50 protein-coding genes, 3 tRNA genes and 1 pseudogene (1 of these 54 running past the window's edge) are annotated in these 57671 nt (G+C 49.9%); 49 read left to right on the top strand and 5 right to left on the bottom strand.

The features are described from left to right. The 29 genes from DW819_RS10835 to DW819_RS10695 all read left to right on the top strand — a co-directional run. On the top strand, positions 1-1199 hold the 3' portion of the coding sequence (locus tag DW819_RS10835) for a response regulator (RefSeq protein WP_118733297.1). The gene continues 337 nt to the left of window position 1, outside the view; only the last 1199 of its 1536 coding nucleotides appear in the window; its start codon lies off the left edge, out of view; it ends in the stop codon at positions 1197-1199. Positions 1200-1352: 153 nt separating this feature from the next. Further along, entirely contained in the window at positions 1353-1583 is a 231-nt protein-coding gene (locus tag DW819_RS10830; RefSeq protein ID WP_118733296.1) for an HPr family phosphocarrier protein, read from the top strand. Between the two features lie 136 nt (positions 1584-1719). Then, positions 1720-3024, top strand: coding sequence for an ATP-binding protein (locus tag DW819_RS10825; protein ID WP_118733295.1), 1305 nt, complete (start codon positions 1720-1722; stop codon positions 3022-3024). Between the two features lie 183 nt (positions 3025-3207). Then, a tRNA-Arg gene (locus tag DW819_RS10820) sits at positions 3208-3281 on the top strand. A gap of 90 nt (positions 3282-3371) precedes the next feature. Beyond that, entirely contained in the window at positions 3372-3521 is a 150-nt protein-coding gene (locus tag DW819_RS15950; RefSeq protein ID WP_243025802.1) for a hypothetical protein, read from the top strand. A gap of 92 nt (positions 3522-3613) precedes the next feature. Next, positions 3614-4387 (top strand): enoyl-CoA hydratase-related protein, encoded by a 774-nt coding sequence (locus tag DW819_RS10810; RefSeq protein ID WP_118733293.1) that lies wholly within the window; start codon positions 3614-3616, stop codon positions 4385-4387. Positions 4388-4554: 167 nt separating this feature from the next. Further along, positions 4555-5238, top strand: coding sequence for a GntR family transcriptional regulator (locus DW819_RS10805; RefSeq protein WP_118733292.1), 684 nt, complete (start codon positions 4555-4557; stop codon positions 5236-5238). Positions 5239-5437: 199 nt separating this feature from the next. Continuing rightward, positions 5438-7069: an AMP-binding protein gene (locus DW819_RS10800; protein ID WP_118733291.1), complete on the top strand. Its 1632-nt coding sequence runs from the start codon at positions 5438-5440 to the stop codon at positions 7067-7069. A 198-nt stretch (positions 7070-7267) separates the two neighbouring features. Further along, positions 7268-8410: an acyl-CoA dehydrogenase family protein gene (locus tag DW819_RS10795; protein ID WP_118733290.1), complete on the top strand. Its 1143-nt coding sequence runs from the start codon at positions 7268-7270 to the stop codon at positions 8408-8410. 13 nt (positions 8411-8423) lie between these two features. Beyond that, positions 8424-9224: an acryloyl-CoA reductase electron transfer subunit gamma gene (gene acrB / locus DW819_RS10790; protein ID WP_118733289.1), complete on the top strand. Its 801-nt coding sequence runs from the start codon at positions 8424-8426 to the stop codon at positions 9222-9224. Between the two features lie 19 nt (positions 9225-9243). After that, entirely contained in the window at positions 9244-10353 is a 1110-nt protein-coding gene (gene acrA / locus DW819_RS10785) for an acryloyl-CoA reductase electron transfer subunit beta (RefSeq protein WP_118733288.1), read from the top strand. Between the two features lie 667 nt (positions 10354-11020). Continuing rightward, positions 11021-11722 carry a GntR family transcriptional regulator gene (locus DW819_RS10780; protein ID WP_118733287.1) on the top strand — a complete coding sequence of 234 codons (702 nt, stop codon included), beginning with the start codon at positions 11021-11023 and terminating at the stop codon, positions 11720-11722. Between the two features lie 434 nt (positions 11723-12156). Next, on the top strand, positions 12157-12930 hold the full coding sequence (locus tag DW819_RS10775) for an acyl-CoA dehydratase activase (RefSeq protein WP_118733286.1): 774 nt from the start codon (positions 12157-12159) through the stop codon (positions 12928-12930). Positions 12931-13074: 144 nt separating this feature from the next. Beyond that, positions 13075-14310 carry a 2-hydroxyacyl-CoA dehydratase family protein gene (locus DW819_RS10770; protein WP_118733285.1) on the top strand — a complete coding sequence of 412 codons (1236 nt, stop codon included), beginning with the start codon at positions 13075-13077 and terminating at the stop codon, positions 14308-14310. A gap of 2 nt (positions 14311-14312) precedes the next feature. Beyond that, entirely contained in the window at positions 14313-15422 is a 1110-nt protein-coding gene (locus DW819_RS10765) for a 2-hydroxyacyl-CoA dehydratase family protein (protein ID WP_118733284.1), read from the top strand. 127 nt (positions 15423-15549) lie between these two features. Beyond that, entirely contained in the window at positions 15550-16674 is a 1125-nt protein-coding gene (locus DW819_RS10760) for a hypothetical protein (protein ID WP_118733283.1), read from the top strand. A gap of 45 nt (positions 16675-16719) precedes the next feature. Continuing rightward, the gene (locus tag DW819_RS10755) at positions 16720-17961 is read left to right on the top strand and encodes a CaiB/BaiF CoA-transferase family protein (RefSeq protein WP_118541781.1); all 1242 of its coding nucleotides are present in this window, start codon (positions 16720-16722) and stop codon (positions 17959-17961) included. A 101-nt stretch (positions 17962-18062) separates the two neighbouring features. Continuing rightward, positions 18063-19685 carry an AMP-binding protein gene (locus DW819_RS10750; RefSeq protein WP_182432629.1) on the top strand — a complete coding sequence of 541 codons (1623 nt, stop codon included), beginning with the start codon at positions 18063-18065 and terminating at the stop codon, positions 19683-19685. Positions 19686-19746: 61 nt separating this feature from the next. Next, on the top strand, positions 19747-20892 hold the full coding sequence (locus DW819_RS10745; protein ID WP_118541785.1) for an acyl-CoA dehydrogenase family protein: 1146 nt from the start codon (positions 19747-19749) through the stop codon (positions 20890-20892). A gap of 20 nt (positions 20893-20912) precedes the next feature. Then, positions 20913-21710 carry an electron transfer flavoprotein subunit beta gene (etfB, locus tag DW819_RS10740; protein ID WP_118541787.1) on the top strand — a complete coding sequence of 266 codons (798 nt, stop codon included), beginning with the start codon at positions 20913-20915 and terminating at the stop codon, positions 21708-21710. Positions 21711-21739: 29 nt separating this feature from the next. After that, positions 21740-22762, top strand: coding sequence for an electron transfer flavoprotein subunit alpha/FixB family protein (locus DW819_RS10735; protein ID WP_118541789.1), 1023 nt, complete (start codon positions 21740-21742; stop codon positions 22760-22762). Positions 22763-22866: 104 nt separating this feature from the next. Further along, the gene (locus DW819_RS10730; RefSeq protein ID WP_118733281.1) at positions 22867-23880 is read left to right on the top strand and encodes an MBL fold metallo-hydrolase; all 1014 of its coding nucleotides are present in this window, start codon (positions 22867-22869) and stop codon (positions 23878-23880) included. A gap of 76 nt (positions 23881-23956) precedes the next feature. Continuing rightward, on the top strand, positions 23957-25876 hold the full coding sequence (locus DW819_RS10725; RefSeq protein WP_118733280.1) for an ABC-F family ATP-binding cassette domain-containing protein: 1920 nt from the start codon (positions 23957-23959) through the stop codon (positions 25874-25876). 53 nt (positions 25877-25929) lie between these two features. Next, positions 25930-26703, top strand: coding sequence for a hypothetical protein (locus DW819_RS10720; RefSeq protein ID WP_118733279.1), 774 nt, complete (start codon positions 25930-25932; stop codon positions 26701-26703). Positions 26704-26742: 39 nt separating this feature from the next. After that, on the top strand, positions 26743-27348 hold the full coding sequence (hisH, locus tag DW819_RS10715; protein ID WP_118733278.1) for an imidazole glycerol phosphate synthase subunit HisH: 606 nt from the start codon (positions 26743-26745) through the stop codon (positions 27346-27348). Between the two features lie 25 nt (positions 27349-27373). Next, complete coding sequence (hisF, locus tag DW819_RS10710) at positions 27374-28135, top strand: imidazole glycerol phosphate synthase subunit HisF (protein ID WP_118733277.1); 762 nt, start codon at positions 27374-27376, stop codon at positions 28133-28135. Positions 28136-28216: 81 nt separating this feature from the next. Continuing rightward, a complete protein-coding gene (locus DW819_RS10705) occupies positions 28217-28897 on the top strand; it encodes a uracil-DNA glycosylase (RefSeq protein ID WP_118733276.1) in 681 nt (226 codons plus the stop codon). A gap of 47 nt (positions 28898-28944) precedes the next feature. After that, positions 28945-29778: an undecaprenyl-diphosphate phosphatase gene (locus DW819_RS10700; protein WP_118733275.1), complete on the top strand. Its 834-nt coding sequence runs from the start codon at positions 28945-28947 to the stop codon at positions 29776-29778. An 11-nt stretch (positions 29779-29789) separates the two neighbouring features. After that, positions 29790-31076, top strand: a complete 1287-nt coding sequence (locus tag DW819_RS10695; RefSeq protein WP_118733274.1) for a DUF1576 domain-containing protein — start codon at positions 29790-29792, stop codon at positions 31074-31076. A 640-nt stretch (positions 31077-31716) separates the two neighbouring features. Here the strand turns inward: DW819_RS10695 and DW819_RS10690 are convergent. Further along, positions 31717-32199 carry a GNAT family N-acetyltransferase gene (locus tag DW819_RS10690; RefSeq protein ID WP_118733273.1) on the bottom strand — a complete coding sequence of 161 codons (483 nt, stop codon included), beginning with the start codon at positions 32197-32199 and terminating at the stop codon, positions 31717-31719. A gap of 130 nt (positions 32200-32329) precedes the next feature. On the opposite strand from DW819_RS10690, the gene DW819_RS10685 reads away from it, so the two are divergent. Continuing rightward, positions 32330-32785 carry a phage holin family protein gene (locus DW819_RS10685; protein ID WP_243025801.1) on the top strand — a complete coding sequence of 152 codons (456 nt, stop codon included), beginning with the start codon at positions 32330-32332 and terminating at the stop codon, positions 32783-32785. A 651-nt stretch (positions 32786-33436) separates the two neighbouring features. On the opposite strand, the gene DW819_RS10680 is transcribed toward DW819_RS10685, so the two are convergent. After that, a tRNA-Arg gene (locus tag DW819_RS10680) sits at positions 33437-33508 on the bottom strand. 149 nt (positions 33509-33657) lie between these two features. On the opposite strand from DW819_RS10680, the gene DW819_RS10675 reads away from it, so the two are divergent. From DW819_RS10675 to DW819_RS10645, 7 genes are all read left to right on the top strand, one after another. Further along, a complete protein-coding gene (locus DW819_RS10675) occupies positions 33658-34629 on the top strand; it encodes a hypothetical protein (RefSeq protein WP_118733271.1) in 972 nt (323 codons plus the stop codon). Positions 34630-34663: 34 nt separating this feature from the next. Beyond that, the gene (queA, locus tag DW819_RS10670) at positions 34664-35692 is read left to right on the top strand and encodes a tRNA preQ1(34) S-adenosylmethionine ribosyltransferase-isomerase QueA (protein ID WP_118733303.1); all 1029 of its coding nucleotides are present in this window, start codon (positions 34664-34666) and stop codon (positions 35690-35692) included. Positions 35693-35838: 146 nt separating this feature from the next. Continuing rightward, positions 35839-36597 carry a pseudouridine synthase gene (locus DW819_RS10665; protein ID WP_347560199.1) on the top strand — a complete coding sequence of 253 codons (759 nt, stop codon included), beginning with the start codon at positions 35839-35841 and terminating at the stop codon, positions 36595-36597. A gap of 23 nt (positions 36598-36620) precedes the next feature. Next, the gene (gene ligA / locus DW819_RS10660) at positions 36621-38615 is read left to right on the top strand and encodes an NAD-dependent DNA ligase LigA (RefSeq protein ID WP_118733269.1); all 1995 of its coding nucleotides are present in this window, start codon (positions 36621-36623) and stop codon (positions 38613-38615) included. Beyond that, the gene (gene metA / locus DW819_RS10655) at positions 38605-39525 is read left to right on the top strand and encodes a homoserine O-succinyltransferase (protein WP_118733268.1); all 921 of its coding nucleotides are present in this window, start codon (positions 38605-38607) and stop codon (positions 39523-39525) included. Before ligA ends, metA begins: the two co-directional genes overlap by 11 nt. Positions 39526-39529: 4 nt before the next feature. Continuing rightward, positions 39530-40159: a Maf family protein gene (locus tag DW819_RS10650; protein WP_118733267.1), complete on the top strand. Its 630-nt coding sequence runs from the start codon at positions 39530-39532 to the stop codon at positions 40157-40159. Then, positions 40156-41007 carry a GTP pyrophosphokinase gene (locus DW819_RS10645; RefSeq protein WP_118733266.1) on the top strand — a complete coding sequence of 284 codons (852 nt, stop codon included), beginning with the start codon at positions 40156-40158 and terminating at the stop codon, positions 41005-41007. The genes DW819_RS10650 and DW819_RS10645 overlap by 4 nt, the downstream gene beginning before the upstream one ends. Before the next feature lie 115 nt (positions 41008-41122). Here DW819_RS10645 and DW819_RS10640 read toward each other — a convergent pair whose 3' ends face one another. Beyond that, positions 41123-42637, bottom strand: coding sequence for a polysaccharide biosynthesis protein (locus DW819_RS10640; RefSeq protein WP_118733265.1), 1515 nt, complete (start codon positions 42635-42637; stop codon positions 41123-41125). Positions 42638-42708: 71 nt separating this feature from the next. Further along, complete coding sequence (locus DW819_RS10635) at positions 42709-44697, bottom strand: fructose-1,6-bisphosphatase (RefSeq protein WP_118733264.1); 1989 nt, start codon at positions 44695-44697, stop codon at positions 42709-42711. Positions 44698-44945: 248 nt separating this feature from the next. Between DW819_RS10635 and nifS the strand changes: the two genes are divergently transcribed. The 12 genes from nifS (at position 44946) to DW819_RS10575 (ending at position 56867) form a co-directional block, all read left to right on the top strand. Continuing rightward, a complete protein-coding gene (nifS, locus tag DW819_RS10630) occupies positions 44946-46130 on the top strand; it encodes a cysteine desulfurase NifS (RefSeq protein ID WP_118733263.1) in 1185 nt (394 codons plus the stop codon). Positions 46131-46161: 31 nt separating this feature from the next. Then, on the top strand, positions 46162-46599 hold the full coding sequence (nifU, locus tag DW819_RS10625; protein ID WP_118733262.1) for a Fe-S cluster assembly scaffold protein NifU: 438 nt from the start codon (positions 46162-46164) through the stop codon (positions 46597-46599). Further along, positions 46596-47690, top strand: a complete 1095-nt coding sequence (mnmA, locus tag DW819_RS10620) for a tRNA 2-thiouridine(34) synthase MnmA (RefSeq protein ID WP_347560198.1) — start codon at positions 46596-46598, stop codon at positions 47688-47690. Before nifU ends, mnmA begins: the two co-directional genes overlap by 4 nt. Further along, on the top strand, positions 47687-48946 hold the full coding sequence (locus DW819_RS10615) for an N-acetylmuramoyl-L-alanine amidase (RefSeq protein ID WP_182432628.1): 1260 nt from the start codon (positions 47687-47689) through the stop codon (positions 48944-48946). The genes mnmA and DW819_RS10615 overlap by 4 nt, the downstream gene beginning before the upstream one ends. Positions 48947-49047: 101 nt before the next feature. Further along, positions 49048-49135, top strand: a tRNA-Ser gene (locus DW819_RS10610). Between the two features lie 80 nt (positions 49136-49215). Beyond that, on the top strand, positions 49216-50865 hold the full coding sequence (locus tag DW819_RS10605) for an ABC transporter substrate-binding protein (RefSeq protein ID WP_118733261.1): 1650 nt from the start codon (positions 49216-49218) through the stop codon (positions 50863-50865). Positions 50866-50956: 91 nt separating this feature from the next. Continuing rightward, positions 50957-51886, top strand: coding sequence for an ABC transporter permease (locus DW819_RS10600; protein WP_118530493.1), 930 nt, complete (start codon positions 50957-50959; stop codon positions 51884-51886). A gap of 3 nt (positions 51887-51889) precedes the next feature. Then, a complete protein-coding gene (locus DW819_RS10595) occupies positions 51890-52738 on the top strand; it encodes an ABC transporter permease (protein ID WP_118733260.1) in 849 nt (282 codons plus the stop codon). 13 nt (positions 52739-52751) lie between these two features. Continuing rightward, positions 52752-53765 (top strand): ABC transporter ATP-binding protein, encoded by a 1014-nt coding sequence (locus DW819_RS10590; RefSeq protein WP_118733259.1) that lies wholly within the window; start codon positions 52752-52754, stop codon positions 53763-53765. Beyond that, positions 53762-54628 carry an ATP-binding cassette domain-containing protein gene (locus DW819_RS10585; protein ID WP_118733258.1) on the top strand — a complete coding sequence of 289 codons (867 nt, stop codon included), beginning with the start codon at positions 53762-53764 and terminating at the stop codon, positions 54626-54628. Before DW819_RS10590 ends, DW819_RS10585 begins: the two co-directional genes overlap by 4 nt. A 77-nt stretch (positions 54629-54705) precedes the next feature. After that, a complete protein-coding gene (locus DW819_RS10580) occupies positions 54706-55785 on the top strand; it encodes a M20/M25/M40 family metallo-hydrolase (RefSeq protein ID WP_118733257.1) in 1080 nt (359 codons plus the stop codon). A gap of 95 nt (positions 55786-55880) precedes the next feature. After that, positions 55881-56867 (top strand): diaminopimelate dehydrogenase, encoded by a 987-nt coding sequence (locus tag DW819_RS10575; RefSeq protein ID WP_118733256.1) that lies wholly within the window; start codon positions 55881-55883, stop codon positions 56865-56867. A 477-nt stretch (positions 56868-57344) separates the two neighbouring features. Here DW819_RS10575 and DW819_RS15715 read toward each other — a convergent pair. Beyond that, positions 57345-57671: pseudogene (locus DW819_RS15715) on the bottom strand (hypothetical protein); the annotation flags it as partial.

The following is a 57671-nucleotide window of genomic DNA, read 5'->3' as shown; positions in this document are numbered from 1 at the left end:
AAACGCTGGAGACTGCCAGTACCTCCTTAAGGCAGGAAGCAGATACACGCAAGATTCAGGAAAAGCTGTTGTCACTGGAACAGATCTTTCGTTCAGCACTTCTGGCGGAGCTTACCGTGGATGAGGAACTGGAGGTCTATGCAGAAACTACCTACGGCATTGACAGCCACGGTACCTTTGCCATTCTGACGGCATATTTAAGTGACTACTATGATGACTATTATGAGCCTGCAGAGCGGTTTCTGGAGCCGTATCTGACAGCAGGAAGCGAGTATTCCGTCTGTATGCTGACTACAGTACACCACAGATCCATCGTGATAGTCTTTTATAATATGAAGGATCCGGAAAAAATCCGCAGCTGGTGCGAAAAGCTGGTGATCCCATCGGCCTACAGCAATCTGAAGCACCCGCCGATCTTTGGCTGGACAGTCTGCCAGGGCCTGACGGAGTTTGCCTCTGCTCTTGAGAGGATGGAGCAGGTCCGTATGTGGAAGCTTTGCTTTCCGGAAGGAAAGCTGATGACGGAAAAACAGATCAGTGCCGTCCAGACAGTGCCGCTCAAATATTCCCTGGATCTGGAGTCTCAGTTAAAGCAGGCGGTGGTGAAGCGGGACCGGGCTGCCTATGACCGCATACTGGAGCAGATCATGGCATACTGTGTAGAGGAACCGCATCACCCGGATGAGATCCGCGAAGCCTGGGCGAGGCTTGTGGTGGCTATGATCGCAGTCGCGGATTCCATGGGCCGGGTGACAGATCACATTTCCATGCGTCATATTGTGGGGGAACTATCTCAGGCAATTTCCTGGCAGCGTATCCGTGAGCTGATGCAAAACTTTTATGATGCGATTACCGGCGGACAGGATCAGCCGGAGAGCGTCAGCCTGCTGGTAAAGCGTGCCCTGTCCATGATCGAGACCTATTACAGCCAGGGCATCACGCTGGAGGAGCTGGCAGAGCGGCTGTGTGTGACCGATGAGTATTTAAGCACGCTGATCAAAAAAGAAACCGGCATATCCTTTACGGAGACCGTGCGGAAAATGCGCATCGAGCGCATCAAGGAGCTGCTTTTGCATTCCAGCCTGAAATTAAACCAGATCGCGGAAATGGTAGGCTATTCCGATCCAAAGTACATGAGTAAGGTATTTAAGGAAGAAGTGGGCATGCTTCCGGCACAGTTTCGGAAACAGAATCATTGACAAAGGAATAACACCTTAAATAGTTACTCCTTTTTAAAAAATTTCCTCTTTGCATTTCTGACGAAAATGGTAGAATAATGTCAACATGAAAAACAAGACATTATATTCATTGACTATATTTGATTTTATTCAATTTTAGAAGGAGTGACCATTATGAGAGAGATGAATCTGACTTTCCGTAATCCGGATGAGGTACTTGATTTTGTTAAGACTGTAGAGCAGTATCCGTTTGACATGGATCTTTGCCGCGGCAGTGTTGTCGTTGACGCGAAATCCTTACTTGGCATCATGAATCTGGGGTTCAACCAGATCGTGAGCTTAAAAATCTACAGCAACGACTGCAATGAGCTTTTCCAGAACATCGAAAAGTACAAAGCAGCATAACCCAGCAGATTTTCAATTTATTTGTTCCCCCATACCAGACAGAATAGCTTCGGCTGTTCTGTCTTTCATTTTATAAAAAATTGTGGTAGAATCCATATAATTATTATTTATAAAGAAGAAAGACAAGGAGAGAAAGATGTACAAGATCGTTTCGCGGTTACTCATTTACGGTGATATGCCGAAGGATACCATTCTGATGGAACTGGCCGACATCATCCGGAAGACAGACGACAAGAGCCAGACCAAGGAGGAACTGGTTACCAGAACCTTTACCCAGATCAAGCACCTGCTTCAGGTGGCGACAGATTATGCTTTCGATAAAAACCTGTGGCAGAATTATCTGACCTTTCTGCTGATTACCAATGAAAATCCCTTCAGCATCACCTGTGAGAAGGTGGGCGCGAATGAGGGAAGTGTTAATTACTTTGCCAAAAGTGACTTCAGGGCATTTATGGAGCTGTTCCATTATGATTTCAGCGCGCTGGAGGAGTACCTGGGCATTGACTGCTTTACCCGCCTGTCAAACTATAAGGCCATTGGCAAGAAGGAACTGATGTACAATAAGAACGTCAGCGAGAAGGTACGGATGTTAAGCGAAAAGCTGGCGGCAGCAGCAGATGAGAATGAATTCTTTGATGCGGTGACTGGTTTTTACAAGGCGTATGGCGTCGGCATGTTCGGCCTCAACAAGGCATTCCGCATCCAGTCCAGAGAGGATGGCGGCGTGAACTTCTGTGCCATCAACAATATGGATGCTGTCATGCTGGATGACCTGATCGGCTATGAGATCCAGAAGAAAAAGCTGGTTGACAATACCCTGGCCTTCGTAGAGGGGAAAAAGGCAAACAACGTGCTGCTGTTCGGTGACAGCGGTACCGGCAAGTCAACCAGTATCAAAGCAATTGTCAATGAGTTTTACGATCAGGGACTGCGCATGATCGAGATTTACAAGCACCAGTTCAAGGATCTCTCTGCTGTCATCGCCCAGATCAAGAACCGCAATTACCGTTTCATCATTTATATGGATGATCTGTCCTTCGAGGAATTTGAAATCGAGTACAAGTTCTTAAAGGCAGTGATTGAGGGCGGCGTGGAGACCAAGCCGGACAACATCCTGATCTATGCAACCTCCAACCGCAGACATCTTATTAAGGAAAACTGGAGCGACCGCGACGATGTGGAGAGCCAGAACGGCATGCACCGTTCCGATACCATGGAGGAGAAGCTGTCCCTGGTAAACCGTTTCGGCGTGACCATCAATTACTCCAAGCCATCCCAGAAGGAGTACTTCAATATCGTGGTAGAGCTGGCACACAGGGCAGGTCTTACCATGTCAGATGACGAACTCCGCGCGGAAGCCAACAAATGGGAGTTAAGCCATGGCGGAATTTCCGGACGTACCGCGCAGCAGTTTATCAATTATCTGCTGGGAACGGTATAAAAGCATGCTGTCATAAATGGAATACATGGCCGGAGAATGGCGTATTTAAGCCATTTTTCGGCCATCTGCAAAATTTGCAAAAATTTTTGCGAAAAAGTTTTTAAAAAGTGTTGACAAAACGGCAAACCTGCGGTATCATATACATCGTTGCAGCGAACAAGAGCTCAACAAACTAAATAATATGTGTGCGTAGCTCAGCTGGATAGAGCACTTGGCTACGGACCAAGGTGTCGGGAGTTCGAATCTTCTCGCGCACGTATTGAAAGGCATTCTCATAAGAGAATGCCTTTTTCCTTTTATAAATTCTATTTTTCTGCGGCTTTCTGTCTTCGGTAAAGCGTTGTCCGGTGGATTCCAAGAGCCTGTGCTGCTTCGCTGAGCTTTCCGTTGTGGCGGGCAATCACGTGTGCAGTTGTATTCGTAATTGCCCGATCATTACCGTAGCTTTAATGCTTCTGATCATCGTGGCAACCGGTCAGACTTATCTCCCGGTATAAGCTGCATGCAGATCCAGACACCCTTTTGCGACAGAACCGCGGAAGGGTGTTCTGTTTTCCAGGAATCTATGTAATCTGAAAGGAGAATCAGTATGAGCTTTAAGTATATTTTATTGGAGAAAAAAGACGGGATCGCAACCATCACATTTCACCGTCCGGAGGCGTTGAATGCGCTCAATAGTGAGGTGCTGGCAGATCTTGACGCTGTAGTAGACGATGTGATCGCAGATGATGAGGTTCGTGTGGTCGTCTTTACCGGAGAGGGCAAGTCTTTTATTGCCGGTGCGGACATTAAGGAGATGGACGGAGACACGGCGCTGGAGGCAATTCGCTATTCCAGAAAGGGATCTGCCGTATTCCGTAAGATTGAACTGATGGATAAGCCAACCATTGCGGCCGTGAATGGCTATGCTTTTGGAGGAGGCTTTGAGTTCGTTCTTTGCACGGATATCCGCTTTGCCTGCAGCAAGGCGAAATTCCGTCTTCCGGAGGTAACCCTTGGTATTGTTCCGGGATTCAATGGTACACAGCGTCTTCCGAAATGCATTGGCATGAACAAGGCAAAAGAAATTCTGTTTACCGGCAAAATGCTGACAGCTGCAGATGCGCTGGAGCTTGGGATCCTGAATCATGTAACGGAACCGGAACAGCTGATGGATGAGGTCTATGCGATGGCAGGCCAGATCGCGGATAATTCCGCATCGGCTATCTCCCTGGTGAAGGCGGCAGTCAACGCCGGGGCCGATATGGATATCGATATCGGAAAGAATATTGAGCTTGGCTATATGGCCGCATGCTTCGGTACACCGGACCAGATTGAGGGCTTTGCTTCCTTTAAGGAGAAGAGAGCAGCAAAGTTCCGCTAATGATGTGATGACAGAATAGGAAAAGTGTGCTCATACCTCCTTCGTTTCTGTCCGTTATTCCGGGTTGCTAAAAAAACGGAATTCCTTTATAATTGTGGTAGAAATGACAGAATATTTGCCTATATGAACCTGAAACCAGGAAAATAAGCAAGAGGGGAAGGCGAATTATGATACCACAGGAAACCATGAGCAGCGACGAAATTTATGAGGAGCTGTGTAATAAAATAGAGAAACTGGTCTATCTGCCGGGAGACAAGATCAGTGAAAATGAGCTTTGCAGGCAGTACGGAGTCTCCCGCCACATCATCCGGACTGTCATCAGCCGGTTAAAGGAGCGTATGCTTCTGACCGTGTATCCGCAGAGAGGTACGTTTGTAAGTCTGATCGACATGAAGAGCGTGGAGCTGATCCTGTTTATCCGGGAGTCGGTGGAGCAGGAGGCAATCCGTCTGCTGCAGTTTGAAAAGCAGGAGGTCCGTGACCGGATGAGCGAAGCCATGAAGGCCTGTATCGAGCGCCAGAGAACAGCCATTTCTGAGAATATCGACATGGATGCGTTCTATCTCCTGGACAATGAATTTCACGGCTGTCTTCTGGAAGCTGTTGGAAAGAAGGATGTCATGGAAATCATCCGGGAGGATTATATCCATTTCCGGCGCTGGAGAAACTTCTATGTAGTCAGGAGCGGAAGGCAGAGAGAAATCATAGAGGAGCACACTGCACTGATGCATGCTCTGGTAAAGAATGAAACCAAGGAGGCCCATGAGATCCTGCACATGCATCTGAATACCGAAAACCGTCTGCGCCATATCCGCGAGAAAGTGTCACCGGAATATTTTATCTACCACTAAAATAGACAAAAGCGGAAAATGAAAATCAGCAGTATTGCCGAAAGTTCGGAAATCTGAAAATAATGTTTGCAAATGAATCGGAAAGGTGTTAAGTTATTAACAGAAAAAACTTGTCGACAAGTACGCAAGAAAAAAGCGCAGCATGAAAGCCGCGCTTTTTCTGCGGCGAAAGAATGCTTGAACAGAGGAGTTGTTTGTTATGAGGCTGATTAAAAAGACCATTGCGGAATGTCTCAGAAGCCGGGTCAGGGAAAGCGCGGACCGCATTGCGCTGGAGGCAGATAAGCAGCAGTATACCTGGAAAGATATTGACACGCTCAGTGACTATATGGTAGGAAGAATGCTTTCCTGCGGAATAAAAAAGGGTACGCACGTTGCCATCTGGAGCACGAATTCCCCAAACTGGATCATTGTATTTCTGGCCCTGAGCAAAATTGGCACGGTTCCTGTGCTTCTGAATACCTGCTACAGTACAGAAGAGCTGGAGAAGGTGATCCGCTATGCAGATGCAGAGTTTGTCTATTACGGGGAGGGCTACAAAAAGCTGGTATATGAGGATATGGTGGCACACCTTTCCGTGAAGCTGGAGGGGACTGTAAAGCGCTGGATCTATATTGGCCGCGATACAGAAAGACACTGGATGACAGAGAAGAGCTTTGTGTTTGCTGAGCGCATGAAAAAGGCAACGAAGGAGATCGGAGGATATATCCGGCAGGTAAAACCGGAGGATACGGCGGCTATTCTCTTTACCTCAGGAACTACGGCTATGCCGAAGGGGGTTATGCTGAGTCACTACAACCTGGTCAACAGCGCGTTGGAGCTGTGCAGCCATATGGGGTGGGCGGCAGAAGATAAAATGCTGATCGCAGTGCCGCTGTTTCACTGCTTTGGCCTGACTGCAAGCCTTCTGGCCAGTATCCATGCGGGATGCTGTATGCATACGATCGAATACTACAAGACCCTGACTGTGTTAAAGACTGTGCAGGAACATCGCTGCACGCTGTTAAACGGAGTGCCGTCCATGTTTCTGGCTATCATCCGCAATCCGGTCCATACGGAATACGATCTGAGCAGCTTAAGAAACGGAATTATTGCCGGATCCCCGGTCAGTGAAGAAGAATATTATGCGATCCGCCGGGAAATTCCGGGACTAATCCTCCATGCTTCCTATGGACAGACAGAAACGTCACCATGCGTCAGCATCAGTGATGCGGCGGATTCGGAAAAGGAACGTGCCACAACGGCAGGACGGGTGCTGCGTCACTGCGAGGTCCGTATTGCCGGGCCGGATGGAAGCTGGCTTTCATCCGATCAGGACGGAGAAATCTGTGTGCGCGGTTATAATGTCATGCAGGGATATTACCGGCTTCCGGAGGAAACGGCAAAGGTGATCGATGCGGAAGGATGGCTGCATACGGGAGACCTGGGACACCTGGACGCGCGGAATTTTCTGTATATTACAGGCCGGATGAAGGAAATGATCATCCGCGGGGGAGAAAACATTTCTCCGCGTGAGATTGAACAGGTGGTGCAGAGCTATCCGGGAATCCGGGAGGTAAAGGTGATCGGACTGCCGGCTGAGGTTCTGCAGGAGATGATCGTGGTATGTATCATTCCGGAGGAGGGACTTACTATCAGCAATGCCGGCCTCATGACTCATATGGAAAACCATCTGGCTTATTACAAGCTGCCGGCCCATATCGTACGCATGGACTCATTTCCGATGAATGCCAGCGGAAAGGTTATTCTGGGAGAATTAAAAAAGCAGGCGGCAGAAATTATCCGCACAAATCCGGAGATCACCAGCACGGAGCCGCTGAGGACCCGTTAAAGTGCAGCGAAAGCTTATTCAGCACAGAAGCCCTGATAAAGTGCACAAAAATGGATGAGCAAATTCGTTAAAATAGGGGAAAATGCCGCGCTTATACATGTAACTATAGACATGTCATAACCGATGTGTTATAATTTGAATATATGTTAGAGAAATAACAAACAAAACAAACAAAGCAGTTCCAAAAGGAGGCAAATCATGATTCTTTCTGCGAAATATGAGTTAATGAGAAAGAACTTCCGTAACTTTGCGGAGACGGAGTTTACGACCGAGATTCAGGAAAAGCTGGATAAAGAGGGCGGATTTGATACAGAAATGTATAAGAAAATGGCCAGATATGGTTTTCCAGGCATTAAGATTCCGGTAAAATACGGCGGTCAGGGTGGTGACAGCCTGGCATATGTTCTGATGAATGAAGAATTTGCCAGAATATGTCCGGTTCTTGCTATCTATGCAAATACGTCCAACTCTCTTGGCGGAGGTCCTCTTCTTGCCTGCGGCAATGAGGAACAGCTTCAGAAATATCTGGTCCCGGTGGCAAAGGGTGAGAAGCACATCTGCTTTGCGCTGACTGAGCCGGGGGCAGGCTCCGATGCTGGCAGCATGACCACAAGAGCGGTTGAGGACGGTGACTACTATGTGCTGAACGGACGTAAGTGCTTCATCTCCGGCGCACCGATCGCAGATTACGCTGTTGTCTTTGCAAAGACAGATCTGACCCAGAAGGGAGCAAAGGGTATCTCCATTTTCCTGGTAGATATGAAGCTTCCGGGTGTTTCCTGCGGCAAGCCGGAGGCCAAGATGGGTATCAACGGATATCCGACCAGTGACATCGTATTTGAGAATGTAAGAGTACATAAGAGCGACCTGGTAGGCCCGTTAAATAAAGGTTATGCAGTCGCAATGTCCACCCTGGACGGCGGACGTCTTGGCGTTGCCGCACAGTCTCTTGGTATTGCCCAGGGCTGTCTCGAGGAAGCAACCAACTACGCAAAGGAGAGAAAACAGTTTGGCAGGCCAATCTCCTACAATCAGGGAATCAGCTTTATGCTGGCCGATATGGCTACTGAGATCGAAGCAGCGCGCTGCCTGATCTACAACACCGCTATGGCAAAGGATGCAGGTGACAAGAATGCTTCCGTTATGTGCTCCATGGCTAAATATTACGCATCTGAGATGGCAAACCGCGTAGCAGGCAAGGCAATCCAGATCCACGGTGGTTATGGTTTTATCAAAGAGTACAAGGTAGAGCGTCTGTACCGCGACGCACGCGTCATGACTCTGTATGAAGGAACCAGCCAGGTACAGCAGATCGTTATTTCCAGAAGTCTGTTAAAGTAGGAGGAAGTTTAGAATGAGAATTTATGTATGTGTAAAACAGGTTCCTGATACATCAGGAAAAGTTGCTGTCAAAGCAGATGGAACCCTGGACCGCGCATCCATGCAGACCATCATCAATCCGGATGACCTGGCTGCTACGGAGGCAGCTCTGGAATTAAAGGATGCTACCGGATGCCAGGTAACTGTAGTTACCATGGGACCGCCGCCGGCAGAGGGCATGTTAAGAGAGCTGATTGCCATGGGCGCAGACGATGCAGTACTGATCTCCGGCCGTGAGTTTGGAGGCTCTGATACCTTTGCTACTTCCCAGATCATCGCAGGCGCACTGCACAACCTTGGGATAGGTCCGGACGATGTTATCTTCTGCGGACGCCAGGCAATCGATGGCGATACTGCGCAGGTTGGTCCGCAGATCGCGGAAAAATTAAACATTCCGCAGGTTACCTACGCGGCAGACATCAAAAAAGAGGGCAACTGCCTGACTGTAAAACGTCTTCTGGAGGATGGTTATATGACCGTGCAGGTTCAGACTCCGTGTCTGGTTACCTGTGTCAAAGAGTTAAACGAAGTTCGCTACATGACCGTAAAGGGAATTCTGGAGTGCTGGGACAAACCTTTAACTGTTCTGGACTACAACGCACTGAAAGATGAGCCGCTCATCGATCCGACCACCATCGGACTGAAGGGCTCACCGACCAATGTATTCCGTTCCTTTACACCGCCGCAGAAGGGTGCTGGACAGATTCTTGGCGGTACCGCAGAAGAGGCTGCAAAAGAGCTTGCAGGCCTGCTGGCAAAGAAACACGCAATCTAGGAACAGGGAGGAAATGAATATGTCTTATAATAGTGCTGAGATCAATGAATTCAGTGATATCTGGGTATTCTGTGAGCAGCGTGAAGGCAAGCTGATGAATACCGATTTTGAACTGATCAGCGAAGGCAGAAAGCTGGCAGACGAGAGAGGCTCAAAGCTCGTAGGCATTCTGCTTGGCGGTGAGGGAATCGAGAATAGTGCAAAGGAGCTGGGCGGATACGGTGCAGATAAAGTCATCGTATGCGCAGACCGGAACCTGGAGGTTTACACCACCGATGCATACAGCAAGGTCCTGTGCGATGTGGTTATGGAAAAGAAACCGGAAGTCCTCCTGATCGGCGCATCCAACATTGGTCGTGACTTAGGTCCGAGAGTAGCTGCAAGACTGCATACCGGACTGACTGCAGATGCAACCCATCTGGATATCGACATGGATCGTTATATCCAGTTCTTAAAGGAGTCTTCCACCATCGATCTGGAAAAAATCAAATTTAACATGGAGGACACCAACTTAAAGATGACCCGTCCGGCATTCGGCGGCCATCTGATGGCAACCATCATCTGCCCACGCTTCCGTCCGTGTATGTCCACGGTACGTCCGGGTGTTATGAAAAAGGCTGAGTTCGATCAGACAAAGGCGGATGCCTGCGAGATCGAGATGGCTCAGTTCTCCTTGAATGATGAAGACTTAAGAACCAAGGTTCTCGAAGTAGTAAAAGAAACCAAGAAGCTGGTTGACCTGATCGGCGCAGATATTGTTGTCAGTGTTGGACGCGGAATCAGCAAGGATCCGGAAAAGGGAATCAGGCTGGCAGAGGAGCTGGCAGAGGCTCTTGGCGGCGGTGTTGTAGGCGCATCCCGTGCCGTAACCGATGCAGGCTGGCTTTCATCTGACCATCAGGTGGGACAGACCGGTAAGACCGTACACCCACGTATCTATGTTGCACTTGGTATCTCCGGTGCTATTCAGCATAAGGCAGGAATGCAGGATTCTGAGATCATCATCGCAGTGGACAGCAATGAGACCGCTCCGATCTTTGAATGTGCGGATTACGGCATTGTAGGAGACCTGTTTGAGGTTGTTCCGCATATGATCGAGGAGATCCGGGCAGCAAAAGAAGCCAAGTAAAAATTTAAAGAATAACCAATAGGGTCCGAAGGTTCGGTCAGACTATACAGAATAAGCAGATGCTGTGAAATTTTGTACTTCATTCGCTCCGCCGCCTATTGCCAGACCTGCGAGCAAAACTCGCGTGCTTTGCACGCTCAGACAATGCTCTCCGGTCTGGCGCTATGCTCGCTCATGAAGAAAATTCCAACGCATCTGCTTATTCTGTATAGTCTGACCGAACCTTCTACTGTATTGGTTATTCTACGATAATAATAAACGCAGCCAGAACGTTGCTGACGAAAGCCTGTAAATTCGGCTTTTATCTAATCGTAGCGTTCTGGCTGCGTTTTCTTTTTATGGCAGAGTTAATATAGGCTGTAGCTTCTATTTTTTGTAGCAGGGCCAATAAAGTAGGAAGTGAATGAGACCGCTTTCCGGGATTTTCAGCATATCAGGTGTTTGCATCTTGAACACACGTGTACGAATGCAGCGGATGTAGTCCGATGCAGGCGAACGCGTGTTGTGAGAGCAAGCAAACAACGATATGTGAAAATAGAGGAAGGCGGTCTCATTCTCTTCCGGACTTTTATTCGTTCCGTCCTATAATTGCAATTTACCTGCGGTTGACAGCAGCAAAATTCTGACGTAGAATGGTAAAAAATGAAAGCAGCGGGGAGAAGTAAGTATGATTTATGCGAAATCTGGTGAGAGTCATCCGAATACGTCAGATGAAATTTTTGAACAGATGCTGAACCGGATCATCCAGCTGCGCCTGGAGCCTGGACAGCTGATCAGCGAGAATCAGATGTCTGCGGAGTACGGAGTGTCCCGCTCGGTCATCCGCACTGTGTTTACGCGTCTTAAGCAGCTTGGTTTTATTGAGATTTATCCGCAGCGGGGTACCTACGTCAGTCTCATGGATTTAAGCCATATCGCGGATCTTCTGACATTGCGTACAGCGGTGGAAAAGGAAGTCCTCTATGAGATTTTTACCGAACTGGGCGAAGCAGAGCGCAGCCAGATGCTGAAACGGCTGGAAGCGAATCTGAAGGAACAGGAGAAATACCGGGATGAGGCCGATTACTTTGGCCGTTTTCCGGAGCTGGATGCCGAATTCCATAAGATTATGATCGACAGTGTAGGACGCAGCGCCATGATGCGCATGTTGGATAGCCTGATGCTGCACCTCGCGCGCTGGCGAAACTTTGATGTGGCTTTCGATAATCGTGTGCCGCAGCTGATCGAGGAACACAAAAAGATAGTTGAGGCTATTGCGGAAGGGAACATCCAGAAAGCTCAGGAATGCATGGGAAGGCATCTGGAAACGATCACAGCCATTGCGGACAGGGCTACGGCCAAGTATCCGACCTATTTCAGGAATGGTTGATCCGATCTGTTATAGAAAGGAAGAGACGGAATATGCAAAGAAGCGCATAGTTCCGTCTTTTTCTTTGCTTTTCAGGCAGTTGCTCCGGAAACGAGAGTGTTTAAAAATAAACAAAAAACGATAGATTTATGTAAACTGAAAGAAACAAAAGAAATGGTGTGCAAATAAAATTCCGGTGAAAAACACAAAAAATACAAAGAAACTATTTACATTCATTGATGAATTTGATAGTATAGGGTCATGAGTTGAGCTGTTTGTTGGCGATATTGAGGAATCGTACAACAAATTTTTTTGGCGTTTATCTTGTATACTAGAATACCATAGTATGAAACGTAAGCAAGACGCCGTTTTTATTTGCTCAAACTTGTTTAATTTTTAACAACTGCAAAGAAGGCATAGAAATAACAGCTGAAAATTTTGAAGAGGTGTCAGTTATGTATACACTGGGAATTGATATTGGCTCTACTACATCCAAGGCAGTGATCCTGAAGGATGGAAGCGAAATTGTGGCATCCTCCATTGTGGTAGCTACTGTCGGAACAGACGGAGTCAGCAAGGCGCTGGAAAATGTAATGAAAGAAAGCGGTCTTACGCAGGCAGATATGGCATGCACCGTGGCAACCGGATACGGACGCCAGACCTATGACGGGGCAGATTATCAGGTTAGTGAGCTGACCTGTCACGCACTGGGTGTCCACTATGTTTGTCCGGGCGCAAGAACAGTAATCGATATAGGAGGCCAGGATGCCAAGGTTCTTTCCCTGAATGAAGAGGGACGCATGATCAATTTTGTTATGAATGACAAATGCGCGGCAGGAACCGGCAGATTCCTGGATGTTATGGCAAATATCCTGAAGCTTGATATTTCCCAGCTGGAAACCGAAGCCGCAAAAGCAGTAAAGCCGGCAAGCATCTCCAGCACCTGCACGGTATTCGCAGAGTCCGAGGTAATTTCCCAGCTGGCATCCGGAACTGATATCCCGGATCTTGTAGCAGGCATCTGCCAGTCCGTGGCAACCAGGGTTGCATCTCTGGCAAAGCGTGTAGGCATCCGCGAGGAGGTCTGCATGAGCGGCGGCGTGGCGCAGAACGGCGGTGTCCGCAATGCCATGGCAAAGGAGCTTGGCGTGGAAATCTACTACGACAAGCGGGCACAGGAACTTGGAGCTCTCGGCGCAGCGCTTTACGCGTACGGAAAGAGCAGCTAGTCATAGATCAAACAGAAAGCTTACCGTGTTCCTTTGCGGAGGACGCGAGCTGATACAGACCGGACAGACGCCGCAAGTGACGTGCGGACGGCCAGAACCTATTTAAGTTTAGGAAATGAAAATGTATAAAGGAGGTTTTTCACAATGGCTGAAGAAGTAAAAAAGAGCAGACCAGCACCAGATCCGAACTCAGCAAAGTTTAAGCTGGGCCAGATCGCGGCAAAGGCTTACAGTGATGCGATGGAGGCCAAAAAACGCGGAGAGATGGTTGGCTGGTGTGCTAGCAACTTCCCGGTAGAGATCCCGGAGACCCTTGGACTGTATGTCTGCTACCCGGAAAACCAGGCAGCTGGTATTGCAGCAAGAGGCGGCGGTGAGAGAATGTGTAACGAGGCAGAGGGCGAGGGCTACTCCAACGATATCTGCGCATATGCACGTATCTCCCTTGCTTATGCAAAACTGAAATCCGCTCCGGAGCAGGATATGCCGATGCCGGACTTCGTACTTTGCTGTAACAACATCTGTAACTGCATGATCAAATGGTACGAAAACCTGGCAAAAGAGCTGAACATCCCAATGTTCATGATCGATATTCCGTTCAACCCGGATTACGAGGTATCCGATGCGGAGACCGAGTACATCAAGGCTCAGTTCTGGGATGTTATCCATGGTCTGGAAGCGTATACCGGCAAGAAATGGAGCGATGAGCGCTTCAAAGAGGTTATGGCTTCCTCCGGACGCGCAAGCCGCGCATGGATCGAGGCAACCTCCCAGGCAAAATATGTTCCATCTCCGTTTAACGGATTTGACCTGTTAAACCACATGGCAGTTATGGTTACCGCACGTGGTAAAGAAGAGGCAGGCGACGCTATGGAAACCCTGTTAAAAGAGTACAAAGAGAACCATGAAAAGGGCACTTCCACTTTCCGCGCAGAAGAGAAATACCGTATCATGTTCGAAGGTATTGCATGCTGGCCGTGGCTGCGTGTTACCTCTACCGGCTTAAAGGGCAGAGGCATCAACATGGTAACCACCATTTATGCTGACGCATTCGGCTTCATCTACGATGACTTTGACGGAATGTGCCGTGCATACGCAAACGTTCCGAATGCCATGAACCTTGAGCATGCCAGAGACAAACGCATCAGGCTCTGCAAGGATAACCATGTAGAAGGTCTGTTAGTACATACCAACCGCTCCTGCAAGCTGTGGTCCGGATTCATGCCGGAGATGAGCCGTCAGATCGGCGAGGCATGCGGCATCCCGGTTGTTTCCTTCGATGGCGACCAGGCTGATCCGAGAAACTTCTCTGAGGCACAGTACGATACCCGCGTACAGGGCCTGACAGAGATCATGGAAGCAAACAAAGGAGGGAAATAGAGATGGCAGCAAAGGAATTATTAGCACAGCTTCATGAAGTTGCTGCAAATCCGAGAAAACAGCTGGACAAATATCTGGCTGAAGGTAAGAAGGTCGTTGCAGTAACCTATTATACACCGCAGGAGATCGTTCATTCCATGGGCCTGGTACCGATGGGTGTCTGGGGCGCAGACATGGAGATCAACGAGGCAAAGAAATATTATCCGGCATTTATCTGCTCTATCATGCAGACAATCCTGGAGCTGGGAATCAAGGGCGAGTATAAGGGCATTTCTGCTATCATCATCCCGTCTCTGTGTGACTCCTTAAAGACTCTGGGCCAGAACTGGAAATACGCAGTAAAGGATATCCCGTTCATCCCGATGACCTATCCGCAGAACCGGAAACCGGATTTCGGCATCAAGTTCACCAAGGCCGGTTATGAGAGAGTCATCAATGACCTGACCGTTGCAACCGGAGCACACTTCTCCGAGTTCGCGCTGTCTGAGTCCATTAAAGTATACAACGAGCACAACGCAGCTATGAGAGCATTCTCCGAAGCAGCAGCAAATGCAGATATCACCGCGGCTGAGAGAAGCGATGTATTCAAGAGCGCATGGTTCATGCTTCCGGAAGAGCATACCGCAATTGTAAAAGAACTGACTGCTGAGCTCTTAGCCGGTCCGAAGAGCACCCGCACAGCCCGTGTTCTGGTAAGCGGCATTCTGGCAGATGCTCCTGGCATGTTAAAGATCTTCGACGACAACGGCATCCAGATTGTTGCAGATGATGTTGCGAACGAGACCAGACAGTATCGTACCGATACCCCGGAAATGACGAATCCGGTAGACGCACTGGCACAAAAATTCGCAAACATGGACAACTGCACACTCCTTTATGATAAGGAAAAGAAACGTGTGGATTATATCATTGAGCAGGCAAAGGCCCATGACGCAAAGGGCATCATCGTTCTGATGACCAAGTTCTGTGATCCGGAGGAGTTTGATTACGTTCCGATCAAGAGAGCATGCGAGCAGGCAGGCATCCTGAACTTAAATATCGAGGTTGACCGTCAGATGGTAAACTACGAGCAGGCAGCCACCATGATCCAGGCGTTCAAGGAGATGCTGTAACAAAATGTTGATCGAGAGGCGGGCCGGAATCGTCCGCTTTGCGATATAAAAGAAACTGTGGGAACTATGTCAGGCGGGAAGCCTTTCATAGAACAGGATTTGCAGAAAAAAATAGGGGGATGGCATTATGATTAGTAAAGACAAAATGTCCGTAACAGTAGGTGTTGCATTTGTGTGGTTTACGACACAGTTCGGCGGCGGTTTTGCATCAGGCAACCAGCTTCGTCAGTATTTCGTACAGTTCGGAATCTGGGCATTCGTAACCTGTATCATGACTCAGTTTTTGGGTGCTTTTTTCCAGTGGTATGCACTGAAATATGCAAAAAAGCATGAGGTATACGATTACAGAAGCTTTAACAACAGTTTTTACGGCAAGTACGCACCGATTTTTTCCAATCTGTATGAGCTGGTATATATTGTGACGATCTGCGTAGCTCCGGCAGCAGCATTCGCAACCGGCGTCAGCACTATGGAAAGTGCGTTTGGCATTAATCACTGGGTTGGAACGATCTTTGTAGGAATCTTTATTTTTGCGGTAGCTGTATATGGCACCAACGTAGTACGTAAAGTGGCTGCTACTTTATCGGTACTGATTGTTGCGGGACTGTTGATCGTTTATATTCCGAATATCATCGCACAGTGGGGTGATATTTCCGCAAACATTTCCGCGAGCATGGCAAATCCGGCACCGTTTGGCAAGGCACTGTGGATCGGCTTCGTATATGCAGCCTTCCAGCTGGCATCCATCGGTCTGTTAGTACAGCACGCAAAACCGTTCGCATCTCCGGATGACGCGAAGACCTCTATGGTTCAGGGATTTTTCGTAAACGTTCTGATTTGCCTGATGGCTGTTGTTGGTCTGATGGCAATTGCAAATGATCCGAACTTCGCAACCGAGAGCATTCCGCTGCTGATCCTGGTAAACAGAGGTGTGGCACCGGGCGTGCTTCGTCCGATCATTTCCATCCTGATCGTACTTGGTTCTGTATCTACTGCAGTAAACATGATCGCAGGTATGTCCAACCGTGTATGTTCTTCCTTGGACAAAAACTTTGATCCGACTGCAAAACCGGGTGTAAAGGTTATCGTTGTTACCCTGATCTGTACCGTAGTAGCATTCGGTATTGCTCAGCTGGGTCTGAATAAGATCGTGGCAGTAGGCTACAAGTACCTGGGCTATTTAACCATTCCGGTTATCATGATCCCATATCTGGTACATATGGTAGCTACCAAGTTCGATACCAAAGACTGAATCTGTTAGGAACATTATATTTTTCAAAAAGGAGTGTAACATAAAATGAGCAAACCATTGGAAGGTGTAAAAGTTATTGAGCTGGCAACCTTTATCGCTGCGGCAACCGCAGGCAGATTTATGGCTGACCTTGGAGCAGATGTTATTAAAATTGAGTCCGCAAAGGGTGATCCGTTAAGATATACCGCTCCGTCTGAGGGACGTCCGTTAGATATGTATGAGAATACAACCTGGGATCTGGAGAATGGTAATAAGAGATGTATCTCCCTGAACATGAAAACTCCGGAGGGCAAGGAGGCATTCTTCAAGCTGCTGGATTCCGCAGATGTCCTGATCACCAACTGGCGCGTACAGGCTCTTCAGAGAGCTGGTCTTGACTATGAAACCTTAAAGGAAAGATATCCGAAGCTGGTTTATGCAATCTGTACCGGTTATGGTGAGTATGGTCCGGATAAGGATCTTCCGGGATTTGACTTTACCGCATTCTTCGCAAGAGGCGGATACTTTGAGACTCTGCGTCAGAGAAGCGATGTCCCGTTCAACGGTGCACCTGGTGTCGGTGACCACAACGTAGGTATGAACCTGGTAGCAGGTATTCTGGCTGCATTATATCAGGCAAAGACCAAAGGTGTCGGTGAGAAGGTTGAGACCTCCCTGTTTGAGAGTGCTGTATACAACATGGGCATGATGGTTCAGGCATCCAACTATGAAGGTATTGCACAGCAGTATCCGATCAACATCCGCAATGGTGCTAACCCGTTCAACTCCGCATGGCATACCGCAGATGACCGTTATATTCAGACCTGTATGCCGGATTACAACACCTATTACAAGAAGTTCATTGCAGCAGTAGGCCGTGAGGATCTGGTAGAGAATGAGAATTACTTCCCGATCCTGACCTGTCAGGAAAAGGGTCTGACTACGGAAGTTTATGATATTGTTATGGAAGCTTTCGAAAAGAAGACCGCAGCAGAATGGAGAGAAATCCTGACTGCAGCAGATATTCCGTTCGCACTGTGCCAGAACTGGATCGAGATCCGTAACGATAAGCAGGCAGAAGCAAATCACTGCTTCTACGATATGACCTATTCTAATGGCAATACCAGAAGACTGGTTCGTACACCTGTTAAGTTTGAAAATATGGGTGTTCCGGATTACAGACGTGGACCGTTAATCGGTGAGCAGGGTGTTGATGTTCTGAAGGAAATCGGTTATAATGATGAGCAGATTGATGCACTGAAAGCAAACGGAACTCTTTATATCTGGGAAGATCCGAAAAAAGCATAATGAGTGTTCCTTAGCATTGTAGTAAGGAAGCAGGGCTGCGCAGGCGCAGAAGCCACGCAGCCCTCTATGCGGCAATGACTTGTATACAAGTTGGAGAGAACATGGAATTGACGAAAAAAACAATCGGGCAGTATCTGAAGGAACAGGCAGCCGTGATCGGAGATCACACCGCTATGGAAATGTTTGGCTGGAGCTGTAGCTTCGCCCAGCTGGATGAGACATCAGATCTTATGGCAGGCAGACTGGACGATATGGGAGTCACACGGGGAACCCATGTGGGAATCTGGAGTGTCAACAGTCCGAACTGGGTATTTACCTTTCTGGCGCTGGTGAAGATTGGTGCCGTTCCGGTGCTGATCAATACCTGTTACCGGGATGAAGAACTGAAGGGAATCCTGAATTACTCCGATGTGGAATATGTGTTCTGCGGCACTGGCTGCAAGGATATTGTCTATGATGATGTGATCGCGGATATCCGGAAGGATACGCCGAAGGTAAAGCGCTTCCTTCATCTGGATGAAAAGGAAGCAGGAACCTGGATGAGCCCGGACAGCTTCGGCCGCCGGGAAAAGTCACCGGAACTTCTGGCCCGTGTACAGGAGCTGAAAAGCCAGGTACAGCCGGAGGACGCGGCCTGCATGATCTTTACGTCCGGCACCACATCCCTTCCAAAGGGGATCCTGCTGAGCCATGAGCAGCTGATCAACAACAGCCGTGCCATGGTGGAGGCAATGCACTGGGGCGTTACGGATAAGATGTGCATAACCGTTCCACTGTTTCATTGCTTCGGCATCACTGCCGGCGTGATTGCGTGTATCACAGGAGGCATGGCTATGTGCCTGATCCCATATTTTCGGACAGCCCATGTGTGGGACGCCATTGATCAGTACAAATGTACGATCTTAAACGGTGTTCCGAGCATGTTTCTCGCATTGATCCGCAAACCGCAGTACGCGGGACGTCAGGCACCAGATCTGAAATCCGGCATCATCGCAGGCTCCCCGTGTACCCCGGAGGATTTTCTGGAAATCTGCAGACGGTTTCCGCAGATGCATCTGCAGCCGTCTTACGGACAGACAGAAACATCACCATGTATTGCCATTGCAGACTGGGATGATCCAAATGAAATCAAGGCGGTATCGGCCGGACATGTGATCGAACATGTGAAGGCACGTATCGCAGATCTTGCAACCGGGAAAGAAGCAGCACTGGGGAAGGCCGGAGAAATTCAGGTTCAGGGCTATAATGTCATGCTGGGGTATTATCATCTGCCGCAGGCCAATGCCAAAGTCTTCACAGAGGATGGATGGCTGAGGACCGGAGATATCGGCTACTTCGACGAAACGGGTGAGCTTCATATTACCGGACGCCTCAAAGAGATGATCATCCGTGCGGGAGAAAATATTTCTCCGCGGGAGATTGAGTTTATGATCCGCCGTTATGAAGGGGTGGCGGATGTTAAGGTAGTAGGAGTTCCGGCGCAGGTTCTTCAGGAAGAAATTGCAGCCTGCGTGATTTTGAAGCCGGGAGTGCAGATCGATAAAGAACGGATGCTTTCCTATTTAAAACAGCATTTGGCAGATTATAAGGTTCCGGCCTATGTATTCTGGTTTGAGAAATTCCCCATGAACGCGAGTGGTAAGATTGAATTAAAGGAGCTGCGAAAAGAAGCAGCGGAGCGTGCCGCAAAACAGCGTGAGACGGCTGGCGGCACACAAGAATAAGCATACAGCCGGAGCAATCCGGTTTAGATACCAATATGTATGAAGGAGGAAATAGAGCAAGATGGCAGACGCATTTTTCACAGAGCAGCATGAACTGGTCAGAAAACTGGCAAGAGAATTTGCAGAGACAGAGCTGACAAAAGAAATTCTTGACAAAGTCGAGGAAGAGGAGGTTTTCCCAGAGGAAATCCTCGACAAGATGGCAAAAGCCGGTTTCTTCGGAATCAAGGTTCCGAAGCAGTACGGTGGACAGGGCGGAGACGCGCGTTCTTACGTTATCGTAATGGAAGAGATCGCAAGAGTATCCGGTGTTGCAAGTATTTATGTTTCTTCCCCGAACTCCCTTTCCGGCGGTCCGTTCCTTCTTTCCGGAAACGCTGAGCAGAAAGAGAAATATTTACGTCCGGTCGTAACCGGCGAAAAGAAGGTCTGCTTCGCACTGACTGAGCCGGGCGCAGGTTCCGACGCAGGCGGCATGCAGACCACTGCAGTAAAAGATGGTGACTACTATGTCCTGAATGGCCGTAAGACCTTTATCACCATGGCGCCTCTGGCTGACTGGGCGGTTGTATACGCAAAGACCGACATGAGCATGGGAACCAAGGGTATTTCCGCATTCATCGTAGACATGAAGCAGGAGGGTGTATCCTGTGGTAAGCCGGAGAAAAAGATGGGTGTCGTAGGCTGCGCAACCAGTGATATCATTCTGGAAAATGTACGTGTACATAAAGACAACCTGCTTGGTCAGGAAGGCAAGGGCTTCATTAACGCAATGAAGACTCTGGATACCGGACGTATGGGCGTTGCTGCACAGTCTATCGGTGTTGCACAGGGCTGTCTGGATGAAGCGATCAAGTATGCAAAAGAGAGAAAGCAGTTTGGCCGTCCGATCGCAAAATTCCAGGCGATCGCATTTATGCTGGCTGAGATGGCAACCAAGCTTGAGGCAGCCAAGAACCTGGTTTACAAGACTGCATGGCTGATCGATAACGGTCAGGATGCTTCCATGGCAGCCTCCATGGCAAAATTCTACGCATCTGAGGTCTGCAACGAGATCGCTGCCAAGACCGTTCAGATCCATGGTGGATATGGCTTCATCAAGGACTACAAGATTGAGCGTATGTTCCGTGACTGTCGTGTATTCACGATCTACGAAGGAACCAGCCAGGTACAGCAGATGGTAATTTCTGGTAAATTACTGAAGTAATTAGGAGGGAGCAGACCATAATGAAGATCTTAGTATGTGTAAAACAGGTGCCAGACACCACAGAAGTAAAGATTGATCCGGTTAAGGGAACCCTGATCCGTGAGGGTGTTCCGAGTATCTTAAACCCGGATGACGCAAATGCGCTGGAGGCAGCACTTCAGTTAAAAGACAAAGACCCGGAGGGAACCTCTGTTGCAGTCCTGACCATGGGACCGCCTCAGGCAACCTACATGCTGCGTGAGTGCCTGGCAATGGGCGCTGATGAAGCATATCTGTTAAGCGACCGTGTATTCGGTGGTGCAGATACCTGCGCAACCTCTACCACCATCGCAGCTGGTATCCGCAAGGTCAATGAGCTGGGCAAGGTTGACATCATCTTCGCTGGCCGTCAGGCAATCGATGGTGATACCGCTCAGGTTGGACCGCAGATCGGCCAGAGACTTGGTGTTCCGGTTGTTACCTATGTACAGGATTACAAAGTAGAAGGCGACAAGGTTATCGTACAGAGACAGCTTGAGGATGGCTACGAGGTCATCGAGGTTGGCATGCCGTGCCTGCTGACTGCAGTGAAAGAGTTAAATACCCCAAGATACATGAGCATTGGCGGTATCGTAGATGCTTACCAGAAAGAGATCACCGTATGGGATCACGTTGCAGTTGACCTGGATCCGGCAGACTGTGGACTGAAAGCTTCTCCTACCCGTGTATTCCGTTCCTTCACCCCGCCGCAGAAGGGCAAGGGCGAAATGCTTGAGGGCAGCATTCAGGAGATGGGTGCAAAGCTTGTAGGCAAACTGGTCGAGAAGCATTACATCTAAGCACAAGTGAAAGGAAAGGGTACGAAGAAATGGCAGACGTAAAGGATTTAAGCGCCTACAAAGGCGTATGGGTATTTGCAGAGCAGAGAGAAGGCAAGATCATGCCGGTAGTAATCGAGCTGCTCGGAGAGGGCCGCAAGCTGGCTGACGCAGTTGGATGTGAGCTGTGTGCCGTACTTCTTGGCGAAAACGTAGGAGGACTGACCGATGAGCTGTTTGCATATGGCGCAGATAAGGTATATCTGGCAGACGATCCGGAGTTAAAGGATTACCGTACCGACGCTTACAGCATTACCATTGGCAAGGCAATTGAGGAATACAAACCGGAGATCGTTCTGTTAGGTGCAACACATATCGGACGTGACCTTGGCCCGTGTCTGGCAGTTAACTGCAACACTGGTCTGACTGCAGACTGCACCAAGCTGGAGATCGACCCGACCGATAAGAAGATTCAGCAGACCCGTCCGGCATTCGGCGGAAACTTAATGGCTACGATTATCTGCCCGGATCACAGACCGCAGATGTCTACCGTACGTCCTGGCGTTATGGAGAAAGCACAGTACCAGGCAGGCCGTAAGGGTGAGGTTATAAAATTAAACGTTTCCTTTAAGGAAGGCGAGATCCGTACCAAGGTTCTGGAGATCGTTAAGAGCTTAAAAGAGACGGTTTCCCTGACCGACGCAAAGATCATCGTATCTGGCGGTATGGGACTTGGCAAGCCGGAGGGCTTTGACTTATTAAAGCAGCTGGCAGATAAGCTGGGCGGCGTAGTAGCAGCTTCCCGTGCAGCAGTAGATGCAGGCTGGATCGATCATTCCTACCAGGTAGGACAGACCGGTACCACCGTAAAACCGAAGGTATACTTTGCATGCGGTATTTCCGGAGCAATCCAGCACGTAGCAGGTATGCAGGACTCTGAGCTGATCGTTGCCATCAACACCAACGAGTCTGCACCGATCTTCGAGATCGCAGACGTTGGCATTGTAGGTGATCTGTATAAAGTGATTCCGGCAATCATCGAGGAACTGGACAAGGCAGAAGCAAAAGACTGATCATAAAACGAACCTTTATAAGAGAGTGGGATGCAGAAGTGTCCCGCTCTTTTGTTTGTATGATAGGAAATTTTTTCAATTAAGGCAAAGCGGAGGACTTAGACATGATGGGATATGACATCAGGGAGGTGCTGCCGGAGGTGTTCCGGATTCCGGTGCCTCTGGAGGGTAATCCACTCAAAGAGTTAAACAGCTATCTGTTCCGGGGCAGCAGGGAGGCGAAGCAGCGCAATCTGCTGGTGGATACCGGATTTCGGACAGAAGGCTGCAAAAAAGCGCTCCTTAAGGGACTGGGGCAGCTTGGCGTATCCATGGAGGATACGGATATCCTGCTGACACATCTTCATGCAGATCACAGTGGGAACGCCCCGGAGCTGATCCGGCCGGGCGGAAGGGTATATATCAGCCGGGAGGATTACCGGTTTATGGACGGAACATTGCAGGAGCACCGTTCGGAACGCTTCCGGGAAAACGGAATTGAGGAATCGCTTTTGCAGGCGATGTTAGCATGTACGCCGTCCAGAACCATGGCAGCGCCGCTTTCCTTCCGGGATTATACGCTGCTGGAGGAAGGAGATGTGATCTTAGCGGGGCGGTACACGCTGCGGGCCATCTGGACACCGGGACATACACCAGGGCATTTCTGCTTTGAAGTCTGCGGTACCGGCGCCATGCTTCTGGGGGATCACGTGCTGTTTGACATTACGCCCAATATCACAGACTGGTGGGATGTGCCGGATTCGCTGGGCGATTATTTAAGGAGCCTGGACAAGCTGGAAGCCTATCCGGTTACCCTGCCGTTTCCGGGGCACCGGCAGGCAGGGGATATGAAGCTCAGGATTCGTCAGCTGAAGGAGCATCATAAGAAGCGTCTGGCAGACTGCCTTAGAATTGTCCGTGAATTGCAGCATGATCCGGTGAAGAAGCCATGCCTTTATGATATTACGGGCTGCATGAAATGGAAGATCCACTGTGATGGCTGGGATGATTTTCCGCCGGCCCAGCGCTGGTTTGCCCTGGGTGAATGCTTTGCGCATCTGGACCATCTGAAACAGGAAGGACTGGTCCGGGAGGTCTGCGGGGAGCATGGTGTGCATTATGAACCTGTTGAGAAATAAAAAGATCCGGTAAAAAACTTTTAAAAGCCTCTTTTTTTTGCTACACTGTTACCAGTAACAAAGAAAAGAGGTTTTTATGTTATATCAGATTACGGATGGTACCGTTTCGGCGGGCGGACATGTGATTTTGTCCCATGTGAATTTTGAGATAAAGGGAAATGAAAAGATTGCCCTGGTGGGGCGAAATGGCGCAGGAAAGACCACGCTTTTAAAGCTGATCGCAGGAGAGCTTTCCCTGGACCGGGACGACAGGCGCCAGGGAGCAGGTGTGACGTCTTCTCGTCGGCTGACCGTGGGAATGTTAAAGCAGCAGGCTTTTTCGGACCGGGAACAGACCGTGGAGGAGATTCTTTTGGCGGCATGCCCGTTTCGCGATACCTTTGCGCGGGAACGGTTTGAATATGAGCAGGAGTATGACCGGATCTTTACCGGCTTTGGCTTTGCAAGGGCTGACAAGCAAAAAAAGATCGGAGATTTTTCCGGAGGTGAGCAGACGAAGATCGCGCTGATCCGTCTGCTTCTGGAAAAACCGGATATTTTACTGTTAGATGAGCCGACCAACCATCTGGATATTGCCACGATCCAGTGGCTGGAGCAGTATCTGAAGTGGTATGAGCATGCAGTGGTGCTGGTGTCTCATGACCGCTTCTTTCTGGACCAGGTAGCGGAGGCTGTCGTGGAGGTTTCAGATGGAAAACTGACCCGGTACGCGGGCAATTACAGCGAATACCGCACCGAAAAGCGAAAGCGGATCGAGCGGCAGCAAAAGGCCTGGGAACGCCAGAAGGAGGAAGAAGACCGGTTAAACGGCGTGATCGAGCGGTTCCGGCACAAGCCGACAAAAGCCTCCTTTGCGCGAGCCAAGAAAAAGCAGCTGGAGCGCATGGAGCGGGTAGAAAAACCGGTGGAAGATGATGTCCATCTGTTTACCGGCAATATCGAACCGCTGATCCCGGGCAGCAAGTGGGTGTTTGAGGCAGAGCATCTGAAAATCGGTTATGACCGGCCCCTTTTAGAGATTACCATGCGGATCCGGAGAGGGCAGAAGCTTGGTATTCTGGGAGCCAACGGAGCCGGAAAAAGTACGTTTTTAAAGACGGTGGCCGGACTTTTGCAGCCGTTTCAGGAGAAGGACAGATCGGTCGAACGACGATGTGTGCTGGGGAATAACATTACCATCGGATATTTTGACCAGCATTCTGCGGAAATTCAGTCAGATAAGTCTGTGGCAGAGCATTTCCACGACCTGTTCCCGGCTCTGACGGAAAAAGAGGTGCGAAATATCCTGGGGATGTATCTGTTCACGGGCAAGCTGGCATCCCGGCGGGTGAGTGATTTATCCGGCGGCGAAAAGGCAAGGCTTGTGCTGGCAGAGCTTTTGCAGAGCCGACCAAATTTCCTGATTTTAGATGAGCCGACCAACCATATGGATGTGCAGGCGAAGGAAACACTGGAATCGGCCTTTCAGGCTTATCAGGGAACCATTCTGTTTGTATCCCACGACCGGTATTTTATCCGCCAGGTGGCACAGAGCGTGCTGATCTTTGAAGAGACCGGTCCGATGTATTACCCATTCGGGTATGAGCATTATCTGGAAAAAAGGCAGAAGGCGGAGGCGTACGGCGAGGAACTCTCTGCCCAGGTGAAGGCAGAGGACGCGGCTCTTTTAGAGGGGATGCGGACTGTGCCGAAGGCGGAGCGCCACCGGCTTCGGGAATTCTCCACGGAAGAAGCCTATGCGGACTGGAAGTTGCGGCTGGTTTACGAAAAGCTGGAGCCGAAGGAACTGGAATATGGACGGCTGGAGGCGGAGTACCGTGGGCTGCTGGCTGAGTGGAAAATGTCGGAGGCATACTGGACGCTGGAGCCGGGAATCCCTGACGCTGTGGCAGCTGCGAAAGCCAGGCGTGATGAGGCCTTTAAACGGTGGCATGAACAGTGTATGGCATGGCTTGGGGTGTATGAAGAAGTACACGGTGAGCCGGATTTGAAATAAGGGACTGCAGAAAAAGCAGCAGGATAAAACAGAAGATTTCAGGAGGATACAGGATGGATACAGAGATGATACGTGCACGCCTTGCAGGCTGTCAGAAGCTTTTGATCGGACTGGGCGAGGAGTGGAAATGGAAACGCGGTGACGAAGCGCAGGAGGCGCGGCTGCGGGAGGCTTATGCAAATCTGTATGAGCTGGTGAAGGATAAGGATTATTTTATCATTACCATGGCCACAGACGCGCTGATTTTTGAGACGGAGCTGGGCAGCCAGACAGAGACTGCCGTGACGGAGGAGATTCATATGGAAGAGGTCTCCTGCCCGGCAGCGGATGAGCAGACTCAGGTTCTCATGGACCGTCTGTTCCCGGTACAGGAAAAGCCCAAGGACAAACGGATACAGAGGATCGTAGCGCCATGCGGCAACGAGACCTGGAAACAGTGCTCTGCGGGATGCACGAAGGATATCTGGGAACCGGATGAGGTCCCGTCCGGTATCTGCCCACACTGCGGCGCGCCGCTCACCGGCAACACCATCGAGGCGCACCCTTATATTGAAGAAGGCTATCTGCCTCAGTGGAACCGCTATACCCAGTGGCTGACCGGAACCTTTAACAAAGATCTGGTCATTCTGGAGCTTGGGGTTGGTTTTGCAAATCCGGGTGTGATTCGCTTCCCGTTTGAGAAGACCGCGTTTTTTAACCAGGGATCTTTCTTCCTGCGGGTGAACCAGACGTTTCCGCAGACAACGGAAGAATTGAAAGATCGTGCGCGGGGTGTCCACCAAAATTCAGTAGACTGGATGATAAAAAGTGATTATAATGTAGAATAAAAAAGAATCTGATAACCAGTAACTGCATGGAGGACACCAATGATTGCGATAATAGACTACGATGCCGGAAATATTCGAAGTGTGGAAAAAGCGCTGATCGCTCTGGGTGAGCAGCCGGTTGTGACAAGAGATAAGAATACGATTCTTGCGGCAGATAAGCTGATCCTGCCGGGCGTGGGTGCCTTTGGAGACGCCATGGAGCGCCTGCACCAGTACGGTCTGGTGGATGTGATCCGGGAGGCAGTAAAGAACGGTACGCCGCTTCTTGGGATTTGTCTTGGACTGCAGCTGTTATTTGAGCACAGTGATGAGAGCGACGGAGTGAAGGGACTTGGTATCTTAAAGGGCCAGATCTTAAAGATTCCGGATAGTCCGGGCCTGAAGATCCCGCATATGGGATGGAATTCCCTGGAGATAAAACCGGACACAAGGCTGTTTGCGGGAATCTCCAATGGAGCCTATGTATATTTTGTTCATTCTTATTATTTAAAAGCAGAGGATCCCAAAATCGTGGCGGCCACCACGGAGTACAGCACTCATATTCATGCTGCAGTAGAGCAGGGCAATGTGTTTGCCTGCCAGTTCCACCCGGAAAAGAGCAGTGAGGTGGGACTTCAGATCCTGAAAAATTTCATCAGCCTGTAGTGGATAGGGCAGTTTGGAGGAGCATATGTTTACAAAGAGAATCATTCCCTGCCTGGATGTTCACAATGGCCGGGTAGTAAAAGGTGTTAATTTTGTAAATCTGCGGGATGCAGGTGATCCGGTGGAGATTGCTGCAGCATATGATAAGGCTGGTGCCGATGAACTGGTATTTCTGGATATTACGGCATCTTCCGATGCGCGAGAGACTGTGGTGGACATGGTACGCCGGGTGGCAGAAACCGTGTTTATCCCGTTTACCGTGGGCGGAGGCATCCGTACCGTGGAGGATTTCCGGCGCCTTCTCCGCGAGGGCGCGGATAAGATTTCCATCAATTCTTCCGCCATCAATACGCCGGAGCTGATCAGCGACGCAGCAGATAAGTTTGGCCGTCAGTGCGTAGTCGTGGCCATTGATGCGCGACGCCGGGAAGATGGCTCCGGCTGGAATGTATACAAGAACGGCGGGCGCATTGACACCGGTCTGGATGCGGTCGAGTGGGCCATGAAGGCAGATTCCCTGGGAGCCGGCGAGATCCTGCTTACCAGCATGGACTGTGATGGAACTAAAGCTGGTTACGATAATGAACTCACATCTCTGATTGCGGAAAATGTGTCGGTTCCGGTTATCGCTTCCGGCGGCGCAGGAACGAAGGAACATTTTTACGATGCGCTGACGAAAGGAAAGGCAGATGCGGCGCTTGCGGCATCGCTGTTCCATTATAAGGAGCTGGAAATCCGGGATCTGAAGCAGTATCTGCGGGAACGCGGTATTTCTGTGCGGCTGTAACGGGTCGGGAACAGTGTGAGGATCCGGTGCTTCCAAAAAGCGGCATCGGAAAGGAAAGGAAAGGAGAGCTGTCAAATAACTATGGGCGCCATTGCAAATGACTGGCTTGGCCCGCTGAGCGGGGAGTTTAAAAAGCCGTATTATAAAAAACTGTACGAGACGGTAAAACATGAATATGAAACGAGACAGGTATTCCCGGATCCGAATGATATTTTTAATGCATTCGAATTTACACCGTTATCGGAAGTAAAAGTGGTGATCCTGGGACAGGATCCGTACCATAATGTGGGGCAGGCCCACGGCCTGTGCTTCTCTGTGAAGCCGGATGTCGAGATTCCGCCTTCTCTGGTGAACATCTATCAGGAGCTGCACGATGATCTGGGCTGTTACATACCGAACAACGGATATTTGGTAAAATGGGCGAAACAGGGAGTCATGATGTTAAACACCGTACTGACGGTGCGGGCCCATGCAGCCAATTCCCATCGCGGGATCGGCTGGGAGGAGTTTACGGACGCGGCCATTAAAATCTTAAATGAGCAGGACCGTCCGATGGTATTTATCCTCTGGGGACGTCCGGCCCAGATGAAAAAGTCCATGCTGGACAATCCGAAGCATCTGATCCTGGAGGCACCGCATCCGAGTCCGCTTTCCGCGTACCGCGGATTTTTCGGAAGCAAACCATTCAGCAAGACCAATGCATTTCTGGAGGCAAATGGACTGACTCCGATTGACTGGCAGATTGAAAATGTAGTAAAATGATTTTTTTGAATTGTTATAAATATGACAAAAAGAAATGAGGTAGAACGATGGAGTTTATTGAATTTCTGAAGATTCTGGTACTGGGTATTGTGGAGGGCTTTACCGAATGGCTTCCCATCAGCAGTACCGGGCATATGATCCTGGTGGATGAGATCATCCACTTAAACGTGACGGATGCATTTATGTCCATGTTCCGGGTGGTGATCCAGCTGGGGGCCATTCTGGCAGTTGTCGTCCTGTATTTCCGGCGCCTGAATCCCTTTGATCCGGGAAAAACAAAGGCACAGAAGGCGGGGACCGTAAAGCTCTGGATGAAGATTGTGGTAGCCTGCGTTCCGGCGGCAATACTGGGGCTGCTCCTGGATGACTGGATGGATGCCCACCTGTACAATGGATATGTGGTGGCAGCTATGCTGATCATTTACGGTATACTGTTTATCGTTCTGGAAAATCATAATCAGTATACAGATTTCCCGATCCAGCGTACCGGACAGATCTCTTACAAAACTGCGTTTTTCATTGGCCTGTTCCAGGTACTTTCTCTGGTGCCGGGTACCTCTCGTTCCGGTTCCACCATTTTAGGTGCCATGATCCTGGGCTGCTCCCGAAGCGCGGCAGCAGAGTTTTCCTTTTTCCTGGGTATTCCGGTTATGTTCGGTGCCAGTCTGCTAAAGCTGGTGAAGTTCGGCATCCATTTTACCGGGCTGGAGCTGTTTTACCTGATCGCTGGTATGGTGATCGCATTTGTAGTGTCGGTGTATTCCATCAAATTCCTGATGGGCTACATCAGAAAGAATAATTTTAAGGTATTTGGTTATTACCGGATCGTGCTGGGCGTCATCGTGCTGTTCTATTTCGGAGTAACTGCATTCCTTGGATAATGGAGGAATCGATGAATCGATTTGGAATACAGAGACCCCTTTCAAAAAAGAAATGCTTTTTGATCCTGTCGCTGCTTCCGCTGTATTTTATTGTGGTGGGCCTGTTTATGCAGCCGGTGGATCAAATCTTTCATGGAATCGTGGAGATCATACGAGAGCCGGACTTTCTGATCACGGACTATTTCGTGATTGGAGGTGTGGGTGCTGCATTTATCAATGCCGGTGTACTGACACTGATCTGTATCGGTATTATGTACGCCCTGGATATGAATTTTGACGGACATACCGTTACATCTACCTGCCTGATGTTTGGTTTCTCCCTGTTCGGAAAAAATCTGTTAAACATCTGGATGATTCTGGTGGGTGTGTTCTTATACGCAAGGTATCATAAAACTACCGTGAAGCGTTACCTGTACGTCGGATTTTACGGGACAAGCCTGTCCCCGATCGTAAGCCAGGTCATGCACATTGTGGATCTGCCGCTGCCGCTGCGGTTCCTTCTGTGCGCGGCTACGGGCATCATCATTGGATTCGTACTGCCGCCGTTAAGTACCCATGTGCATTTTTCTCACAAGGGTTATTCTCTTTACAACGTAGGATTTGCAGGTGGAATTATTGCGACCGTGATCGTATCCATCCTGAAATCCTTTGGCGTAACCATTGAATCCCGTCTGATCTGGTTTACCGGTCAGAATCAGACCTTTATCATTCTGCTGGCCATTCTGTTTGGAGCTATGATTCTGTATGGCATTATCACTGATCCCATGGCGCTGGAAGATTACCGCAGTATTCTGCGGTCCTACGGACTGGGAGGAACCGACTACTATAAGTCTGAGGGCGGTGCAGCAGTCATGATCAATATGGGCGTGAATGGTCTGGCTTCCATGCTCTTTGTGGTGATGGTAGGTGCGGATTTAAACGGTCCGACTATCGGCGGGATCTTTACCGTGGTGGGCTTTAGTGCTACCGGTAAGCATTTGCGCAATATTCTTCCGGTCATGGCCGGAGTGCTGATTGCCAGCGAGGCAAAAAGCTGGAACATCACCGACCCATCGGCGATCCTTGCACTGCTTCTTTCTACCACCCTTGCACCGATTGCCGGTGAGTTTGGAATCATCGCCGGTGTGATCGCAGGATTTTTACATTCCTCCGTAGCACTGAATGTGGGAATCGTATATGGAGGTATGAATCTATATAACAACGGATTCGCAGGCGGCCTTGTGGCTATGTTCCTGGTTCCGGTGATCCAGTCCATCCGCGACAGACGGGCGAGAGCACGCGGCGGATTATCATTGTAACAATAAAAATTTGAGTTACAAAGCTGAATAAAGGTCCGGAAGTGAAAGAGACCGCCTTCCTCTATTTTCACATATCGTTGTTTGCTTGCTCTCGCTAACACGCGTTCGCCTGTGTCGGATTAACATCCGCCACATTCGGACGTGTGTGCTCAAGATGCAAACACCTGATATGTTGAAAATCCCGGAAAGCGGTCTCATTCACTTCCTGCTGTATTGGCTTCGCTAAAAAATAGTAGCTACAGCCTATATTAACTCTGCCATAAAAAGAAAACGCAGCCAGAACATAAAAGCCGAATTACAGGCTTTCGTCAGTAACGTTCTGGCTGCGTTTATTATTATCGCAGAATAACCAATACAGTAGAAGGTTCGGTCAGACCATACAGAATAAGCAGATGCGTTGGAATTTTCTTGCATTGCATATCAAGAACGCGCCAGTGACGCGTTCGCAGATTCATGAGCGAGCATAGCGCCAGACCGGAGAGCATTGTCTGAGCGTGCAGCGCACGCGAGTTTTGCTCGCAGGTCTGGCAACAGGCGGCGGAGCGAATGAAGTACAAAATTTCACAGCATCTGCTTATTCTGTATGGTCTGACCGAACCTTCGGACCTTATTGATTATTCTTTAAATTGCAATATTGCGCTCAGAAACTTAACCGCATCTGATACCATGTTACATTGCCATGTACGGAGGCGGACACTCCTTCGTTTACGAAGCCGAATTTTGCGTAATAATGGATCAGTTTATCTTTGCAGGTGAGCACAAGTCCTTTGCGGCCCTGAGCTCTGGCATCTGAGATGGCACGTTGTATTAGGGTTCCGGCATAGCCATGTCTGCGGTACTCCGGGATGGTATTGACGCCGAAGATCATCTGCCAGGTACCGTCTTCCTTATGGAGAGCGGCATGTTCATACATTTCATCGGTCAGGTCAGCCATATCGGTGACCATGCCGTCTACAAAGGCAATGAGCTTATCTTCATCGAACATGAGCCAGAAATGGTTACTGTAATGGGCCAGGCGCTGTTTAAAATCACTGCGGGTGGCAGCCTCAGCGGGTGGGAAGCATTCAGCCTCAACAGCGGTGACTGCATCAAGATCTTCTATGGTGGCGGTTCTGATTAACATAGGGAAAGTCCTCCTGATTTTTTTCTAAAGACAGATGGTATTGTAGCATGATGGCTTTGAAAAATCCAGCCGGCAGTTTCGGCAAACGTGGTTTGGCATGCGAAAGACAAAAAAATAACAAAATGGAATTTTGTTCACTGGTCTGGTTGCCTATCTCAGCGAAAAGTTTGGGGTGACATTTTACCTTCTGGGATTGCTGTCATGCCTGATGGTGATAGACTATCTTTCTGGCATGGCAGCAAGCGCAGTGGAAGCGTTGGACCATCCAGATGATAAGTCATATAGATGGAGCAGCCGAAAAGGTGCAAAGGGCATTGCCAAAAAGGTGGCGTATCTGGTTGTGATCGCCGTGGCGATGGTTATTGATTATATTATTATTCAGACATCAGATGTTTTAAGATTTACCCTACCGAACACAATACTTTCGCTGCTTGTAACTGTTTGGTATTTATTAAATGAAGCCTTATCAATCACTGAGAATGCTGGCCGCATGGGTGCCCCGGTACCGGGCTGGCTTATGAAGTACATAGCAGCACTGAAAAGCAAGATTGATAATAATAGAGAGAATGGAGACAGCACAGAGTAGAAGGAGGTGATCCAGATATCTCCCGCCAGCAGCCCGGGTGATGGCCGCCATTGCGACGTTGCAACAGGAATTATGTAGAATATTGGCATGAAGTATGATATGATGTAGGAGCTGCCGAACCTCCAGCAGAAAGGAGGTGTGCATCCATGACAGAATTAGTCACCACATTTCTTGTCTCTGTTTTAGCAGGTATAGTTAGCTACTACATATGCAAATGGCTGGACAGAGACAAGTAGGCAGCAACAGCCTAAACGGAGTGGTTCACCGTGACGAACAAGAAAACCCCAGAGGATAGCAGCCTCTGGGGTTTTTGCATCGCATGAGAAATTCACCACATTTCTTAGCTGCTTATATCATATTCTATTTGGGCTAAAAAGTCAATATGTCATAAAAATCATACAATGAAAGAAAAGAGAACAAATTTATGAGAGACATTTCACTTTGTCACCCGCGCCTGCAGAGCATTGCTAGTGACTGGCTTAAAAGCATGCGCCACTGAGGGCATCACTGTATCAATCAGCGAGACTTTGCGCACTGCAGCGGAGCAGAACGCTCTTTATGCTTAGTGCCGCACCAAGCCCGGTATCTTGGATCTGATGGCGCGCTGCAGTATCCGGGTTTAATCCGTTTAAATACTGGGTAAAAGAAAAATGCGTCTGATAGGAATCGAACCTACGCACGCGGCTCCGGAGGCCACTGCTCTATCCACTGAGCTACAGACGCATCTATATCATGATACTATACTTTTTTCGAATTTGCAAGGGGATTTGTTGATTTTTTAGCCTGATTTTGATATGATGTATCTGCTATTTGTATGCAATCAGAATGTGATACAGCAGTGGTAATTTTGAAAAGCTGGAGGATAACATTTTATGAAACATAACTGGAATTTTTTTCAGAATGAAAGTGCAGATGCAGAGAAAAAGGCACTGCTTCCGGTTCTTGTGATTCCGCTTGTAGTCATTGTGCTGATGATCGTGATCGTACTTGCAGATTACGGAAAAAAACGGGCAGAGGAACTGCCTGCGGTGACGGAAACGGCAGAAACAGAGGAGCAGGAACCGGAGACAATGGCAGAAACCGGTGAATCTGCAGAGACAGAAACCGATACGGCAGCAGAAGCGGAGACAGAAGCTTCAGAAGAAAACGGGGATCCTTACACAACGGAAAATCTGACTCATGACAGTGTGCCGGAAGTCTTAAGTCTGATGAAAAAATATTTTACTGCGCGGGCCAGCGGAGACGCAGACACCATGAATGAGATTTACGGGGTATCCGGTCTTTCCTTTACGGAGTTGGAACATGAGAAGACCAGACTGCGCAGCAATTCCAAGTATGTGCAGGAGTTTGAGAATATCACCACCTATGTGCGTGACGGTGTGACAGCAGACAGCTGGCTGGTTTACGCGCTGGCAGATATTAAGTTCCATTCCGTGAAAACAGCAGCGCCCATGATCATGTGGTGCTATGTAGAGAAAGACAGTGAGGGTAATTTTCATATCATCAACGATGCGGATCTTTCGGAGAATGTGCTCCAGTTTGTGGAGACCTCCAATCATTCGGAGGAGGTGCGGAAGCTGGCATCCAGTGTAAATGTGAAGCTGAAGGAAGCCCTGAATTCCGATGAGGATTTAAACAGTGTTTACGGCGTCCTTCGTGATGGTTCGCCGGTTTATGATGACGGCCAGGAGCCGGAGGTTGTGATCGGTGAGGAAGAATCTTCCGGGAGCGGAGCCGACAGTGTGGAAACTGAGGTGAGTGCGGGCGAAGGGAGCAGCGAAACAGTAACCGAGTCTGCGGCAGAGCCTCAGAGCACAGAGGAAACCGGTGCGGCCGCAAACTAAAACAGAAAAGAAAGAAGATAATACTATGGAAACTATGAATGTAAAAGATTTTTATTTTGATCTGCCTCAGGAACTGATCGCGCAGGATCCGCTGGAGGACCGTTCCTCTTCCCGCCTTCTGGTGCTGGATAAAAACACCGGGGAAATGGAGCATCGCCACTTCCGCGACATCACCGAGTATTTAAGACCGGGGGACTGTCTGGTCATCAACAACACCAAGGTTATTCCGGCACGCCTGTTTGGTGTGAAGGAAGACACCCAGGCCCAAATCGAGGTGCTTCTGTTAAAACGCCGGGAAAATGATATCTGGGAGACGCTGGTAAAGCCTGGTAAAAAATGCCGGCCGGGTACAGTGATCGTTTTCGGTGAAGGCCTGTTAAAGGGCACAGTGATCGATGTGGTAGATGAGGGCAACCGTCTGATCCAGTTTTCCTACGAGGGGATTTTTGAGGAGATCCTGGATCAGCTTGGACAGATGCCGCTTCCGCCGTACATTACCCATCAGTTAAAGGACAAGAACCGTTATCAGACGGTATACGCAGAGCACGACGGCTCTGCGGCAGCACCAACTGCCGGATTGCATTTTACGAAAGAGCTTCTGGCGCAGATCGAGGAGATGGGGGTAAAGATTGCGCATGTAACGCTGCATGTAGGTCTTGGCACGTTCCGTCCGGTCAAGGTAGAGAATGTGCTGGAGCATCATATGCATTCTGAGTTTTATATGGTAGAGGAATCTGAGGCAAAAAAGATCAACGATACCAAGGCAGCAGGCGGCCGCGTTATCTGTGTGGGTACCACCAGCTGCCGTACCATTGAGTCTGCCACCGGAGAGGACGGAATCTTAAAGGCCGGAAGCGGCTGGACCGAGATTTTTATTTATCCGGGTTATAAATTTAAAATCCTGGACTGCCTGATCACGAACTTCCATCTGCCGGAGTCTACTCTGGTGATGCTGGTTTCTGCGCTGGCAGGACGCGAGCATGTACTGCATGCTTATAAGGAGGCAATTAAGGAACGCTACCGTTTCTTTAGTTTTGGTGATGCGATGTTCATTCACGATTAAAGACCGGGTAAGAGACAGGCTATCTCCCTGGTGGGGGGATAGCCATTTTCGGCTTATGAAACGGTGAAGAGCGTGCTCCGGATGATGGAACATGCACGAATGGAACGGAAAAGCTGCAGAAAGGAACTAATATGGAAGAGATCCGTTTGAATAAATATTTAAGCGAGCAGGGTGTCTGCTCCCGGCGAGAGGCAGACCGTCTTATTGAGGCCGGAAAAGTGACCATCGATGGCCGCAGAGCGGAGATGGGCGAGAAGGTGACCGGTCAGGAAAGGATCATCTGCGATGGAAAACCGGTGGGAAAGGCGGCAGGCAGCAAAAAGGCAAAGCCGGTGCTGCTGGTAGTGAACAAGCCGAGAGGGATTGTGTGTACCACCTCGGATAAGGACCGTGCGCCTAATGTAGTAGATCTGATCCAGTATCCGGCGAGAGTGTATCCGGTGGGACGTCTGGACAAAGACTCCGAAGGGCTTCTGCTCATGACAAATCAGGGCGAGCTGGCTAATGAGATCATGCATGCAGGAAATTTTCATGAGAAAGAATATCTGGTTACTGTGGATCAGCCCTTCAATGCAGCATTTTTAAAGAAGATGCGTGAAGGTGTGGAACTGAAAGAGCTTGGAGTGACGACAAGACCCTGTAAGGTAGAGGCTGCCGGAGTAAAAACCTTCCGGATCATCCTGACGCAGGGCTTAAACCGCCAGATCCGGCGAATGTGCGCAGAGTTGGGCTACCGTGTGGTAACCTTAAAGCGTGTCCGTATCATGAACATCTATCTGGGTAAATTAAATACCGGAGACTTCCGCCGCGCAACACCCAAGGAACTGGAAGAACTGGAGTGGCAGTTAGAGCAGGCACGTCTGGAGCGGGAAGAGGCGGAGCTTTTGGCTGGACAGGACGAGTAAAACAAAACAGGCGGGTGACGAATATGGATCAGAAACAGAATGACAACAGGATTTTGCGCATGAAGGAGCTGCACCGGCAGCTTCTGGCAGCATCACGGTCTTATTATCAGGAGAGTCGTGAGATCATGAGCAACTTTGAATATGACAGACTCTATGACGAACTGCTGGAGCTGGAAAAAGAAACCGGCACTGTTTTAGCCGGAAGCCCGACCCAGAAAGTGGGGTATGAGGTGTTAAGTGAGCTTCCAAAGGAAGCCCATGAGGCGCCGATGCTCTCGCTGGATAAGACGAAGGAAGTACCGGTATTGCAGGAGTGGCTGGGAAGTCAGAAGGGCCTGCTCTCCTGGAAACTGGACGGCCTGACCATTGTACTCACTTATGAGGGTGGAGAGCTGGTCAAGGCTGTTACTCGCGGCAACGGTGAGATTGGTGAGGTGATTACCAACAATGCCAGGGTGTTTTCCAATGTGCCGCTTCGTATCCCCTATCAGGGACAGCTGATCCTGCGGGGAGAGGCGATCATCAAATATTCGGACTTTGCCCGCATCAATGAAGAAATCGAGGATGTGGACGCAAAATATAAAAACCCGAGAAATTTATGCAGCGGATCGGTGCGCCAGTTAAACAATGAGATCACCGCAAAGCGCAGCGTAAATTTTGAAGCGTTTATGCTGGTGCGTGCCGTGAACCCGGAGGTGGATTTCCACAATTCCAGAAAAGAGCAGTTTGAGTGGTTAAAGACCCAGGGCTTTGATGTGGTAGAGTACAGGAAAGTTACTGCAGCGACCCTGCCGGATGCAGTAGCAGAGTTTGCGGAAGCCATCCAGAGTTACGATATTCCGTCAGACGGCCTGGTGCTTCTGATGGACGATATTGCCTACGGTGATGCCCTTGGACGCACGGCAAAATTTCCACGAAATTCCATTGCCTTCAAGTGGGCAGATGAAATCCGGGAGACCACGCTTCGGAAAATCGAGTGGAGCGCATCGAGAACCGGGCTTATCAATCCGGTGGCAATTTTTGATCCGGTGGAGCTGGAGGGAACCACGGTGAGCCGTGCCAGCGTCCACAACATCAGCATCATGGAGGCCATGAAGCTGGGCGAGGGAGATACCATTACGGTCTATAAGGCGAACATGATCATCCCGCAGATTGCGGAAAACCTGACCTGCAGCGGCAATATCGTGATTCCGGAATTCTGTCCGGTCTGCGGTGGTAAGACCCAGATCCGGCAGATGAATGACGTTAAGTCTCTGTACTGCACAAACCCGGACTGCCAGGCAAAGAAAATCAAAAGCTTTTCTCTGTTAGTCAGCCGGGATGCTTTAAACATCGACGGACTTTCGGAGGCAACGCTGGAAAAGTTTATTGCAGCCGGTTTCATTCACAGCTATGCGGATATGTTTCATCTGGACCGTCATAAGGAAGCGATTATTTCCATGGATGGTTTTGGAGAAAAATCGTATGAAAATCTGATGGCAGCGGTTAAAAAAGCCTCCCACACCAACCTGGTGCGCGTGGTATATGGCATTGGCGTGGCGGGGATTGGCCTGGCAAATGCCAAGATGCTGTGCCGCTCTTTTGACTACGATTTTGAAAAGATGCGTCACGCTACGGCAGAAGAGCTGACTGCGGTGGATGGCATTGGTGCTGTTCTGGCCGATGCCTGGATCGCATATTTTGCTTCGGTGAAGAATCGGGAGGCTGTGGACGGACTGTTGGCAGAGCTTACCATTCAGAATGAGTCAGAGAATACCGAAGCAGCCATTTTTGCCGGTATGACCTTTGTCATCACCGGTTCGGTCGAGCATTTTGCCAACCGTAAGGAGCTGCAGGCGGCCATAGAGGCCCGGGGCGGCAAGTCTACCGGTTCAGTCACTGCAAAGACCACATATCTGATCAACAACGATTTGACATCCAATTCGTCAAAGAATAAAAAAGCGAAAGAACTGGGAATCCCGATTATCTCTGAGCAGGATTTCCTGAACATGATGGGAGAAGAAAACAATGCCGATTAAAGTACAAAATGATCTGCCGGCCAGAGCCATTCTGGAGTCGGAGAATATCTTTGTGATGGATGAAAACCGTGCGATGAGCCAGGATATCCGTCCGCTGCAGATTTTGATCTTAAATCTGATGCCGATCAAGGAAGATACGGAGACCCAGCTTCTGCGTGCACTTTCCAATACACCGCTGCAGGTGGACTGTACGTTTCTGATGCTGTCGACCCACGTATCCAAGAATACCTCAGCCAGTCATTTAAATAAGTTTTATGTTACCTTTGATGAAATCCGCCGCCGGAAATTCGATGGCATGATCATCACCGGAGCGCCGGTGGAGAACATGGAATTCGAGGAGGTGAACTACTGGGATGAGCTGACAACCATCATGGAGTGGAGCAAGACCCATGTGCATTCGACTCTGCATATCTGCTGGGGAGCACAGGCGGGCCTGTATTATCATTACGGAATTCCGAAATATAAGCGGGAGAAAAAGCTGGCCGGAATTTACCGCCATAAGATCTTAAACCGCAAGATCCCGCTGGTGCGCAGCATGGATGATTATGTGATGGCACCACATTCCCGTTATACAGAGGTGCGCCGTAAAGATATTGAGAAGCATCCGGAGCTGATCATTGCGGCAGAATCTCAGGAGGCAGGTATCTTTCTGGTGCTCAATGACACCGGAAGCCAGATCTTTGTGCAGGGACATCCGGAGTATGACCGCATGACCTTAAACAACGAGTACCATCGTGATCTGAATAAGGGGCTTCATCCGGAGCTTCCGTGCAATTACTATGAAGACAATGATCCATTCAACATTCCGGTTCTGTCCTGGAGAAACACCTCCAATACGCTGTACGCGAACTGGCTGAACTTCTATGTATACCAGACCACAGATTACATTCTGACGGTGGATGAGGAGTAAAAATATGGATCAGACAACAGAAAACAGATTTCCGCGCGTGATCCTTGCATCGGCTTCTCCGCGCCGTCTGGATCTTTTGCGCCAGGTGGGCATTGAGCCGGAGATAGAGCCGAGCCATGTGGAGGAAGTCATCACCAGCACAGTACCGGATCAGGTGGTGATGGAGCTTTCCAGACAGAAAGCGGAGGATATCGCAGCCCTGCATACAGGGGAAGATGCTATTGTGATCGGCGCAGATACTGTGGTGGCTTACGATGGAAAAATTCTTGGAAAGCCAAAGAATGAGGCAGATGCGGTCCGCATGATCCGTTCCTTTCAGGGAAAAGTACATCAGGTATATACAGGGGTTACCCTGGTGTTTTGTGGAAAAGCAGCAGAAAACGCGGCTGAACAGTGGAAAACCATCACCTTCGCAGAAAAAACCGAGGTGTTTGTCTGCTCCATGACAGAGCAGCAGATTGAGGACTATGTCAAGACCGGAGAGCCCATGGATAAGGCCGGGGCTTATGGAATTCAGGGCCGGTTTGCGGTCTGGGTAAAAGGAATTTCCGGAGATTATAACAATGTGGTTGGCCTTCCGTTAGGCCGTGTATGCCGGGAACTTCTTGGAATTTCCCGACAGGAGAATGTATGATCAAGAAAAAAGACTTTCTGAAAGAATATAATATTGAAAAAGAAACACTGAAAAAAACAGGAATGAAATGGGAAGAACTGAATTCCATCTACGACAGCTACTGCCGTCTGGAGCCTCAGCTCAAGAAAATTGGTAAGGATTTTGTCAATGACTATCTGTATGATATTGAGAAAGCAGGCATCCATTCTTATCGTTACCGGACCAAGAAAGCAGGGCATCTGCTGGAGAAGATCATCCGAAAAAAGAGCGAACAGCCGGATCAGTACAAGTATATCAACCGGAAGAATTACTATAAATACATGACAGATCTGATAGGAATCCGGGTGTTTTTCCTTTACCGTGAGGATTGGATCTATTTTCACAATTACATTACGTCTGTGTTTGAAAATGATCCGGCAAACTATATCGAAGACCGTATCCTGGATTTTGATGATGATCCGGAGCACTATTACATTGCGGAGCGGCCAAAGGTGTACCGTCGTACCGGTGATACCCGTATCTACGATAAAAAACTCATCGACATCAAATCGGATGGTATTTACCGATCTCTTCACTATATCATCAAATATAAGGGCTATTACGTGGAAATCCAGGGAAGAACTTTGTTTGAAGAAGGCTGGAGCGAGATCGATCACGATATTGTGTATCCGTACTACCAGGATGACGAAATGCTTTCCGACTTTTCTACGCTCTTAAACCGACTGGCCGGCATGGCCGATGAGATGAGCTCCTATTTCCGCCGTATTAAGCAGCAGCGGCAGGAGCAGCTGGAAAAGGAGCAGGCGGAGAAGGAAGCGCAGAAGCGGATGGAAAAAGAAGAACAGAAAAAGATGGAATTTACCAGCTGAGCTTCAGGTGAAGATAAGTTTGAGTGAATATAGGATAAATCGGCAGGCCTGTTGTAAAATTGTCCCCTCTATGTGGAATGCTCTGGGGGCAATTTTGCGACAGGCCTTTTTCTTTTTATTTCCTCAGAATGTGCGCATACAGAAGCAGTACACCGTAACAGGATGACAAGAGCAGGATCTGCCCGGAGGTTTTGAGAAACAGCGGCATGGTGCCGGAGGGTGTGGGCAGGAATCCGGCTATAAAATAGTGGATGCCGGTGGCGAGAAATAAAAAGAAAGCAGGTTTTGCGATCATATCACGGGCATTCCAGATGAAAGGGATCCGCCGCTTTAAGGACCACAGGTGTGCCAGAGCCAGGAATATCTCGCTGATCAGCATGCCGCAGAGATAACCGTAGATTCCGAAAAGCGGGATACCTGCTACAACAAAGACAAGCCGCAGGAGCATGGCGGCAACACTTTGCAGAAAGGTGGTGCGGGTGCAGCCCAGGCCGTTTAAGATGCTGCCCATGGTGGCGGCCAGATAGAGAAAGGGACAGAGCCATGCCAGAATCTGCATACAGTGTCCGGCCTGTTCTTCTTTGAATACGCTGATACCTAGTGGACATCCGAACAGTACAAAGATGCCGATGCAGAGGATCCCCATGTAGAGACTGTAGCGCAGCGCCATGGAAACACTTCCGGAAATACTTTCTGTGCGGCCTTCAGCCTGATCCTTTGCCACGCTGGGGAGCAGAAGGACGGCAATGGAGTTGGTGATGGCAGAGGGAAACAGGATGAAGGGCAGGGCCATGCCGGTGAGAATGCCGTAAACGGAAAATGCCTCAGCATCGCTTAAGCCTGACATCTGCAGGCGGTTGGGGATCCAGACAGCCTCGGCGCCAGCTAGGAGATTTAAAATCAGGCGGTTTCCCATGAGGGGGAGCGCCAGGGTCATGAGGGGCATGAGACAGGAACTCTCTTCTGCCCGCTCCATGTTTCGGCCCTGGGGCGGAAACAGCCCCAGGCACAGCAGGTTAAAGGATGCCGCTCCGATCTCTCCGATCAGATGACCGTAAACAGCCAGCCGTACGGTGATCTCTGTGCCCTCTGCCGCCCATTTCCCGGCGATCAGGAAAACCAGGCTCATGCGGACGACCTGCTCGGCCACCTGGGAAAATGCGGGAACCCGGGATTTCTGGGAACCGTAGCAGTAGCCGTTGGCACAGGCGTGAAACGAAGCAAAGGGCAGGGAAAGCCCCATGACCGGAAGATACGGCGCACAACGCGGTTCTATGAGAATATGGGAGGCAATCCAGGCCGGATACTGGCAGATCAGAAAGGCGAGAATGCCAGAGAGCACCATGGAGATAGTAAGGCCGGTGCGAAAGACTTTTCGCCCCTGGCTTTCATGGGCAGCTATGTACTGGGAAAGGGCAGTCTGGATGGAGCCGCCGCAGAGGGCAAAGCAGATGCCGTAGACTGGATGTACCATATTGTAGATGCCGAGCCCCTCGGCTCCGATGGTACGGGAAAGAAAAATACGGTAGAAAAAGCCCAGGAGGCGGCAGAGAAAGCCGGCAGCGGTGAGCAGCAGCGTGCCGGTGAGAAAGGCGCGTTTTTTTTCGGAAAGATCGGAACAGAACAACATAAAAGCAGCCCCCGGCCGGAAATCTTATTACAGGATATGAGATTCCGGCCGGAATCAGAACTGGCTTAGATTTAGTTTTTCACATAACGTTCCACCAGAAGTCCGCTATGGTATGCCATAAGAAGCTGCTCGAGATCCGCAATCTTCTCCCGGAGCACAGCACCGGTGTCGGTGTCACCTACCAGCTTTCTGCGGTCGGCATGGCGGACGATGACACTGTCGGAGTGGATATCAATCTCACGCTCAATTGCTGCTTCGGTGGATTCGAACGGCTCCAGGGCCGAAAGGATCAGACCGTAGGAGTTATAGGTCAGCGTGTATCCGGCAATACCGGTCTCTTTCTGGTAGGCCTTGGAAAAGCCGCCGTCGATGACCAGAATTTTGCCGCCGCATTTGACAGGACTCTCGCCATTTTTGGAACGGACCGGAACATGACCGTTGATGATGTGGCTTCCGGTTTCCGGAAGACCGAACTCCGTAAGGATATGGTTGACTACGGATTCGTCTTCCAGATAGCGGTAGTATGGATTCTTTTTTTCAGTGTGTGTTTCTTTTTCAGCCAGGAAGTAGCGCTCGAACGTAGCCATTTTGTCCTTGCCAAAAAGCGGTGAGTCTTTATTCAGCCAGATGTACCACATGATATCCCGGCCAAGACGTTTTTCGCGATCGGAAACGCCCATGAAAGCTTTGCGGATGTAGCTTTCCAGAATATCATAGAGCGCCCTGCCGTGGAAGCAGGAACCATTGATCTCGATTTCCTGGAAGCTTCCGTCTGCGTTTAACGGAATGCAGCCATGGTAGAGAAGATTTCCGTTGTAAATCTTATACAGACTTCCCTTGGCCAGCAGGAATCTGACATGCTGCTGAAGCTTTTCACAGTTCAGAAAGGCCTTACTTAAGCGGTCCATAATATCAGCCTCGATCGGGGTGTAGGCATAAGGATCTTTTGGGTCGATAGTGGGGAAGTTGTTGTCTAACAGGGTGTAGGTGTGCGGCACCAGATTGCCGTTCTCGTCCGGCATATCCATGGTGATCGTACCATGCTCGTAATCGATGCGATGCAGGAGATTGCGCTGCTCCATGTGGTATTCCGGGTGCTCCTTGATGAGCTGGCCTTCAGCCTTAAACTGGATGATAGAGATTGCCTTGTGCATCTTTAAGTTGACCTCAACCTCGTACTGGTTCAGTTCATTGGAACCCTTTAACTTAAAGCAGGTGCAGGGATCATCCTTGTAGGTATTTAAGGCGAAGGTGGCAAGCGGCAGCAGATTGATGCCGTACCCATCCTCTAAGATATCCAGGTTGCCGTAGCGGGCGCAGATACGGATGACGTTGGCAATGCAGCCAGGCTGGCCTGCGGCAGCACCCATCCACAGAACATCGTGGTTTCCCCACTGGATATCTACGGAGTGATAGTCCATCAGCTTGTCCATGATCTTGTGAGGACCAGGGCCTCGGTCGAAGATGTCGCCTACAATATGTAAGTGGTCGATGACGAGACGCTGGATCAGTTGGCTCATGGCGATGATGCATTCCCGGCCGCGGCCAACGTGGATGATCGTGTTGACGATGGCGTTGTAATAGGAAGCTTTATCGACGCTGTCGTCTTTTTCGGTGATCAGCTCTTCCAGAACGTAGGCAAAATCCGGCGGCATGGCTTTGCGGACCTTGGAGCGGGTGTATTTACTGGCCGCGCGCTTACAGATCTCAATGAGACGGTAGAGGGTGATGCGGAACCACTCATCCTTGTCCTCGGTTACCTTTAAGATCTGGTCCATTTTTTCTCTCGGATAATAGATCAGTGTTGCAAGGGTGCGCTTGTCCTGATGGGACAGGGTATTTCCGAATACTTCGTTGACCTTGCGCCGCACGGATCCGGAACCGTTCTTGAGTACATGGGCGAATGCTTCATCTTCCCCGTGAATGTCGGTAAGAAAGTGTTCTGTTCCCTTCGGGAGGTTTAAGATCGCCTCCATGTTGATGACTTCGGTAGAGGCGGATGCGATGGTTGGATACAGGTCAGCAAGCCGCTCTAAATAACGGATTTCCGGGTAGTTCATATAAACCCTCCTTGTGAAAAATCATAATATAGATTAGTATGATTATACCACAGATACGCTCTAAAACAGGATTTCTGGTTGTACTTTTTCGGGAAATCGATAAAAATTTTCATAAATTTGTTAATTCCTATTGAAATACTATGAAATGAAGATTATAATAAGGATTGTCATGAAGAAAGTCTGGCTGGCTGCGTGCGCGGACGGCCGGATATCATCATCGTAATTTTTCCAGAAAGGTGGATCTATATATGAAGAAAACAATCTATTTGGATAATGCGGCAACAACCAAGACCAGACCGGAAGTGGTTGAGGCTATGCTTCCATATTTTGCGGAGTTTTATGGCAACCCGTCCTCTATCTACAGCTTCTCTGATGAGCCGAAGAAGGCAGTTGCGGCAGGCCGTGAGGCTATTGCAAAGTCCATCGGCGCAAAGACAAACGAGCTGTATTTCACCGGCGGCGGCAGCGAGTCTGACAACTGGGCATTAAAGGCAACCGCAGAGGCTTACAAGAGCAAGGGAAACCATATCATTACCAGCAAGATCGAGCACCATGCCATTCTGCATACCTGTGAGTGGCTGGAGAACCATGGCTTCGAGGTTTCTTATATCGATGTAGACGAGAACGGCGTTTTGAAATTAGATGAGCTGAAGAAGGCTATCCGCCCGACTACCATTCTCATTTCCGTTATGTTTGCAAACAACGAGATCGGAACCATCCAGCCGATCAAAGAGATTGGCGAGATCGCAAAGGAGCATGGCATTCTGTTCCACACCGATGCCGTACAGGCATATGGACATGTACCGATCAACGTCGATGACTTACACATCGACATGATGAGTGCCAGCGGCCACAAGATCAACGGACCGAAGGGGATTGGCTTCCTTTACATCCGTACCGGTGTGAAGATCCGTTCCTTCATCCATGGCGGTGCACAGGAGCGCAAACGCCGTGCAGGTACCGAGAACGTTCCGGGTATCGTAGGCTTTGGCAAGGCAGCGGAGATTGCTGCTGCAAACATGGAAGAGCGCATCAAATACGAGAGCGAGCTGCGTGACTATCTGATGGATCGCGTTATCGCTGAGATCCCATACGCACGCATCAATGGCAGACGCGAGAACCGTCTTCCGAACAACGCAAACTTCTCCTTCCAGTTTATCGAGGGTGAGTCCATGCTGATTATGCTTGACGATAAGGGTATCTGCGGATCCAGCGGTTCTGCATGTACTTCCGGTTCTCTGGATCCGTCCCATGTACTGTTGGCCATCGGACTTCCTCATGAGATCGCGCATGGTTCCCTGCGTCTGACCTTAAGTGAGGAAACCACAAAGGAAGATATCGATTATACTGTAGACAGCTTAAAGGCAATCGTGGCAAGACTGCGCAGCATGTCCCCGTTGTATGAGGATTTTATCAAGCATCAGGCAAAGTAATTGGTTTTCATAAGAAAAGGAGATAAACACTATGTATTCAGATAAAGTTATGGATCATTTCCAGCATCCGAGAAATGTCGGTGAGATTGAGAATGCCAGTGGTGTCGGCACGGTCGGCAACGCAAAATGCGGCGATATCATGAGAATCTACCTTGACATCGACGACAACGGTATCATCCGGGACTGTAAGTTCAAAACCTTCGGCTGCGGCGCAGCAGTTGCAACGAGCAGCATGGCTACCGAGATGGTTAAGGGCAAAACCATTCAGGAAGCCCTGGAAGTAACCAACAAAGCCGTTATGGAGGCCCTGGACGGACTTCCGCCGGTGAAGGTGCATTGTTCCTTACTGGCAGAGGAAGCCATTCATGCAGCTCTGTGGGATTACGCTGAGAAGAACGGCATCAAGATCGAAGGTCTGGAGAAGCCGAAGTCTGACATCAGCGAAGAGGAAGAGGAAGAAGAGTATTGATTCAGGCAGAAAATAAAAAGAAGGTAGTAGTTGGAATGTCAGGCGGCGTCGATTCATCGGTTGCCGCCTGGCTTTTAAAGAAACAGGGGTATGACGTTATTGGCGTCACCATGCAGATCTGGCAGGATGAAGAGGAGACCGCGCAGCAGGAAAACGGAGGCTGTTGTGGTCTTTCTGCCGTTGATGACGCAAGACGTGTTGCATGGCAGCTGGAGATCCCCTATTATGTCATGAACTTTAAAAAGGAGTTCAGGGACAATGTCATGGACTATTTTGTGGGCGAGTATTTATGCGGGCGGACTCCGAATCCCTGTATTGCCTGCAACCGCTATGTAAAGTGGGAGTCCCTGTTAAAGCGAAGCCTCGACATTGGGGCAGATTATATTGCTACCGGTCATTATGCGCGGGTAGAGCAGCTGCCAAACGGCAGATATTCCTTAAAGAAATCTGCTACTGCGGCAAAGGATCAGACCTATGCGCTGTACAATCTGACCCAGGAGCAGCTTTCCCATACGCTTATGCCGGTGGGCGAGTACACGAAAGACCAGATCCGTCAGATCGCGGAGGATATCGGCCTGCAGGTGGCCCACAAGGCAGACAGTCAGGAAATCTGTTTTATTCCGGACAATGATTATGCCGGATTTATTGAGCGCGAGGCAGAAAATGTGCCGGGACCTGGCAATTTTGTGACGGCAGACGGCACGGTCATCGGCCGCCATGAGGGTATCACTCACTACACAATCGGTCAGAGAAAGGGCTTAAACCTTGCCATGGGATATCCGGTATTTGTGACGGAGATCCGGCCGGAGACCAACGAGGTTGTTATTGGTGAGGCAGGCGATGTGTTCACGGATTCCCTGGTCTGCAACAAGTTAAACTGGATGGCAGTTGACGGCCTGCACGGAAAGCCCATGGAGGTAAGTGCCAAGATCCGCTACAGCCACAAGGGGGCGCCCTGCGTCATTGAAGAAATTGGTGAAGATCTGGTGCAGTGCCGGTTCTCAGAGCCGGTCCGGGCGGTAACCCCGGGACAGGCTGTGGTATTTTACGATGGAGACTATGTTGTAGGGGGAGGAACCATCATCCGATGAAAAAAAGAAGTGTATTACTTGGGGCGGCAGCGGCGGTTATGCTTATGACAGCCGGGTGTCAGTCAAAATATGAGAAAGTAGACGTGTCGGGAACCGCAGCAGAAACTGTGGCCCAGGTCAGAACAGATGCAGCAGCTCAGGCAGGGACAGATGCGACCGGTCAGGACGCACCGGACCAGACAGCCGGAATCAGTGAGAAAAAGGCAGAACGGACAACAGAGTCAGCACCGACTATGGAAACGCGGGATGAGATCGTGTATGTGAAAGCAACGACCTTAAACCTGCGGGTTTCTCCGGCACCGGGCACAGAGGTGATCGCAGCTCCTGCAAACGGAACTGCGTTAAAACGCACCGGTGACAACGGAACCTGGAGCCGGGTGGAATACGAGGGAAAGACCTGCTATGCGGCGTCTGGCTATCTTACAACAGAAAAGCTGGCAGAAACGGCTGCAGCCTCCGGCCAGAATGCAGAGGCAGGCAGTTCAGCATCTGCTTCCCAGAGTGCAGGTGAGGTGGGCCTGAATATGGACTGGAAGTACGCTTCCATGTCGAAGATCAACAGTGGCAAGGCTGTGCTCTACCGCTCTGAGGCGGCATCCCGTAAGAATAAAGTAGTCTGCGTCAATGCCGGTCACGGAACCAAGGGCGGCAGCAGTGTGAAGACCCAGTGCCATCCGGATGGAACTCCGAAGGTGACCAGCGGAACCACCAGCGCCGGTGCCACCACAGCGGTAGCTGTATCCGGCGGCATGACCTTTGCGGACGGAACCCCGGAGGCGAAGGTAACCCTGTCTATGGCCAGGGTATTAAAAGATAAGCTTCTGGCCCGCGGTTATGATGTACTGATGATCCGCGAGAGTGATGATGTCCAGCTGGACAACGTGGCCCGTACTGTGCTGGCAAATAACCTAGCAGACTGCCACATTGCTCTGCATTGGGATTCCACAAAAAGCAACAAGGGCGCCTTTTATATGAGTGTTCCCAATGTGGCATCCTACCGCGCCATGGAGCCGGTGGCTTCCCACTGGCAGCAGCATAATGCCCTGGGTGAGAGCCTTGTGGCAGGTCTGAAGAATGCAGGCGTGAAGATTTTCTCCGGCGGCAGCATGGAGATGGATCTGACCCAGACTTCCTACTCCACAATTCCTTCGATTGATATCGAGCTGGGAGACGGCGCTTCCGACCATTCCGCGTCAACCCTGGATCAGCTGGGAACCGGCCTGGCAGACGGAGTGGATGCTTATTTTGGAAAGTAAGAATTCCTTTAAAAATAGAGACAGAAATATTTACAACCGGCCATTTTTCGTGTATAATACATGAGTTACTGCGTTACAGTGTTACAGTACAGGTGACAAATGGAGATATACCCAAGTGGCTGAAGGGTCCGCACTCGAAATGCGGTAGGTCGGGCAACCGGCGCGAGAGTTCAAATCTCTCTATCTCCGTAAAGCAACCGGAATTCCCCGGATCTCCGGGAGTTCCGGTTTTTTGTTTCATCATAGTTCTACAAGAGAGGAGAAATATTATGAGAAAGAAATTTTTAACGGCTCTGGTATCCGCCAGTGTTGCAGCCCTGGCTTTAAGCGGCTGCGGAGGCAAGACTTCTGAGAGTACTGCAGCAGCAGATCAGAACAGCGCTGCAGCAGAAAGCAGTTCTGAGAGCGCAGGCGGGGAGGGCGCAAAGAAGGTGCTGCGTTTTGGACAGGCAAACGCAGGAGATGGTCTGGATATGCAGACCTCTACCAGTTCCAGAGCGGCATCCATCGCAGATGAGGTAACGGAGAGCCTGCTTCGCTTTGACGATGATAACAACGAGGAGCCGGTGCTGATCACCGATTTCCCAACAGTTTCTGACGACGGGCTGACCTACAGCTTTGAGTTAAAGCAGGGCGTACACTTCACCAACGGCACCGAGCTGACCAGTAAGGATGTCAAATTCACCTTTGAGCGTATGTTTACTCCGGCTACCGCAGCAAAGAGCACTGCTTACTTCAACATGATCAAAGGCGCACAGGATATGCTGGCAGGAAGTGCTACCGAGCTGGCCGGCTTTGAGATCGTGGATGATTATCACTTCAACATCACGCTCGAGTATCCATTTGCACCGTTTGTAAAGAACATTGGTACTTCCTACGCAGATATCTTCCCGGAGGACGCATGTACCGCAGCCGGTGAGAACTGGGGCCTTGGCACCGATCTGATCGGTACCGGTCCGTACAAGATTGCAGAAAACGATGATACCACCCAGGTTGTTCTTGTAAAGAATGAGGATTACCACGGCGGTGAGGTAAACTTAGACGAGCTGGATATCATCTTCTACGATGATGACCAGACCAAGCTGATCGCATACGAGAATGGTGATATTGACCTGGCAGACTTAAATGCAAGCCTGTTAAGCCAGTACGAGACAAACTATGCAGATGAGATCACCGCTTACCATCCGCTTGGTACCTCCTTTATCTCCATGAACTTAAAGGATCAGTACTTAAGTGATGTGAACGTAAGAAAGGCTATCTCTCTGGCCATCAACCGTGAGGAGCTGGTCAGCGCAGTGTTAAACGGAGCAGGTATTCCGGCTACCTCTTACTTAAATAACGGCATTCCTGGACATGACGATTCTCTCTCCGTATACGAGTATGATCCGGAGCAGGCAAAGGCACTCCTGGCAGAGGCCGGTTACGCAGACGGCTTCACGATCAACGCAGAGGTCCGTCAGGCTGACCAGGCTGTATTTTCCGCCATTCAGGGTTATCTGGCTGAGGTTGGCATCAACATGGAGCTGACTGTGGTCGATAACGCAACCTACAACTCTGACAGAACCGCAGGAAAGATCCCGATGACCGGCACTACCTGGAATGCGCTGTATCCGGATGGAGATTTCCAGATGTACAACTACTTCTATTCCAACAGATCTGACGCACAGGGTGTATTCTACAAGAACGAAGATTTTGACAAGCTCCTGGATGAGGCAAGAAAGTCTACCGACGAGACTGCTCGTGCAGATATGTACAAAGAGGCAGATAAGATCCTGTCCCAGGAAGATTACGCATGCATCCCGCTGTATTATCCGCAGTCCCAGTTCATCGCAAAACCGTATGTGAAGAACTACAAGGTGGGCAACCTGATCTATCATTTCTGGAATGTGGATGTAGATACCGCAGCACAGAATCAGTAAGTGAAATCAAAAAGCGCTCCGGCGCGTGGGAGTCCGGCATGCCGGACTCCCTTTTCTGTTTCAATCACTTAAAAACAAAGGAGGAGATCGCTTGATCCGATATATCATAAAGCGGGCGGCCCTGGCTGTCGGCATTATTTTTTCCATCTCCCTGATCACATTTTTTATCCTGAATGTGATCCCGGGTGACCCGGTAGCGGCAATGCTGGGTGAGTTTGCGGATGCAGACAAGATCGCCCAGGTGAAGGCACAGATGGGACTCGACACCCCGCTTCCGGTCCAGTATTTCAACTGGCTGAAAGATCTTCTGCACGGAGACATGGGAACCAGTTATTTTCAGAAAAAACCGGTTATTACCCTGATCCTGCAGGCATTCCATTACACGGTCATCATGGCTACCGCAGCGTACATCGTGGCGCTGATCGTGGGGCTGACTACCGGCATTCTGGCGGCTGTTTATCATGACCGTCCGCTGGATAGGATTCTCATGAGTCTTTCCGCCCTGGGAATTTCTGCCCCATCGTTCTGGGTAGCAATCATTCTTCAGATTTATGTAGGACTGCGTTTTGACATTTTTCCGGTATCCGGCGTAAAGAGTCCGATCGGCTATGTGCTTCCGTCTGCGGCCCTGGGTGTGCGCTATGCGGCATCTATTGCCCGCATTACCCGTGCCAGCATGCTGGAGGTGACCGGTCAGGATTTTGTCAAGACTGCTTACGCAAAGGGACTGTATTCCTGGCGCATCATCCTGATCCATATTTTCCAGAATGCTCTGGTACCGATCATCACCGTGATCGGTACGGATATCGGCGCACTCCTGACCGGTTCCATGATCACCGAGAACGTGTTCAACATTCCTGGAATTGGTAAGCTTTTGATCGATGCAATCCACCGCAGGGATATTCCGCTGGTGCAGGGCGGCGTGATCTATGTGGCGGCAATCTGTGTCCTGATCTACTTTATCGTGGATATTCTGTACGCGGTCATCAACCCGAACATCCGCCTGACGAAAGGAGAATAGCTGATGAGAAAAAAGAATTATTATTCCGAGAGCTTAAAGCTGTTCTGGAAAAACAAGCTGGCGGTACTGTCTCTCCTGATCCTGGTGATCCTGACCGTATCTGCGATCCTGGCACCGGCTCTCACTCCATATGACCCGAATAAGCAGGTACTGGCAGACAAGCTGCTGTTTCCAAGCGCTGAGCATCTGTTTGGTACCGATGAATTTGGCCGTGATATTCTGACACGCTGTCTCTACGGCTGCCGGGTATCCTTAAGCGTCGGCCTGGTCTCCCAGCTGATCGCCTCTGTGATCGGCTATTTTATGGGTGTGTGCGCCGGTTATTTCGGGAAGAAGGTAGACGATGTGATTTCTTTTCTGATCCAGGTGTTTTCCAGCTTCCCGGCGCTGCTGTTTGCCATGGCCCTCATGTATGCATTGGGATCCGGCCTTATGAATCTGTATCTGACTCTGGGATTTTTATCCTGGGCCAATACGGCCCGGCTGATCCGCGGCACAGTCCTGCAGCTCAAGGAGCAGGAATATATTCAGGCTTGCCGAATTGACGGCGGAAGCAGCCTGCGCATTATTTTAAAGCACTTATTCCCAAACTGTATCCCAATGCTGATCGTGTCCTGTACCCTGGGCATCCCGTCCGCGATCCTGACTGAGGCCAGCTTAAGCTATCTGGGACTTGGCGTGCCGAGCCCGACCGCAAGCTGGGGCTCCATGATCTCCGGCGCCCAGACCTTCATCCGTACCAACACCTACTACAGCCTGTTTCCGGGACTCTGCATCATTCTCACCGTGATCGCCTTCAATACCCTGGGCGATGGCCTGCGGGATGTGCTGGATCCGAAACTGCGCAAATAGAAAGGAAGACGACATGGAAAACGAAAACATTCTTATAATTAAAGATCTGGATGTGCGGCTGTTTACCGACCGCGGCGAGCTTCCGGTCATCGACCGTTTAAGTCTTACACTGAAAGCGGGGGAAACCCTTGGCATCGTGGGTGAGAGTGGCTGCGGAAAGAGTATGCTGGCTTCTGCCATCATGGGACTGGTGGCTCATCCGGGAAAGGTGACCGGAGGCAGTATTCAGTTTGAGGGACAGGAACTGGTGGGCATGAAAAAAAAGGATCTGCGCAGGATCCGGGGAACCGGTATCTCCATGATCTTCCAGGAGCCAATGACCAGCTTAAACCCGCTGATGACCTGCGGACGCCAGATTGTGGAGACCATTACCTCCCATGAGAAAATGAATAAGGCAGAGGCAAAGGAGCGTGCTCTTGCCATGATCCGTTCCGTTGGCATTGCCCGCCCGGAAAAGGTGTTTTCCGAGGTCCCGGCTCAGCTTTCCGGCGGTATGCGCCAGCGCATCATGATTGCCATGGCGCTGATCTGCAGACCGAGGCTGCTAATCTGTGACGAGCCGACCACGGCGCTGGATGTTACGGTGCAGGCCCAGATCCTGGGACTGATCCGCCGTCTGCAGAAGGAGACCGGCACATCGGTTATCTTCATCAGTCATGATATGGGCGTCATCTCCCAGATGGCAGACCGCGTTGCAGTCATGTATGCGGGCCAGCTGGTAGAGTACGCCGAAGGGGAAAAAATCTTTACGGAGCCGGAACACCCCTATACCCAGGGACTGCAGGCAGCCATCCCGCGTCTTGATGAAGAAAAAGACACCCTGCTCAGCATTCCGGGCAATGTACCGATGCTTTATGATCTGCCAAAGGGCTGTATCTTTTCCCCGCGCTGTGCCCATGCAACTGAGCAGTGCAGAAATGAACGCCCGGAGCTCGTGGAAAACAGCGGTCATCTGGTGCGATGCTTTTTGTATGAGGACAATAAAAAACACACTGAGAGTCAAAGCAAGGGAGGAGCGCAGGCATGAGTGAGACGATCCTTCAGGTAAAGAATTTAAAGAAATATTATATGGTGGGAAGAAAGGGACTGTTCGGGGAAAAGGAATATGTAAAATCCGTGGACGGCGTCAGCTTTACCCTGCACCGCGGTGAGACGCTGGCCATTGTAGGCGAGAGCGGCTGCGGCAAATCTACCACCGTGAAATCCCTGATCCGCGTGACGGAGCCGACTTCCGGTGAGGTCATCTTAAAGGGACAGGATTTCCTGAAATTGAAGGGCGAGGAGCTGAAAAAAGCCCGCAGAAATATCAAGATGATCTTTCAGGATCCCTACAGCTCCTTAAATCCGCGTATGACGGTGCGGGATATCATCGGGGAACCGGTGGATATCGAGCACTGCTATAAGACAGAGGAAGAGCGGGAAAAACTGATCCTGGACACCATGGAGCTGGTCGGCCTGAACCGGGACTTTGCGGACCGCTATCCGCATGAGTTTTCCGGCGGACAGCGCCAGCGGATCGGCATTGCCCGGGCCATCATCTTAAAGCCGGAGATCATCATCTGCGATGAGCCGGTGTCTGCGCTGGATGTATCCGTGCAGGCGAAGATCATCAATCTGTTAAAGGAGCTTCAGCAGAAGTTAAATATTTCCTATATTTTCATCTCTCACGATCTTGGTGTGGTCAAGCACATTGCAGATCGTGTGATGGTCATGTATCGTGGCCATGTGGTGGAAGAGGGAACCAGAGATGAGATATTTTCCCATCCGAAGCATGACTACACGAAGCTGCTCTTAAGCAGCATCCCGAAAATCGGAGAAAAAATGGATTTTGAAGCATTTGATTCTTCGTATCAGGCGTGCTATGATGAACTGGACAAGGAGAACAGCTGATTGCCGGTGTCTGTGCAACATGAGGCCAGGAACGGAAAAGCTGTTTGGAACTGGAAGAAAAACGGAGGAAGCAATTTATGAAACTGGACAGAAGCCAGATTGAAGCGGATTTCCGTGCCCTGATCGGACCGCTGTGTGACGCAGTGGGACCTTCCGGGTTCGAGGATGAAGTGGCAGATCTGTTAAGAAAAGAGCTGGCAGACTGTGACGTAGAGCTTTCCGATGACGTGATGGGAAACCTCATCGCGTATAAGAAGGGAAATAAAAAGGGCAGCGTGCTGATCGCAGCCCATATGGATGAGATCGGACTTATCATCCGCCACATCGACAGCAAAGGATTTTTATGGGTAGAGACTCTGGGCGGCATCGCGCCGCAGCAGTTTTTCGGCAAGCATGTGATCATTAAGACGGAGACCGGCCATGTGGACGGCATTGTGCAGTCCATGCATCCGGGACGTCCGGACCGCTGCTTTGAGATGCCGAAATCCGCACAGGAGTTTTACATTGAAGTGGGCGCGGAGAGCCGTGAGGAAGTATATGAGATGGGAATCGAGGAAGGAAATTCCGTTTCTATCTGCTATCCGGTGATCTTCCTTGGAAAACACCGGATTGGCGCAAAGGCATTAGATGACCGGGCACTGGTATTTATTCTGTTAGAGGTATTAAAGCTCTTAAAGGATGATGCGGATGTACCGGATATCTATGGCCTGTTTTCCACCCAGGAAGAGGTGGGAGCCCGCGGCGCCATTGCGGCAGCCACCCGCTTAAAACCGGATGTAGCCCTGGCGCTTGACATGAGCCTGGCTGTGGACATTCCGGGGGTTTCCGAGAGCCGCTACATCAACGAGCTGGGCCGCGGCACCTCCATCAAGGTGATGGATAAGCTGAGCGCCGGCGTTGGCGGTATCCTGGCAAACCGGGACCTTGTCCGTGAAATGAAGCAGATCGCAAAGGCACACGATATCCCCTACCAGATCGAGGCCTATGCGGCAGGCGCTACCGACGCAAGCTTTATGCAGACCTTAAACGGCGGCATCAAGAGCGGCGGCATCCAGATCCCGATGCGTTATGTGCATTCCTATGAAGTCTGCGATATCCGCGATGTGGTGGACAGTGTAGAACTTCTTTACTGGTATGTAAAGGACGCACAGATCTAAGACGCAGGAGAGTATTACAGGGTATCACGAGAAAAGCCAGAAAGGGACCGTTAAAAAATGGCCCTTGAATATACACAATAAAGGAGAACAAAGTTATGAGCATCAGAGTTGGTATTTTAGGTTACGGCAATCTGGGAAAAGGTGTTGAGAGCGCCATTGCCCAGAATGATGACATGGAGCTGAAGGCAGTCTTCACCCGCAGAAATCCGGAGAACGTAAAGGTTCGCACCGCAGGCGTAAAGGTTCTGCAGGCAGATGAGCTGTCCCATATGCAGGACGAGTTGGATGTGCTGATCCTCTGCGGCGGAAGCGCAACCGATCTTCCGGTTCAGACTCCGCAGTACGCTTCCATGTACAACGTGGTAGACAGCTTCGACACCCACGCAAGAATTCCGGAACATTTTGCGGCAGTGGACGCAGCAGCAAAGAAGGCAGGCAAGGTCAGCCTGATTTCCTGCGGCTGGGATCCGGGCATGTTTTCTTTAAACCGCCTGTACGCAAACTGCGTGCTGCCGGAAGGCAAGGATTACACCTTCTGGGGTAAGGGCGTGAGCCAGGGACATTCTGACGCAGTACGCCGCATCGAGGGTGTAAAAGACTGCAGACAGTACACCATCCCGGTAGAGAAGGCTGTCGAGGCAGTCAGAAGCGGTTCCAATCCGGAGTTGACCACCAGAGAGAAACATACCAGAGAGTGCTTCGTAGTTGCTGAGGAAGGCGCAGACCTGGCTAAGATCGAGAACGAGATCAAGACCATGCCGAACTATTTCTCCGATTACGACACCACTGTTCACTTCATCACCGAGGAAGAGATGAAGCGCGACCACAGCGGACTGCCGCACGGCGGCATGGTGATCCGTACCGGTGTAACCGGAATGGAGAAAGAGCACAAGCATGTCATTGAGTACAGCTTAAAGCTGGATTCCAACCCGGAGTTCACCGGTTCTGTGATCGTGGCTTACGCAAGAGCAGTCAGCCGCATGAACAAAGAGGGCATGAGCGGATGCAAGACCGTATTTGATGTGGCACCGGCTTACCTGTCCCCGAAGAGCGCGGAAGAACTGCGGGCACATATGCTCTAATAAAAATTTGAGTTACAAAGCTGAATAAAGGTCCGGAAGTGAAAGAGACCGCCTTCCTACTATTTTCACATATCGTTGTTTGCTTGCTCTCGCTAACACGCGTTCGCCTGTGTCGTATTAACATCCGCCACATTCGGACGTGTGTGCTCAAGATGCAAACACCTGATATGCTGAAAATCCCGGAAGGTGGTCTCATTCACTTTCTGCTGTATTGGCTTCGCTATGAAAAATAGCGACTACAGCCCATATTAACTCTGCCATAAAAAGAAAACGCAGCCAGAACGCTACTATCAGATAAAAGTCGGATTACAGGCTTTCGTCAGCAATGTTCTGGCTGCGTTTATTATTATCGTAGAATAACCAGTACAGCAGAAGTTCCGGGGCAGTCATGCAGAATAAGCAGACACATTGGAATTTTCTTGTATGGTGTGCCTGGAACTTCGGACTTTACGGATGGTGATTTATATTGCAATATATCTATTTTATAGCGTGATACTTTTCGTAAATTTTATCCAGATCGTAATCCGGTGCCATTGGAGCTGCAATCTGGCAGATTGCTTTTACGAAATTCAGATCCAATTCCAAAAAACCAGAAATTTGTTCCGGGGACTGTTGTTTTTTGATTTTGATCAGGATCAAACGTATTGCTTCTTTAAGTTCTCCCTCAGCTCTTCCTTCAGCTCTTCCTTCAGCTCTTCCCTCAGCTCTTCCCTCGGCCATTCCCTCGCTCTTGCCACGCTCGTGTCCCATATTCCAGTATTGCTCCTGAAGCATTTTGTAGTTTTTTTCTTCGTCATATTCATA

The organism is Clostridium sp. AM33-3 (assembly GCF_003480315.1).
Classification (GTDB): Bacteria; Bacillota; Clostridia; order Lachnospirales; family Lachnospiraceae; genus Brotaphodocola.
Note: the sequence above shows the minus strand (reverse complement) of the source record. Positions and strands in the feature narration are given on the sequence as shown.

Excerpts from the sequence above, each read along its gene's own strand:
- DW819_RS10830 (WP_118733296.1), top strand. The coding sequence starts at position 1,353 with ATGAGAGAGATGAATCTGACTTTCCGTAATCCGGATGAGGTACTTGAT.
- DW819_RS10825 (WP_118733295.1), top strand. The coding sequence starts at position 1,720 with ATGTACAAGATCGTTTCGCGGTTACTCATTTACGGTGATATGCCGAAG.
- DW819_RS10810 (WP_118733293.1), top strand. The coding sequence starts at position 3,614 with ATGAGCTTTAAGTATATTTTATTGGAGAAAAAAGACGGGATCGCAACC.
- DW819_RS10805 (WP_118733292.1), top strand. The coding sequence starts at position 4,555 with ATGATACCACAGGAAACCATGAGCAGCGACGAAATTTATGAGGAGCTG.
- DW819_RS10800 (WP_118733291.1), top strand. The coding sequence starts at position 5,438 with ATGAGGCTGATTAAAAAGACCATTGCGGAATGTCTCAGAAGCCGGGTC.
- DW819_RS10795 (WP_118733290.1), top strand. The coding sequence starts at position 7,268 with ATGATTCTTTCTGCGAAATATGAGTTAATGAGAAAGAACTTCCGTAAC.
- acrB (WP_118733289.1), top strand. The coding sequence starts at position 8,424 with ATGAGAATTTATGTATGTGTAAAACAGGTTCCTGATACATCAGGAAAA.
- acrA (WP_118733288.1), top strand. The coding sequence starts at position 9,244 with ATGTCTTATAATAGTGCTGAGATCAATGAATTCAGTGATATCTGGGTA.
- DW819_RS10780 (WP_118733287.1), top strand. The coding sequence starts at position 11,021 with ATGATTTATGCGAAATCTGGTGAGAGTCATCCGAATACGTCAGATGAA.
- DW819_RS10775 (WP_118733286.1), top strand. The coding sequence starts at position 12,157 with ATGTATACACTGGGAATTGATATTGGCTCTACTACATCCAAGGCAGTG.
- DW819_RS10770 (WP_118733285.1), top strand. The coding sequence starts at position 13,075 with ATGGCTGAAGAAGTAAAAAAGAGCAGACCAGCACCAGATCCGAACTCA.
- DW819_RS10765 (WP_118733284.1), top strand. The coding sequence starts at position 14,313 with ATGGCAGCAAAGGAATTATTAGCACAGCTTCATGAAGTTGCTGCAAAT.
- DW819_RS10760 (WP_118733283.1), top strand. The coding sequence starts at position 15,550 with ATGATTAGTAAAGACAAAATGTCCGTAACAGTAGGTGTTGCATTTGTG.
- DW819_RS10755 (WP_118541781.1), top strand. The coding sequence starts at position 16,720 with ATGAGCAAACCATTGGAAGGTGTAAAAGTTATTGAGCTGGCAACCTTT.
- DW819_RS10750 (WP_182432629.1), top strand. The coding sequence starts at position 18,063 with ATGGAATTGACGAAAAAAACAATCGGGCAGTATCTGAAGGAACAGGCA.
- DW819_RS10745 (WP_118541785.1), top strand. The coding sequence starts at position 19,747 with ATGGCAGACGCATTTTTCACAGAGCAGCATGAACTGGTCAGAAAACTG.
- etfB (WP_118541787.1), top strand. The coding sequence starts at position 20,913 with ATGAAGATCTTAGTATGTGTAAAACAGGTGCCAGACACCACAGAAGTA.
- DW819_RS10735 (WP_118541789.1), top strand. The coding sequence starts at position 21,740 with ATGGCAGACGTAAAGGATTTAAGCGCCTACAAAGGCGTATGGGTATTT.
- DW819_RS10730 (WP_118733281.1), top strand. The coding sequence starts at position 22,867 with ATGATGGGATATGACATCAGGGAGGTGCTGCCGGAGGTGTTCCGGATT.
- DW819_RS10725 (WP_118733280.1), top strand. The coding sequence starts at position 23,957 with ATGTTATATCAGATTACGGATGGTACCGTTTCGGCGGGCGGACATGTG.
- DW819_RS10720 (WP_118733279.1), top strand. The coding sequence starts at position 25,930 with ATGGATACAGAGATGATACGTGCACGCCTTGCAGGCTGTCAGAAGCTT.
- hisH (WP_118733278.1), top strand. The coding sequence starts at position 26,743 with ATGATTGCGATAATAGACTACGATGCCGGAAATATTCGAAGTGTGGAA.
- hisF (WP_118733277.1), top strand. The coding sequence starts at position 27,374 with ATGTTTACAAAGAGAATCATTCCCTGCCTGGATGTTCACAATGGCCGG.
- DW819_RS10705 (WP_118733276.1), top strand. The coding sequence starts at position 28,217 with ATGGGCGCCATTGCAAATGACTGGCTTGGCCCGCTGAGCGGGGAGTTT.
- DW819_RS10700 (WP_118733275.1), top strand. The coding sequence starts at position 28,945 with ATGGAGTTTATTGAATTTCTGAAGATTCTGGTACTGGGTATTGTGGAG.
- DW819_RS10695 (WP_118733274.1), top strand. The coding sequence starts at position 29,790 with ATGAATCGATTTGGAATACAGAGACCCCTTTCAAAAAAGAAATGCTTT.
- DW819_RS10690 (WP_118733273.1), bottom strand. The coding sequence starts at position 32,199 with ATGTTAATCAGAACCGCCACCATAGAAGATCTTGATGCAGTCACCGCT.
- DW819_RS10675 (WP_118733271.1), top strand. The coding sequence starts at position 33,658 with ATGAAACATAACTGGAATTTTTTTCAGAATGAAAGTGCAGATGCAGAG.
- queA (WP_118733303.1), top strand. The coding sequence starts at position 34,664 with ATGAATGTAAAAGATTTTTATTTTGATCTGCCTCAGGAACTGATCGCG.
- ligA (WP_118733269.1), top strand. The coding sequence starts at position 36,621 with ATGGATCAGAAACAGAATGACAACAGGATTTTGCGCATGAAGGAGCTG.
- metA (WP_118733268.1), top strand. The coding sequence starts at position 38,605 with ATGCCGATTAAAGTACAAAATGATCTGCCGGCCAGAGCCATTCTGGAG.
- DW819_RS10650 (WP_118733267.1), top strand. The coding sequence starts at position 39,530 with ATGGATCAGACAACAGAAAACAGATTTCCGCGCGTGATCCTTGCATCG.
- DW819_RS10645 (WP_118733266.1), top strand. The coding sequence starts at position 40,156 with ATGATCAAGAAAAAAGACTTTCTGAAAGAATATAATATTGAAAAAGAA.
- DW819_RS10640 (WP_118733265.1), bottom strand. The coding sequence starts at position 42,637 with ATGTTGTTCTGTTCCGATCTTTCCGAAAAAAAACGCGCCTTTCTCACC.
- DW819_RS10635 (WP_118733264.1), bottom strand. The coding sequence starts at position 44,697 with ATGAACTACCCGGAAATCCGTTATTTAGAGCGGCTTGCTGACCTGTAT.
- nifS (WP_118733263.1), top strand. The coding sequence starts at position 44,946 with ATGAAGAAAACAATCTATTTGGATAATGCGGCAACAACCAAGACCAGA.
- nifU (WP_118733262.1), top strand. The coding sequence starts at position 46,162 with ATGTATTCAGATAAAGTTATGGATCATTTCCAGCATCCGAGAAATGTC.
- DW819_RS10615 (WP_182432628.1), top strand. The coding sequence starts at position 47,687 with ATGAAAAAAAGAAGTGTATTACTTGGGGCGGCAGCGGCGGTTATGCTT.
- DW819_RS10605 (WP_118733261.1), top strand. The coding sequence starts at position 49,216 with ATGAGAAAGAAATTTTTAACGGCTCTGGTATCCGCCAGTGTTGCAGCC.
- DW819_RS10595 (WP_118733260.1), top strand. The coding sequence starts at position 51,890 with ATGAGAAAAAAGAATTATTATTCCGAGAGCTTAAAGCTGTTCTGGAAA.
- DW819_RS10590 (WP_118733259.1), top strand. The coding sequence starts at position 52,752 with ATGGAAAACGAAAACATTCTTATAATTAAAGATCTGGATGTGCGGCTG.
- DW819_RS10585 (WP_118733258.1), top strand. The coding sequence starts at position 53,762 with ATGAGTGAGACGATCCTTCAGGTAAAGAATTTAAAGAAATATTATATG.
- DW819_RS10580 (WP_118733257.1), top strand. The coding sequence starts at position 54,706 with ATGAAACTGGACAGAAGCCAGATTGAAGCGGATTTCCGTGCCCTGATC.
- DW819_RS10575 (WP_118733256.1), top strand. The coding sequence starts at position 55,881 with ATGAGCATCAGAGTTGGTATTTTAGGTTACGGCAATCTGGGAAAAGGT.